General features: G+C 56.7%; 49 protein-coding genes (2 of these 49 cut by a window edge). 24 read left to right on the top strand and 25 right to left on the bottom strand.

The genetic code is table 11. The features are described 5' to 3' along the window. The 3 genes in view from JYB85_RS03490 to JYB85_RS03480 are tightly spaced (at most 2 nt apart) and all read left to right on the top strand, a layout consistent with a single transcriptional unit that may run on beyond the window. Positions 1 to 18: the 3' end of a DUF3019 domain-containing protein gene (locus tag JYB85_RS03490; RefSeq protein ID WP_207381084.1), read on the top strand. Its footprint begins 384 nt before the window's first position; the window shows 18 of its 402 coding nt (coding positions 385-402); the start codon falls outside the window, past its left edge; it ends in the stop codon at positions 16 to 18. Next, the gene (locus tag JYB85_RS03485; protein ID WP_207322038.1) at positions 18 to 728 is read left to right on the top strand and encodes a response regulator; all 711 of its coding nucleotides are present in this window, start codon (positions 18 to 20) and stop codon (positions 726 to 728) included. The genes JYB85_RS03490 and JYB85_RS03485 overlap by 1 nt, the downstream gene beginning before the upstream one ends. Positions 729 to 730: 2 nt before the next feature. Next, positions 731 to 1987 carry an ATP-binding protein gene (locus JYB85_RS03480; protein ID WP_207381083.1) on the top strand — a complete coding sequence of 419 codons (1257 nt, stop codon included), beginning with the start codon at positions 731 to 733 and terminating at the stop codon, positions 1985 to 1987. Positions 1988 to 2059: 72 nt separating this feature from the next. On the opposite strand, the gene JYB85_RS03475 is transcribed toward JYB85_RS03480, so the two are convergent. The 8 genes from JYB85_RS03475 to JYB85_RS03440 form a co-directional block, all read right to left on the bottom strand. Further along, positions 2060 to 2362, bottom strand: a complete 303-nt coding sequence (locus JYB85_RS03475) for a DUF1289 domain-containing protein (RefSeq protein ID WP_207381082.1) — start codon at positions 2360 to 2362, stop codon at positions 2060 to 2062. A 162-nt stretch (positions 2363 to 2524) separates the two neighbouring features. Further along, the gene (gene dbpA / locus JYB85_RS03470; RefSeq protein WP_407695885.1) at positions 2525 to 3928 is read right to left on the bottom strand and encodes an ATP-dependent RNA helicase DbpA; all 1404 of its coding nucleotides are present in this window, start codon (positions 3926 to 3928) and stop codon (positions 2525 to 2527) included. A 237-nt stretch (positions 3929 to 4165) separates the two neighbouring features. Continuing rightward, complete coding sequence (locus JYB85_RS03465; protein WP_207381080.1) at positions 4166 to 5629, bottom strand: AAA family ATPase; 1464 nt, start codon at positions 5627 to 5629, stop codon at positions 4166 to 4168. A 152-nt stretch (positions 5630 to 5781) separates the two neighbouring features. Continuing rightward, the gene (locus JYB85_RS03460) at positions 5782 to 6732 is read right to left on the bottom strand and encodes a D-2-hydroxyacid dehydrogenase (RefSeq protein WP_207381079.1); all 951 of its coding nucleotides are present in this window, start codon (positions 6730 to 6732) and stop codon (positions 5782 to 5784) included. A 3-nt stretch (positions 6733 to 6735) separates the two neighbouring features. Continuing rightward, positions 6736 to 7353: an outer membrane beta-barrel protein gene (locus JYB85_RS03455; RefSeq protein WP_207381078.1), complete on the bottom strand. Its 618-nt coding sequence runs from the start codon at positions 7351 to 7353 to the stop codon at positions 6736 to 6738. Positions 7354 to 7369: 16 nt separating this feature from the next. After that, positions 7370 to 8140, bottom strand: a complete 771-nt coding sequence (gene djlA, locus JYB85_RS03450) for a co-chaperone DjlA (protein WP_207381077.1) — start codon at positions 8138 to 8140, stop codon at positions 7370 to 7372. Then, positions 8140 to 8820 carry an N-acetylmuramate alpha-1-phosphate uridylyltransferase MurU gene (gene murU / locus JYB85_RS03445; RefSeq protein WP_207381076.1) on the bottom strand — a complete coding sequence of 227 codons (681 nt, stop codon included), beginning with the start codon at positions 8818 to 8820 and terminating at the stop codon, positions 8140 to 8142. The genes djlA and murU overlap by 1 nt, the downstream gene beginning before the upstream one ends. Positions 8821 to 8833: 13 nt before the next feature. Next, on the bottom strand, positions 8834 to 9835 hold the full coding sequence (locus tag JYB85_RS03440) for an aminoglycoside phosphotransferase family protein (RefSeq protein ID WP_407695872.1): 1002 nt from the start codon (positions 9833 to 9835) through the stop codon (positions 8834 to 8836). A 161-nt stretch (positions 9836 to 9996) separates the two neighbouring features. On the opposite strand from JYB85_RS03440, the gene lptD reads away from it, so the two are divergent. The 7 genes from lptD to JYB85_RS03405 all read left to right on the top strand — a co-directional run bounded on the left by lptD (position 9997) and on the right by JYB85_RS03405 (position 18901). Continuing rightward, positions 9997 to 12294 (top strand): LPS assembly protein LptD, encoded by a 2298-nt coding sequence (gene lptD, locus JYB85_RS03435; protein ID WP_207381074.1) that lies wholly within the window; start codon positions 9997 to 9999, stop codon positions 12292 to 12294. 121 nt (positions 12295 to 12415) lie between these two features. Further along, positions 12416 to 13720, top strand: coding sequence for a peptidylprolyl isomerase SurA (gene surA / locus JYB85_RS03430; RefSeq protein WP_207381073.1), 1305 nt, complete (start codon positions 12416 to 12418; stop codon positions 13718 to 13720). Positions 13721 to 13725: 5 nt separating this feature from the next. After that, complete coding sequence (gene pdxA / locus JYB85_RS03425) at positions 13726 to 14715, top strand: 4-hydroxythreonine-4-phosphate dehydrogenase PdxA (protein WP_207381072.1); 990 nt, start codon at positions 13726 to 13728, stop codon at positions 14713 to 14715. An 11-nt stretch (positions 14716 to 14726) separates the two neighbouring features. Further along, positions 14727 to 15530, top strand: coding sequence for a 16S rRNA (adenine(1518)-N(6)/adenine(1519)-N(6))-dimethyltransferase RsmA (gene rsmA, locus JYB85_RS03420; RefSeq protein WP_207381071.1), 804 nt, complete (start codon positions 14727 to 14729; stop codon positions 15528 to 15530). Positions 15531 to 15567: 37 nt separating this feature from the next. After that, positions 15568 to 15948, top strand: a complete 381-nt coding sequence (gene apaG, locus JYB85_RS03415) for a Co2+/Mg2+ efflux protein ApaG (RefSeq protein WP_207381070.1) — start codon at positions 15568 to 15570, stop codon at positions 15946 to 15948. Between the two features lie 11 nt (positions 15949 to 15959). Continuing rightward, a complete protein-coding gene (locus tag JYB85_RS03410; RefSeq protein ID WP_207381069.1) occupies positions 15960 to 16772 on the top strand; it encodes a symmetrical bis(5'-nucleosyl)-tetraphosphatase in 813 nt (270 codons plus the stop codon). Between the two features lie 104 nt (positions 16773 to 16876). Further along, complete coding sequence (locus tag JYB85_RS03405; RefSeq protein WP_207381068.1) at positions 16877 to 18901, top strand: methyl-accepting chemotaxis protein; 2025 nt, start codon at positions 16877 to 16879, stop codon at positions 18899 to 18901. Positions 18902 to 19014: 113 nt separating this feature from the next. Here JYB85_RS03405 and JYB85_RS03400 read toward each other — a convergent pair whose 3' ends face one another. From JYB85_RS03400 to rplU, 7 genes are all read right to left on the bottom strand, one after another. Further along, positions 19015 to 19428, bottom strand: coding sequence for a DUF3718 domain-containing protein (locus tag JYB85_RS03400; RefSeq protein WP_207381067.1), 414 nt, complete (start codon positions 19426 to 19428; stop codon positions 19015 to 19017). Positions 19429 to 19504: 76 nt separating this feature from the next. Further along, positions 19505 to 19987 carry a type 3 dihydrofolate reductase gene (gene folA, locus JYB85_RS03395; protein WP_207381066.1) on the bottom strand — a complete coding sequence of 161 codons (483 nt, stop codon included), beginning with the start codon at positions 19985 to 19987 and terminating at the stop codon, positions 19505 to 19507. 26 nt (positions 19988 to 20013) lie between these two features. After that, entirely contained in the window at positions 20014 to 20481 is a 468-nt protein-coding gene (locus JYB85_RS03390; protein ID WP_207381956.1) for a threonine/serine exporter family protein, read from the bottom strand. Between the two features lie 11 nt (positions 20482 to 20492). Further along, positions 20493 to 21254 carry a threonine/serine exporter family protein gene (locus tag JYB85_RS03385; RefSeq protein ID WP_207381065.1) on the bottom strand — a complete coding sequence of 254 codons (762 nt, stop codon included), beginning with the start codon at positions 21252 to 21254 and terminating at the stop codon, positions 20493 to 20495. Positions 21255 to 21281: 27 nt separating this feature from the next. After that, complete coding sequence (gene cgtA / locus JYB85_RS03380; protein WP_207381064.1) at positions 21282 to 22448, bottom strand: Obg family GTPase CgtA; 1167 nt, start codon at positions 22446 to 22448, stop codon at positions 21282 to 21284. Between the two features lie 161 nt (positions 22449 to 22609). Further along, on the bottom strand, positions 22610 to 22864 hold the full coding sequence (gene rpmA / locus JYB85_RS03375; RefSeq protein ID WP_115136184.1) for a 50S ribosomal protein L27: 255 nt from the start codon (positions 22862 to 22864) through the stop codon (positions 22610 to 22612). A gap of 15 nt (positions 22865 to 22879) precedes the next feature. Next, positions 22880 to 23191, bottom strand: a complete 312-nt coding sequence (rplU, locus tag JYB85_RS03370; protein ID WP_207381063.1) for a 50S ribosomal protein L21 — start codon at positions 23189 to 23191, stop codon at positions 22880 to 22882. 271 nt (positions 23192 to 23462) lie between these two features. On the opposite strand from rplU, the gene ispB reads away from it, so the two are divergent. After that, entirely contained in the window at positions 23463 to 24434 is a 972-nt protein-coding gene (ispB, locus tag JYB85_RS03365; RefSeq protein ID WP_207381062.1) for an octaprenyl diphosphate synthase, read from the top strand. 56 nt (positions 24435 to 24490) lie between these two features. Here ispB and ung read toward each other — a convergent pair whose 3' ends face one another. Both ung and JYB85_RS03355 read right to left on the bottom strand, forming a co-directional pair. Then, a complete protein-coding gene (gene ung / locus JYB85_RS03360) occupies positions 24491 to 25171 on the bottom strand; it encodes a uracil-DNA glycosylase (protein ID WP_207322015.1) in 681 nt (226 codons plus the stop codon). 122 nt (positions 25172 to 25293) lie between these two features. Further along, a complete protein-coding gene (locus tag JYB85_RS03355; RefSeq protein ID WP_207381061.1) occupies positions 25294 to 25917 on the bottom strand; it encodes a LysE family translocator in 624 nt (207 codons plus the stop codon). 212 nt (positions 25918 to 26129) lie between these two features. Between JYB85_RS03355 and JYB85_RS03350 the strand changes: the two genes are divergently transcribed. From JYB85_RS03350 to JYB85_RS03340, 3 genes are all read left to right on the top strand, one after another. Continuing rightward, positions 26130 to 27545 carry a sigma-54 interaction domain-containing protein gene (locus tag JYB85_RS03350; RefSeq protein WP_207381060.1) on the top strand — a complete coding sequence of 472 codons (1416 nt, stop codon included), beginning with the start codon at positions 26130 to 26132 and terminating at the stop codon, positions 27543 to 27545. Between the two features lie 162 nt (positions 27546 to 27707). Beyond that, positions 27708 to 29120 carry a cytochrome c oxidase accessory protein CcoG gene (gene ccoG / locus JYB85_RS03345; protein ID WP_207381059.1) on the top strand — a complete coding sequence of 471 codons (1413 nt, stop codon included), beginning with the start codon at positions 27708 to 27710 and terminating at the stop codon, positions 29118 to 29120. 232 nt (positions 29121 to 29352) lie between these two features. Further along, positions 29353 to 29892: a thioredoxin family protein gene (locus JYB85_RS03340; protein WP_207381058.1), complete on the top strand. Its 540-nt coding sequence runs from the start codon at positions 29353 to 29355 to the stop codon at positions 29890 to 29892. A gap of 90 nt (positions 29893 to 29982) precedes the next feature. Here JYB85_RS03340 and JYB85_RS03335 read toward each other — a convergent pair whose 3' ends face one another. The 3 genes from JYB85_RS03335 to JYB85_RS03325 form a co-directional block, all read right to left on the bottom strand. Continuing rightward, a complete protein-coding gene (locus JYB85_RS03335; RefSeq protein WP_207381057.1) occupies positions 29983 to 30711 on the bottom strand; it encodes a phosphoadenylyl-sulfate reductase in 729 nt (242 codons plus the stop codon). A gap of 98 nt (positions 30712 to 30809) precedes the next feature. Then, a complete protein-coding gene (cysI, locus tag JYB85_RS03330; protein ID WP_207381056.1) occupies positions 30810 to 32525 on the bottom strand; it encodes an assimilatory sulfite reductase (NADPH) hemoprotein subunit in 1716 nt (571 codons plus the stop codon). Further along, a complete protein-coding gene (locus JYB85_RS03325; protein ID WP_207381055.1) occupies positions 32525 to 34333 on the bottom strand; it encodes an assimilatory sulfite reductase (NADPH) flavoprotein subunit in 1809 nt (602 codons plus the stop codon). The genes cysI and JYB85_RS03325 overlap by 1 nt, the downstream gene beginning before the upstream one ends. 357 nt (positions 34334 to 34690) lie before the next feature. On the opposite strand from JYB85_RS03325, the gene JYB85_RS03320 reads away from it, so the two are divergent. Both JYB85_RS03320 and pntB read left to right on the top strand, forming a co-directional pair. Next, positions 34691 to 36214: a Re/Si-specific NAD(P)(+) transhydrogenase subunit alpha gene (locus JYB85_RS03320; RefSeq protein ID WP_207381054.1), complete on the top strand. Its 1524-nt coding sequence runs from the start codon at positions 34691 to 34693 to the stop codon at positions 36212 to 36214. Positions 36215 to 36225: 11 nt separating this feature from the next. Continuing rightward, complete coding sequence (gene pntB / locus JYB85_RS03315; RefSeq protein ID WP_207381053.1) at positions 36226 to 37668, top strand: Re/Si-specific NAD(P)(+) transhydrogenase subunit beta; 1443 nt, start codon at positions 36226 to 36228, stop codon at positions 37666 to 37668. A gap of 124 nt (positions 37669 to 37792) precedes the next feature. Here pntB and exeM read toward each other — a convergent pair whose 3' ends face one another. The 3 genes from exeM to JYB85_RS03300 all read right to left on the bottom strand — a co-directional run bounded on the left by exeM (position 37793) and on the right by JYB85_RS03300 (position 42320). Continuing rightward, entirely contained in the window at positions 37793 to 40408 is a 2616-nt protein-coding gene (exeM, locus tag JYB85_RS03310) for an extracellular exonuclease ExeM (RefSeq protein ID WP_207381052.1), read from the bottom strand. Positions 40409 to 40808: 400 nt separating this feature from the next. After that, complete coding sequence (locus JYB85_RS03305) at positions 40809 to 41468, bottom strand: helix-turn-helix transcriptional regulator (protein WP_207381051.1); 660 nt, start codon at positions 41466 to 41468, stop codon at positions 40809 to 40811. A gap of 252 nt (positions 41469 to 41720) precedes the next feature. Next, positions 41721 to 42320, bottom strand: coding sequence for a DUF2238 domain-containing protein (locus JYB85_RS03300; protein ID WP_207381050.1), 600 nt, complete (start codon positions 42318 to 42320; stop codon positions 41721 to 41723). A 162-nt stretch (positions 42321 to 42482) separates the two neighbouring features. Here JYB85_RS03300 and serA point away from each other — a divergent pair, with 162 nt between their 5' ends. Beyond that, the gene (gene serA / locus JYB85_RS03295) at positions 42483 to 43712 is read left to right on the top strand and encodes a phosphoglycerate dehydrogenase (RefSeq protein ID WP_207381049.1); all 1230 of its coding nucleotides are present in this window, start codon (positions 42483 to 42485) and stop codon (positions 43710 to 43712) included. A 140-nt stretch (positions 43713 to 43852) separates the two neighbouring features. Then, entirely contained in the window at positions 43853 to 44815 is a 963-nt protein-coding gene (gene ygfZ, locus JYB85_RS03290) for a tRNA-modifying protein YgfZ (protein WP_207381048.1), read from the top strand. A gap of 84 nt (positions 44816 to 44899) precedes the next feature. On the opposite strand, the gene tnpA is transcribed toward ygfZ, so the two are convergent. Beyond that, a complete protein-coding gene (tnpA, locus tag JYB85_RS03285; protein ID WP_207381940.1) occupies positions 44900 to 45346 on the bottom strand; it encodes an IS200/IS605 family transposase in 447 nt (148 codons plus the stop codon). Between the two features lie 548 nt (positions 45347 to 45894). Between tnpA and JYB85_RS03280 the strand changes: the two genes are divergently transcribed. The 6 genes from JYB85_RS03280 to pepN all read left to right on the top strand — a co-directional run bounded on the left by JYB85_RS03280 (position 45895) and on the right by pepN (position 55128). Next, positions 45895 to 46782, top strand: coding sequence for a LysR substrate-binding domain-containing protein (locus tag JYB85_RS03280; protein WP_207381047.1), 888 nt, complete (start codon positions 45895 to 45897; stop codon positions 46780 to 46782). Between the two features lie 57 nt (positions 46783 to 46839). Beyond that, complete coding sequence (locus JYB85_RS03275) at positions 46840 to 47571, top strand: ABC transporter ATP-binding protein (RefSeq protein WP_207381046.1); 732 nt, start codon at positions 46840 to 46842, stop codon at positions 47569 to 47571. After that, positions 47564 to 50128 (top strand): FtsX-like permease family protein, encoded by a 2565-nt coding sequence (locus JYB85_RS03270; RefSeq protein WP_207381045.1) that lies wholly within the window; start codon positions 47564 to 47566, stop codon positions 50126 to 50128. The genes JYB85_RS03275 and JYB85_RS03270 overlap by 8 nt, the downstream gene beginning before the upstream one ends. After that, positions 50128 to 51261, top strand: a complete 1134-nt coding sequence (locus JYB85_RS03265) for a lipocalin-like domain-containing protein (protein WP_207381044.1) — start codon at positions 50128 to 50130, stop codon at positions 51259 to 51261. The genes JYB85_RS03270 and JYB85_RS03265 overlap by 1 nt, the downstream gene beginning before the upstream one ends. Positions 51262 to 51390: 129 nt before the next feature. Continuing rightward, on the top strand, positions 51391 to 52410 hold the full coding sequence (locus JYB85_RS03260; protein ID WP_207381043.1) for a sensor domain-containing diguanylate cyclase: 1020 nt from the start codon (positions 51391 to 51393) through the stop codon (positions 52408 to 52410). A gap of 90 nt (positions 52411 to 52500) precedes the next feature. Next, a complete protein-coding gene (pepN, locus tag JYB85_RS03255) occupies positions 52501 to 55128 on the top strand; it encodes an aminopeptidase N (protein WP_207381042.1) in 2628 nt (875 codons plus the stop codon). A 1225-nt stretch (positions 55129 to 56353) separates the two neighbouring features. Here the strand turns inward: pepN and JYB85_RS03250 are convergent. Next, a protein-coding gene (locus tag JYB85_RS03250; protein ID WP_207381041.1) for a winged helix-turn-helix domain-containing protein crosses the window boundary here: on the bottom strand, positions 56354 to 57671 show its 3' portion. 767 nt of this gene lie beyond the right edge of the window; 1318 of the gene's 2085 nt are visible here — the last part of the coding sequence; the start codon falls outside the window, past its right edge; the stop codon is at positions 56354 to 56356.

The raw sequence follows: 57671 nt of genomic DNA, 5'->3' as shown, positions 1-57671 counted from the left end.
CCCTGGAGTTTATTCTGATGAACCAGCCCCTTTATCGTGTCCTCTTGGTGGAGGACGATATCCGCCTGGCTAACCTGATAGTGGACTTTCTCAAGACCCACGATATGCACGTGGAAGTGGAACGCCGCGGCGATACGGTATTGACCCGGCTGATCAACTATCATCCCGACATCATACTGCTGGATATCATGCTGCCGGGAATGGATGGCCTGAGCCTGTGTGAGAAGCTGCCGGATTACTTCTCCGGTCCGATATTGCTGATGAGCGCCCTGGGAAGCAGTGAAGATCAAATCAAGGGCCTGGAACTCGGTGCCGATGACTACGTGGTCAAACCCGTGGACCCGGCACTCTTGGTGGCGAGGATCAATAATCTGCTCAGGCGCCACAGTCAGCCGCCCAAGCCCAGCGACAGCAAGAGCCTGACCTTTGGCAAACTCAGTATCGATCCCCACACCCAGATGATCCGTCTGGGAGACAGGCAAGTGGATCTCACCAGTCACGAGTTCGAACTGCTGTGGCTGCTGGCCTCACAGGCCGGTCAGGTACTGAGCCGGCAGTACATCTACCATTACCTGCTGAACATAGACTTCGACGGTCGGGACAGGAAGATAGATGTGCGCATCTCCAGGCTGCGCAAAAAACTCGGGGATAACCTGGATACCCCGTTTCGGATCAAGACGGTTTGGGGTCAGGGCTACCTGTTTGCTCCCGAAGCCTGGAACAGCTGACGGTGAAGCGACTCTTTGTCAGCCTCTATTTACTTTTGAGCCTGTCGGTACTCGGCATAGGTTGGACCCTGGACAGCCTGTGGCAAAGCAAGGTGGCCGACAGCCACAGTGAAGACGCCCCCTTGCTGGCCCTGGGTCAGCTGCTCAAGGCCATCCCCCCGGCGGAACGCGCCCGCCTTCTGCAGGCCATGGCGCCGAACCCGGATTTCCCCCTGAGCTTGGTGAACGCCGCAGATATCGCCATGGGCAACAATGACCAGCTGTCCAAAAATCAGCTGGTCACCATCCGCCTCGACGACAATCATGAGCAACATCTGCTGCGCCTTGGTGAACAGGTTTTGGTCGCAGGACCGGTACGGGTCGATCCGCAGGAAAATCTCAGGTGGCTGTTTACCCTGTTCTTTTACCTGCTGCTTGCGGGCGTGGCCCTGGTGTGGGTCTGGCCCCTGTCACGGGATTTGCGTACTCTGCGAGAGGCCGCCGCCGCGCTGGGGCGGGCCCGTTGGGATACCCGTATTAACTTGTCCAAAGGCTCCCAGGTGGCAGCCCTGGCCAACACTTTTAACGAAATGGCCCGTCACATAGGTGCCCTTATCGATGATCAGAAACAGCTGACCAATGCCGTGTCCCACGAGATCCGCACCCCGCTGGCACGACTCAAGTTTGCCCTGGCGCTATTGCCAACCCATTGCCCAAACCCGGAAAAACGCACCCAGCTGATGCAGGACATGCAATTGGACATAGGCGAAATTGAAGAGCTGGTGCAGGAGCTGCTGACCTATGCCAGGCTGGAGTCCCAGCAGGCCGGGATCCATTTTGAACCATGCGAGCTGGGCGCCCTGGTGCAGCAGGGTGTCGAGCGTCTGGGGCGCCGTGGGGGGCCGCAAATCCAGCTTGAGCTGCCCGGGGTACCATTGCTTATCCGTGCCGATGCCGCACTGGTGGAGCGGGCGCTGCAAAACCTTATCACCAATGCCCAGCGTTTTGCCGAAAAGGAAGTCAGGATCAGGCTGTGGCAAAATCACAAGGGCGCCTGCATTGAGGTCAGTGATGACGGTCAGGGGATCCCGGAGGCAGAACAGCAGCGGATATTTGAGCCCTTTTACCGGCTGGATTCGGAGCGCAATGCCAACAAGGGCCATGGCTTGGGATTGGCCATCATCAGCCGCATAATGCAGCGTCACAAAGGCAAGGTGGTATTAAGCAGCCAACCGGGCGACACCCGCTTTGAACTGCGCTTTCCCTTTAATCCCGACTGAAGCGGGCCTAAGCAGTTACAGATTGAGTCGTTGCAGATTGAGTCGTTGCAAATTGAATCGGCGCGGATTAAATCAGTCGAGATTGAAGTCGCCGAGGTCCAGCAGGGGTTCATTCTCTTCCAGGTTCAGGCTGCCATTGGCATTGGCACGCTCGACCGCCAACGCTTCCTGCCTGGCCTTGTACAGCGCCAGCAACTTACGCCGCTTGCGATCGCGACACAGGCGCATCACTTCGTGTTTTTGGGCATCGGTATAGCTGTTCCAGTGGAAACGCTCATCGCGGCTTCGAAAACAGCCCAGGCAATAGCCACGGCTGTCATTCTGACAGACGTTGATACAGGGGCTGGGGATATCGAAAAACGCTAACTGTTCCATGACTACCCGGGAGCAAAAACCGCGCATTGGCGCAAGCATCTGTCTAGGTATATCACCTTAGCTTAAAAAAGGCGAAAATTTGCCCGGCGGGCCTATTGCAGGGGGCATAACAGGTCTAAGGAGAAAGCGGGGCAAGGGCGCAGGCCTTTGCCCCGAACGGCATTAGTTCAGCAACCAGGCGCGATAGCTGCGGCCCTTGATCTTGCCCTTTTGCAGCTGCTTAAGGGCCCGGTTGGCGGCGCCACGGCTCACGGCCACAAAGGCGCGGATATCACCCATCTGAATCTTGCCCACCTCGGTGCCGGCAAGGCCATCATCGCCGGCGGTCAGGGCGCCCAGTATGTCACCTGGACGCAGCTTCTGTTTCTTGCCGCCGTCAATCTGCAAGGTCACCATGGCCGCCTGGCGCGGTTGCTTGTCCAGCGCCGCCAGTGATGGCAGACTTTCGGCCACTATGGCATGACCCAGGTAGTCTTCCAGCAAGGCCAGTTTCATGCCGTCCTGATGACTGTAAAAACTGTAGGCTGCCCCCTGACTGCCGGCCCGGCCGGTACGACCGATGCGGTGAATGTGCACCTCGGTGTCATGGGCCAGATGGAAGTTAAACACAGCATCCAGAGCCTCGATATCCAGGCCCCGGGCCGCCACATCTGTGGCCACCAACACACAGGCGCTGCCGTTGGCAAAGCGCAGCAGCGTCTGTTCCCTGTCTTTCTGTTCCATATCGCCGTGCAGTGCCAGCACGCTGAAGCCATTGTCGGCGAGCTCATCGGCCACCATCTGGGTTTCACGCTTGGTGTTACAAAACACCACGGCACTGCCGGGCTGGTGTTCCAGCAGCAGGAGTTTCAGCGCCTGCATCCGGCTGCCATGCTTATCCAGCTCAAAGAAGTGCTGGCTGATGCTGACGCTGTCATGGGTAGCGTTAACCTTGACCATCAGCGGCGAGCGCATGATACGGGCGGCAATGGCCTGGATCTGCTCCGGAAAGGTGGCGCTGAACAACAGGGTCTGCCGGTTGGCCGGGGTGTGGGCGATGATATTGTCGAGCGCATCGGCAAAGCCCATTTCCAGCATGCGATCGGCCTCATCAAGCACCAGCATATTGAGATGGCTCAAATCCAGGCGACCTCGCTCCAGGTGATCGAGTACCCGGCCCGGAGTGCCGACTATAATATGGGCGCCGTGCTCCAGGGAGCCCACCTGGGGGCCCATGGGAACACCACCACACAGGGTCAACACCTTGATATTGTGGATGCCGCGGGCCAACAGCCGTATGTCCTGGGCCACCTGCTCTGCCAGCTCCCGGGTTGGACACAGCACCAGGCTCTGAATGCGGAAGCGTTTCACCTCAAGGTGATGCAGCAATCCCAGACCAAAGGCCGCGGTCTTGCCCGAGCCCGTCTTGGCCTGGCCTATCACATCTGTTCCGGCCAGGATGGCCGGCAGACTCTGGGCCTGGATCTCGGTCATGGCCTGGAACCCAAGGGTGCCGAGGTTTTCAAGCAGGGCAGGTTTAAGGGCCAAGGTGGAAAAGGCCTGTGACTGTTGTTGGCTCAAGGGGATATCCTTCACTTGCGATAGGGCTGTGGCCGGAGCTACAGCAAACGGGCTGAAAATGGGATGTGGTGCAGGCGTGGCACCAAGACTGGCGCCATTGTAGCAGATTAACTATTTTTGCGCTGATTTGCTTTGGTGCAAGAATCTACATCAGCTGATTTAGATAGAAGTGCTTAACTGCGCCACCTGTAAGCTGCTGTGGCGCGGGAGCGATAGTGTTGAGTTCAGTGAAGCGGATACATCTTAGTGAGCGTTCACAGTCCTGCCTTGAGCCCAGGCCTTGAGCGCGAGAATTTTCTCCCGCATCACCACAGATAAGGGCCGGGTACGTGACAGCTCTTCAAGGATAATCTCCTGATCTACCTGCTGCTGCCGCCCTGCGGCGGCATAAATGGCAGAAATGACCGCCTGTTCAATCTCGGCACCGCTGAATCCCTGACTGGTGCGAGACAAGAGCCCCAGATCCATGCTGGTCACATCCACGCCCCGTTTTTTGCAGTGAATGAGGAAGATGGCCTTGCGGATCTCTTCATCGGGCAAATCGACAAAGAAGATTTCATCCAGGCGCCCCTTGCGCATCAACTCGGGTGGCAGAGCCTGGATATCGTTGGCCGTGGCCACCAGAAATACATCGCTCTTACGTTCGGCCATCCAGGTCAACAGGGCGCCCAGGATGCGCTGTGATGTCCCTTCATCACTGCTGCCGCCACTGATGCCCTTCTCAATTTCATCAATCCAGAGCACACAGGGCGACATCAAATCCGCCAGCTCCAGCGCCTGACGCAGGTTCTTTTCGGTTTCGCCTATGTATTTGTTGTAGAGTGCGCCCATGTCGAGCCGTAACAAGGGCCGCTGCCACACGCCGGCCACCGCTTTGGCTGCAAGGCTCTTGCCGCTGCCCTGAACCCCCAGCAGCATAATCCCCTTGGGCGATGGCGCGGAGGTATCCCTCATTTGGGGATGACGAAGCTTGAGCCATTCCTTGAGGTTATGCAGTCCGGCAATGTCAGCGAAACTGCTGGTGTCGTACTCGTATCTGAGTACCCCGTCCATATCCATCAAACTGAACTTGGCTCGATTAACCTTATCCACATCTTCATGGGTGATGGCGCCATCATCCACTATCGCCTTGTGGATCAGCCTGCGGGCATCATCAAAGGTCACGCCGCGCAGGTTATCGGCAAGACATGCCACAGCTTCATCGTCCACAGTCAACGGCAGCCCCTGACGCCGCACCTTGTCTATCTCGTCCATAATCAGGTTTTCGAGCTGGTTCTTACTCGGCAACGACAAGCGGAAGTGGGCGCAGTAACGACGGATTTCAGGTGGGATCTCAAAGGCATGGCTCACCAGCACCAAGGTGTGTTTCAGCGCATCGTACCCCAGAGCTATCTCTTTAAGCAGACGCACATTTCGCGGCGCATCCTGCACAAAGGGATGGAAGTCGCACAGCACATAAATGCCCTGCTGCTGGGTGGATTTGATGTGCCCGAGTAAATCACCGGGGTCGGCGTTGAATTTCTGGCTGCCCATGTCCCTGTCGACCCGGGACAAACCGCTGGTAATAGACCAGGTAAACAGTGGCTGATACAGGGTGGCGGCAACCCGCTTCAGCAGCTCTATTACCCGGTATTCCTCGTAGGTTTCAATGACCACTATGGGAGTGTTGGACCTTAATACCGCCGCTAAATCCTGTACATCCTGCATCTTGCCAATTCCTTTAATGATCAGTTTCAGAGGCCCACCGGGCTCAGGGATTATGCGACAAAATTCATCAGCAAAACAATGCCTTCAGGAGGAAGTAGCCCCTCAGCATCCTGACTAAAGCCGATATCAGGAATTCTGGGAGGCTCGGTGTGCTACACCAGTCGGTTACTGCGCTCACCTCGCAAAAACGCCGCCACATTGGCCACGGCGATATTCATCAGATTTTGCCGCGCTTCCAGTGTCGCCCAGGCGATATGCGGGCTGATGCTGATATTGGCGGCGTGAAGCAATGGGTTGTCGGGCCTAGGTGGCTCACTGGAGAGCACATCGACCGCCGCTTGCAGCTTGCCGGCATTGAGGGCCCCGGCCAGGGCTACTTCATCGACCAGATCGCCCCTGGCGGTATTGACCAAGAGACAGCCGGGTTTCATCAGGGCCAGGGTCTGTTCGTTTATCAAATGCCGGGTATCCGGCGTCAGCGGGCAATGCAGACTGATTATGTCGGCACAGGCCAACAGCTCTGGCAACGGCAACCACTTGGCACCATTTGGTAAATCCCTCGGCCGGCTGCGACTGCTTATCAGCAGTTCCATGTCAAAAGCGGCGCCTATCCGCGCCACCTGACGGCCTATGGTGCCAAAACCCACTATCCCCAGACGCATGCCCTTGAGGGAGCGCAGCTGGCTCAGGGTAAAACAGAAATCCGGACTGCGACTCCACTCCCCCGCCACCACAGCGCTATGGTGCTCCGCCAGGTGACTGACGTGATGCAATATATGGGCAAAGACCATCTGGGCCACGGCGTCGGGGCCATAGGCGGGCACATTGGTGACAGCAATGCCCAGGGCCTTGGCCGCCTCCATGTCCACCACATTGGTGCCGGTTGCCAGTACCCCTATGTATTTGAGTCCCGGCAGCTGTCTTAAGGTATCAGCGTTAAGCACAGTTTTGTTGGTCAGCAGCATGGGAGCTCCCAGGGCGCGGCTCAGCACCTCTTCGGGAGCGCTGCGATCGTACAACTGCAGATCACAAATAGCTGCCAGCGGTGACCAGTCCAAATCGCCGGGGTTAAGGGTATAGCCATCAAGCACACATAGACGCATATGTTAAAATCTGAAACTCAGCCCCAAGTTAACCTGCCCCTGCCACATGAGATCAGATTCAATCCTCCACACACAGTTGTCGGCACTGCAAAACAAGTCGTTATCACCGTTGATAAAGGTGGCAAAACCACGCATTTCCGCCAGCAGGGCCAGATGATCGCCAAGCCGATACTCGGCTCCGATGCCTAGGCCCATGGAAAAACGGGTCTCGTTGCTAAAGTCATCGCCCGGGCGCATCTGGGTCAGACCTGCGGTAGCGGACACATAAGGATGAAAGTCCCCCACAGGAAAGTAGAGGCTGCCCCCCAGGTGGGCATAGTCCAGTTGGAGCGAGGTGATGCGCTGATTGCTGAAATCACCACCACTTTTGAGCTGCGTGTTCTGGTTTGAATAGAGCAGGTAGATATTGCCAGGGTGTCTTGTCAAGACTCCAAGCATGATGCCGTAGTGGGACGATTCCTCGGCCTGAATATCCCCGCTTATGCTCTGATTATCTCTGGTCAGATTAGCGTCCAGGCCACTGGCACCAAAGCTGTAACCGCCGAAGGGAGTAACAAACACCTCGGCAGACGCCAAGGGCACAACCAATAACAACAGGACAGCAATTATTCCGTGTTTCATGCACTTCTCCTTGAAGTCAACGCATACCGCGGGCGGCCTTCACCGCTTCGTAGGCCGCCTGAATATCCTGGGCCTTGCGTTTGGCCAGTTCCATCATTTCCGCCGGCAGGCCCTTGGCCACCAGTTTATCGGGGTGATGTTCATTCATCAGTTTACGATAGGCTTTTTTCACCTGCTGATCCGTATCCCCGGCTGAAATACCCAGCAGGCGATAGGCATCCTCCAGTGTTGGCCCCTTGCCGCGGCCACCTTGTTGGAAGCGGAACTCCCCCTGCCAGCGTCCCAGCAGCGCGTTCAGCTGGGCTTCGTCTATCCCCAGTGTCGCGGCCATGGTTTGCAACAACTGCAACTCCCGGGGATGCAGCTCACCATCGGACAGGGCCGTTTGGATCTGGATTTCCAAAAACATCTGCAGCAGCTCGGGACGCCCCATGGACAGCAGTCTCAGGCTGTTGAGGTTGCCCTTGAGATCAAAGTCACTGGCCTTACCATCCCTGAACGCCTGCTGGGCCTGGCGTCTGGCCTCGCCCTCCAGCCTGAGCTCGTCCATCAGGGCGCTGGCGAGGCGGATATCGGCTTCGGTCACCCGCCCCGAGGCCTTGGCCATGTGGCCCATCACGGCGAAGGTGGTGCTGAAAAACACCATCTGGCGCTTGCTGGCGCCGCCCTGACCACCGCCGCTGCGCCTGTCGTAGAGGTGGCCCAAATACAGGCCAAACAGGGCGCCAAAGATACGGCCAAACATAAAACCGATTAAAAAGCCGAACAACTTGCCTTTAAAACGCATTAACTTGCACTCCCGACCTGACCTTGTAAAAGTCTCTCCAGGTCTTCAAGCCGTGAAATGGTGCCCACATCGCACCAGTAACCATCGAATTTAGCGCCCGCAACAAGGCCCGCAGCCATCTTGCAGCGCAGCAAGGGCGCCAGCGGCCGGGCCCCCGGCGTGAGACCGGTAAACAGCGCCGGGCTGTAGATCCCCATACCGGAAAAGGTCAACCTGGGCTCACCCTCGGCGCCTATTTGTTGCCCGTCTAAGGCAAAGTCGCCCTGGGGATGCTGGGGCGGATTGTCCACCAGGTATAACCAGGCCTCGGCGCCCTCGGGCAAGCGTTCCGGCAAGGGCGGCAGTTGGTCGATAAAAATATCGCCATTGACTACCAGAAAAGGCTCATTCCCCAGCAGTGGCAAGGCCTGGATAATACCGCCGGCGGTTTCCAGCGCCTCGGCCTCATGGCTGTAACTGATGCTCAGCCCAAAGCGGCCGCCGTCACCGAGGGTTTCCGGCAACTTGTGTCCCAGCCAGGCACAGTTGATCACCACCTCGCTGAAACCCGCCGCAGCCAGCTTGTCCAGGTGGTATTCGATAAGGGGCTTACCCAGCACGGGCACCAGGGGCTTGGGCAGGCTGTCGGTCAGGGGCCGCAAACGCTCACCACGGCCCGCAGCCAAAATCATCGCCTTCATTTGGCCACAACCTTCATTTGATCATAACCTTGGGCCAGACCCTTTCATTGATAAAGCACGCCAGGGGACCGAGCTCCCGGTAACGTACGGCCACATCGCGGATATAGCCCAGGGTCAGGGGAATGTCCTTGAGGTAACCGGGCTTGTTGTCTCTGTGGTTGAGGCGGGCGAAGATCCCGGCAGCCTTCAGATGGCGCTGTATTCCCATTAAGTCGAACCAGCGGCGATAGCGGTTGAAGTCAGTGTCCATTGGTACCAGGCCATGGCGATGGCAAAGCTCAAAATGGATCAGCATGCCCTCTTCCACCAGATGTTCGGGCCAGCGGACATAGCAATCCCGCAGCAAAGACACAGCATCATAGGTAATGGGGCCCTGCACCGCGTCCTGAAAATCCAGCACCGCAAGTTTGCCCTGCACCAACATCAGATTGCGGCTGTGAAAATCCCTGTGCATGCCATGCCTTGGCTGCTCCAGGGCATTCTCGGCCAGAAATTCAAAGGCTTGTGCCAACATGGCGCGCTCGTCGCTATCCAGAGGCAGTTGCAGGTGTACTTCAAGCAGCCAATCGACAAAGATCGCCAGCTCCCGCTGCACAAACTCGGCGTCGTATTCCGGCAGGGGGCCGGCATCCGTGGCCTTGACCGAAGCGATGGCGGGCAGCAGCTCCAGGGCCTGCCCGTACCAATCGAGCACGGATGTCTGGGTCAGGTGCGACAGCAGCAGGTCATCGCCGAGATCCTCCAGCAGCATAAAGCCCTGGTTTGGCTCGGCGGCCAGGATCTTGGGTACCGGAATACCGGCCTCGCCGTATGCCTTGGCCACCTGCTGAAATGGGCCAAGGGGAATTAGCTGAGGCGGGGAGTCCATGACGATAAAGCTCTGGCCCCCAAGGGCGGCTCTGAAATAACGCCTGAAGCTGGCGTCACCGGAAATTATTTGCAGTGTGGGCTCGGTCGCAAATTGCTTTCCAAGCCATTCTTGCAGCGAAACAAATCTGGGATCTGAGGGGGTCATTTCATGGCTCTGGGCAAAAAATTGCTTTATTATAGCTGGCATATTTTTAGGAAACAGCCAATAAATTGAACAGAATGAATCGGCTGTGTTGCTCTGGAACTGAGTGCAACATTTCCCATCCCCCGGTGTCCAGACAATAAACAAGAATAATCGACCACAAGATGCAGATCCGATTCCTATTGGCCTTGAGCCTGTTACCCGCATTCTCACACGCCGACCAGCTCGATAACACAGAGACGGGCGCCCAGTGCAGCGTTGAGCCTCCCGTGACCATACCCGCTGCCGCAGACACGCCTGATTCAGAGCTGCTGGATATACGCATCGAATCCGACAGCTCGGATGCGACCCTGAATCAAAGGGCCCAATTTGATGGCAACGTCAGTTTCACTCAGGGCTCCAGACGCATTGCCGCCGATAAGGCATCAGTGGATTATGTGGAACAGCGCCTGGACGCCAGTGGCCAGCTGGTGTTTCAGGACAGTATGTTTACCGTGACCGCGGATGCGCTCACCGCCAGGATGCAGGACAACAGCGCCACTCTCTCGGGCGCCAGCTATTGGCTCCATGGACAACAGGTGCACGGCGAGGCCAAGCGACTGGAGATCACGCCGGACAACAATTTGCAGCTGAGTCGCACCAGCTTTACCACCTGTCCACCCGACAATGTCGCCTGGATGCTGGAAGCCGACCGTATCAAGATAGACAGCAAGGAAGAGTGGGGCGAGATCTGGAATGCCAAGCTGAGAATCGCCGATGTGCCGGTATTCTATATTCCGTACATGACGGTGCCCGTGTCCGACAAACGCAAAACGGGCTTTCTGTTCCCTGAGTTCAGCACCAGCACCACCAATGGCCTGGAATTCGCCACCCCCTGGTACTGGAACATAGCCCCGGAATACGACCTGACGCTGACGCCGCACTATATGTCGTCCCGCGGTCTGTTTCTCAAGTCTGAATTCCGCTATTTGGCAGGCGACGCCCAGGCGGGACAACTGAATCTGGAATACCTGGGCAATGACCATAAGCTCGACGGCAGCCCGGATCGCTACCTCTACCATTGGCAACATCAGGGGGCCATTGACACCCATTGGCGTGTTCTTGCCAACTTCACCCAGGTTTCGGACAACAATTATTTCAACGATCTCAAATCGGAAGTGGCCCGCGCCACGGACAACCAGCTATCACGGATAGGCGAGGTCAGTTATTTCGAACAGGATTGGGATATCAGCACTCGGGTGCAGGATATCAAGGTACTTGGCGAGGAAGAGCTGCCCTACCGGGTGATGCCACAGCTGAACTTCAATTACCGCGCCAATGATTTCTGGCAGAATCTGGACTTCGGTTTCAATGCCGAAGCCAGCAATTTTCAGCATCAGCAGGACGAGATGGCCACCGCGAACCGCCTGCACCTGCAGCCCAGCGTCACCTTGCCCATTCACGGCCCCGCAGGTTTTCTCAGCAGCGAACTGACCCTGCTGCAAACCAACTATTGGCAGCACAATCTCGGTCGACCCGAAAACCAGGCGCTGGATGAAACCGTCAGCCGCACCATCCCCAGGGCCAAGATCCATGGCCAGATCAACTTTGAACGTTACACCTCGCTGTTCGACAGCCAGATGCGTCAAACCCTGGAACCCCAGTTCCAATACCTCTACGTGGGGTATGAAGACCAGTCCGGCATAGGCCTGTACGACACGGCCCAATTGCAGGAAGACTATTATGGTCTGTTCCGCGCCCGGCGCTTTTCCGGCTGGGACAGGATTGCCGATGCCAACCAGATGACCCTGGGTCTGACCACCCGCTTGTTCGATGAGCATAATCTGGAGCAAATGAATTTCAGCTTCGGCCAGATATTTTATTTCACCGACAGCAAGGTGGCCCTGAGCGACGATCTGCGTCAGGAGCGCCCCAGCGCCTCGGTTCTGGCCGCCGAACTGGATACCCGCCTCTACAAGGACTGGTTTTTCTCCGGTGCGATTCAGTACGACACTCACAACGGCGATACCCGTAAGTCCGAGTTCACCCTGGACTTCCGTCCCGAGGCCAACAAGCTGGTGCAATTCAGCTACCGCTATGTACCTGATTTGCTCAACAGCAACACCAACGACAGGGTGGACATTTCCCAGACGGGCCTGAGAACCACCTGGCCGCTGAGGGACGACCTCTATTTCGTCGGCAACTGGTATTACGATCTTAAGGAAGCCCGCACGGTGGAAGCCTATACCGGCTTCCAATATGAGTCCTGCTGCTGGGCGGCGCGCTTAAGCTACCACTACCACATCAAGACCAACTACAGCGACGAGTTCAATCCAAGTGTCGACGAACGGGAACAGTTTGAGCGCGGCATCTTCCTCAATTTCGTGATCAAGGGACTGGGAGGCTCGGGACCGCTTGGTGTCAGCGACATGCTCGATGAAGGGCTGTTCAACTACAGGAAGCCGCTTTATCTGAGGAATTAACACAGAAATGTGGTAGATTGCGAAACCACATTCGGGACTTGCTGTCCAAACAGGTTAACACTACCGGGGTTGTCTGCCGGATAGGTGGATAAAAACCCCAGATTGCCAAGGATTTATTTGGATGAAACCCAGAAAGAATTTGATGTTTGCCCTGCTGGCCATGACCCTGAGCAACGCCGCTCTGGCTGCTCCTCAACCGCTGGACAGGATTGCGGTACAGATTAACGACGGCATAGTGCTCGAATCTGAAATCGACAATATGATCGCCACAGTAACCAAAAACGCTACCGAAGCGGGCCAGACCCTGCCCTCGGATGACGCCCTGCGGACCCAGGTAATAGAGCGCCTGATCCTCACCCGTTTGCAACTGCAAATGGCCGACCGTATCGGCCTGCACATAGGCGATCTGCAGCTGGATCAAACCATAGAAAACATCGCCCGTGAGCAAAAGCTGACAGTGGATCAGATGCGCAAGCAGATCGAATCCGAAGGCATGAGCTTCAGCCAATACCGTGAGCAGGTCCGTGAAGAAATCACCCTGGGCGAAATCCAGCGTATTCAGGTACAGCGCCGGATTCAGGTTTCCCCACAGGAAATCAATAACCTGGTAAAAATGATCGAAGAACAGGGTATGAAGGATGTGGAGTTTCAGATTGGCCACATCCTGATTGAAGTACCGGCCAACCCCAGCAGCGAACAGCTGGAAGCGTCAAGCAAGCGCGCTCAGGCGGTACTTGACCGGCTGAAAGACGGTGCCGATTTCCGTTCCACCGCCATTGCGGCCTCCTCCGGCCCCAAGGCGCTGGAAGGCGGGATCTGGGACTACATGAACATCAACGAAATGCCCACCCTGTTTGCCGAAGTGGTTGGCAACGCCAAGAAAGATGAGATTATTGGCCCCATCAAGAGCGGCGCCGGTTTTCACATTCTCAAAATAGTGGATATTCGCGGCCTTCAGACCAAGGAAATTGAGGAAGTGCGTGCCCGTCACATACTGCTCAAGCCCTCACCTATTCTGTCGGAAGAACGCGCCAAGGCCATGCTCGACCAGTTTGTAAAGCAGATCCGCAGCGGCGAAGCCAAGTTTGAAGATCTGGCCCGCCAATATTCGGAAGATCCGGGTTCAGCCACCAAGGGTGGTGAGCTTGGCTGGGCCGAGGCCGGTATTTATGTGCCCGAATTCGCCCAGACTCTCAATAATCTGGCCATAGATGAAATCAGCGAGCCGTTTCGCACCACCCACGGCTGGCACATAGCCCAGTTGGAAGAAAAGCGCAAAACAGACGCTACCGAGCGCTTTAATACCAATCGCGCTCACCAGTTAATTTTCCGTCGTAAATTCAACGAGGAACTGCAAAACTGGTTGGACGAAATGCGCGCCGAGGCTTACATTGAGGTCTTTGAACCCGAGAACGACAGAGGCTGATTTCCGTGACAGTCAAGCGCATTGCCATAACCCCGGGTGAACCGGCAGGAATAGGTCCGGATCTGGTGATCCAACTGGCCCAGCGTCCCTGGCCAGCGGAGTTGGTGGTGTGCGCCGATCCGGCGCTGTTGCAGGCCAGAGCCAAAAAGCTCGGTCTGCCGCTCAGTCTCAGGCCCTACCAACCCGGTCAGGCTCCCAAGCCACAGGAAGCCGGCACCCTGACTTTGGTGCCGTTCCAGATGGCAACCGAGGCGGAGTGCGGCAAGCTCAATGAGCTTAACAGTGCCTATGTCATTGATACTCTGCGTTATGCCGGCGAGAAAAACATGAGCGGCGAGTTTGATGCCGTGGTGACGGGCCCGGTGCACAAGGGCATCATCAATCAGGCGGGCATATCCTTCAGCGGCCATACCGAATTTTTTGCCAATCAGGCAGGCTGTCAGGACGTGGTGATGTTGCTGTCCTGCCCCGGTTTGCAGGTGGCGCTGGTGACGACCCATATCCCTCTTGCTTATGTATCCAAGGCCATCACCCGGGACAGGTTGCACAAGATCATCAAGATCCTGCATCAGGATCTGGTCAATAAATTCGGCATAGATAAGCCAACTATTTATGTCTGTGGCCTCAACCCTCACGCGGGTGAAGATGGTCACTTGGGCCGCGAAGAACTGGATGTTATCATCCCGGCCCTCAACGAGCTCAGGGAACAAGAGCATTTCAATATCGTCGGTCCTCTGCCCGCCGATACCCTTTTCCAGCCCAAATACCTGGAGCATGCCGATGTGGTACTGGCCATGTATCACGATCAGGGCTTGCCGGTGCTCAAGGCTCAGGGGTTTGGTAAAGCAGTGAACATTACCCTGGGTCTGCCCTATATCCGCACCTCTGTGGATCACGGTACAGCGCTGGAGCTGGCAGGTACGGGCCGGGCCGACACAGGCAGCTTTGTCTGCGCCTTGCATAAAGCCATTGAATTGGCTGGCAAAACCAACTGATATAGTGATAGATGAGCAATAAAGTCCATTTGGGCCACACGGCCAGAAAACGTTTCGGTCAGAACTTTTTGACCGACGGTAACATTATTAACCGCATTGTCGGCGCCATAGCGCCGGACAATGACCATATCATGGTTGAAATCGGTCCCGGCCTCGCGGCACTGACCGAGCCTGTGGCTCTGGCCATAGACAAGCTGACCGTGGTGGAACTGGACCGGGATCTGGTGGAGCGCCTCAAGGTGCACCCCACACTCAAGGACAAACTCGACATCCATCAGGGTGATGCGCTGCAATTTGATTTCGCCCAGCTGTGCCAGCCGGGTAAAAAACTCAAGGTCTTCGGCAACCTGCCCTACAATATTTCCACACCGCTGATGTTCCACCTGTTTGAGTTTGCCGGACAAATTGAGAACATGCACTTTATGTTGCAAAAGGAAGTGGTGCTCAGGCTCTCCGCCAGCCCCGGCACCAAGGCCTATGGCAAACTGACAGTAATGGCGCAATATTTTTGTCAGGTAGTACCCGTGCTGGAAGTGCCTCCCGGCTGTTTCACGCCACCGCCCAAGGTGGACTCTGCCGTGGTACGTTTGGTGCCCTATGCCGAGAAGCCCTGGCCTTGCAAGGATGTGGAGCTGCTTCGCAAGGTGTGCAATACCGCCTTTAACATGCGGCGCAAGACACTGCGCAACAACCTTAAGCCCATGCTCAACGACGATGAACTTGCCAAGCTGGGAATAGACGCCGGCCTGCGTCCGGAGGACATCAGCGTCGAGCAGTATGTTGCCATAGCCAATTATCTGTACGATAAGAAATAAGTGTAAGGGGGCCCTGGCCCCGGAATTCAGGATTTCCATGACAGCCACAGATTCAGCTATCAAGATAGAAGTCGATACCGAATATCTGGAACAACAATCGGATCCCGATCAAGGCAAATACGTCTTCAGTTACACCATCACCATTATTAACCTCGGTGACAGGTCCGCCAAACTGGAAACCCGCCATTGGGTCATTACCGATGGCAATGGTCATGTCAGTGAGGTTCAGGGCGCCGGTGTGGTGGGCGAAACCCCGGTGATCCCCCCCAACACCGCATATCAGTACACCAGCGGCACTGTATTGGAAACGCCGCTGGGTTTCATGGAAGGCAAATATGGCATGACCACAGAGTCAGGCGAGCCATTTGATGCCCTAATCCCGGCATTCCGATTGGCGGTTCCCGGACTCCTGCATTGAGATAAGATTCTATGGCCAACTACTTTGTCGGCGACATACAGGGCTGCAATCAGGAACTTCAGTCTCTGCTGGCGAAAGTGGACTTCAATCCCTCCAAAGACACCCTCTGGGCCGTTGGCGATCTGGTCGCCAGGGGACCGGACTCCCTCAAGGTTCTGAACTTTTTTGAATCCCTGGATGGCGCAGCCAGGGTGGTACTGGGTAATCACGATCTGCATCTACTGGCCATCTATAATGGCCTCAAACGCCCCAAGGCATCCGATAAGCTGGAGAAGTTGCTGGCATCGGAGCGACTGCCAACGCTGATTGGCTGGTTGCGACAGCAACCCCTGATGCAGGAATTACCCGAACACAAATTGATCATGACCCATGCCGGGGTGCCTCCACAATGGGACCTGCCGACCCTGAGGGCCGAAGCCGCTGCAGTGCACATGGCGCTGCAGCAGGCGAATTACTGTGAACTGCTGGCCTTCATGTACACAGAAACGCCGGAAGCCTGGTCTGAAAACCTGCAGGGCAAGCTGAGGCTACGTTATTGTATCGATGCTTTGACCCGGATGCGCTATCTGCACAGCGATGGCCGGCTGGATTTCAAATGCAAAACACCGCCGGAAGACTGCAAGGAACCGGATCTCCATCCCTGGTTTGAGCTGCCCTCGTGCCTGGAAGACCATACCCTGGTGTTTGGCCATTGGGCGGCCCTGATGGGCAAGGTTAACAGGGAGCGACGGATAGCCTTGGATACAGGCTGCTGCTGGGGAGAACACTTGACACTCTGGCACCTTGAAAACAGAGAAAAAATTAGCCAAAAAAGGATGAAATAGGGTTAAACTAAACCTTGATCCAGCCGATATAAAACCCATCGCGTACTATCAGTACTGAATTGGTTATTTTTCGGAAAAAATTATAAAAATCACCGGAGTATCATATGAAGATAAATGTAGCCACCCGAGTCATTGGCGGTTTCAGCGCAGTAACCCTCCTCTTGGTGATTCTGGGTATCGCCTCTCTGGTGACCAACAGCAGTCTTAAGGACAGTACTGTTCTGGTGCAGGAATTGAGCATGCCCGCCCTGGAAGCCACGGGTAACTTATCTGAGACCCTGAGCGAACAGCAGCGCCTTATCCTTATCGCTTACCACAGCACCCTGTCCAGCACCATTCCCGAGCAGGAAAAGCAATTCAATGCCCACAGCAAAAACTTCAAGGACGGTTTTACCACCCTCAGTGGTTTGCTGGAAAACAATCAAAATTATCTCAGTCAGTTAAACCAGCTCAACAGCAGCTATCTCAAGTTTGCCACCGACAGCAAGGCGATGATCGATGCCCGGGAGCAGGCACTGACCCAGCAGGAACAGCTGATTAAGCAGCGCAGCACCCTGGAAAACAGCGCCGATGATGCCTCATCTGGCCTGCTGGATCTTATCGATCTCGAAAGCAGCTCCAACCAGACTGAAAAAGAAATTGCCGCTGCCGCCAGTGCCATCGACACCAGCATGAGCAACATTATCACCACTGTCTATGACCTGGTGGCCACCGAAGAGAAAAGCAAGTACGACATCATAGTCAAGGAACTGGACTACATAGTCGGTGAGGCCAAGACCAAGATTGAATATGTCAATCGCCATGGCGAAGGGCTGCTTGACGAAGAGCTGATGCAAGGTATCAACAAAGATACCAGCAAGGTTTTCAGCATGCTGGAAGGCAAGCAAAACACCATGCTGTCTCTTAAAGCCAGTCAGCTCGCCAATGCCGAAGCCGCGCTGACCAAACTCAATGCCGTTGAAAAAGATGCCAAGGAAGTCTCGGCAAAAATGCGTGAGCTGAGCAAAAACATTGACGGTGTGACCAAGGAAATCAGCAGTAAAGCCATCAACGATGTCGACAGTGCCTCAATGCAGACTTCATTGTTGGTGGTGATTGCCATTATTGTGGCCATTGGTGTCAGCATGTGGGTTGTCAGGCCGCTCAAGCGCTCCCTGGACGAGGTCAATGATGCCCTGAATGTGCTGGCATCGGGCGATCTGACCCATAAGCTGGATGATTCCGGCCATGACGAATTTGCCGAGTTGTCGCGCAACTGTAACCGCCTGGTGGACAGCCTGCGGGCACTCATAGTCGGCATTCTCGACCGCTCAACCCAGCTGGCCGCAGCCGCAGAGCAAACCTCGGCCATTACGTCCCAGACCACAATCGGCATTCAGGAACAGAAGAGCCAGGTAGATCAGGTGGCCACCGCCACCACAGAGCTGAGTTCAAGTGCACACCAGGTGACCCTGAGTGCGGATGATGCCCTGAAGCAAATCAAACAGGCCGATGATGAAGCGCACCATATGCGTACCATAGCCGATGAAAACAAGCGCACCATACAGGCACTGGCCGAAGAAGTGGCCAAGGCCAGCAAGGTGATCAACAAGGTTCATGCCGACAGCGCCTCCATCGGCTCCATCCTGGACGTGATCCGTGGCATTGCCGAACAGACCAACCTGCTGGCATTGAATGCCGCCATTGAGGCTGCCCGTGCCGGTGAACAGGGTCGGGGCTTTGCCGTGGTGGCCGATGAGGTGCGCAGCCTGGCTTCCCGCACCCAGGAGTCAACCCGCGAAATTCAGCAAATGATCGAAGTGCTGCAACAGGGCACCCAGCAAGCCGTGGCGGTTATGGAGCTGGGCCAGACCCAGGCAAAAGCCTGCGTCGACAAGACTGAGCAAGCCAACGTGGCACTGGAAACCATCAGCAAATCGGTACACCAGGCCTTCGATGCCGGCACTCACATTGCCCATGCGGCTCAGGAGCAGAATCTGGTGAGTCAGCAGGTCTCGGAAAAATTGGAGCACATTGCCGCCATTTCCGAAGAAACAGCCATAGGTGCCGACCAAACGGCGCAATCAAGCCATCAGGTGGCGCGTCTGGCGGAGGAACTGCAAGCCTCGGTAGGTGAGTTCAAGGTCTAAGCTTAAGCTGCATTACAAAGCCGTCGCAAGGCGGCTTTTTTGTGCCTGGTCTTTCACAGCAGTTTCACCAATAAAAAACCGGGCTGAGGCCCGGTTTTTTATTGGTGAAACTGTTATTCGTCGCTTTCGCCACCGGCGCCGCTGAGGCGCTCTTTAATCGCCGCAGTGATTGGGCTGCCACCATGGCCATTGGCTTCGGCCCAGGCTTCGATGGTTTTGCCATCGGCTTCTGCGGCCCCCAGTTCGGTCGCAGACAAACGCTTGGCAATAAACTCGCCCACATCTGCGGCATTGGCCACATAGGCAGTGCGCAGCAAACTGTTACCATCACAGCTGATGCCTGAGTATACATTGCGCAATTTCACCCGGCTTTCTTTGAGCTTTTTACGCAGACGATTTTTATCATTGGATTTCACGTAGTCACAAATGCTAGCTACCAACTGATCGGTGTCGGCCATGGCCGGAGTGGACACAGAAACAGAGGAAGCTGCAATCAGCGCTGCAATAGCCATGGGCAATACACGCATCCGATACTCCTTTGTATTTTTCATTATTCAGTGGACTCGTCAGAAATCCACATCAGGGTACACAACACCTGCTAATTTAACATTTTTTTGTCAATGTGATAAAGCGATATTCAATACCCGATGCGGCAATGTGCTCACTCTTTTCCAGCAGCTCCCAGGAACCGTCATCCCAGGCCGGGAAATGGGTGTCACCATCCACATCCAAGGCAATCTCAGTTAAATATAGCCTATCAGCCTGTGTAAGCAGGCTTTGGTACAGCTGACCACCACCTATGACCACCAGCTCCTCACAGTCACCCACCAACTGTTTGGCAGCCTCAAAAGAAGCGACGACACTGACGCCTTCCGGGCGATAGTCTGCATTGCGACTGATGACTATATTATGCCTGCCGGGCAATGGGCGACCTATGGACTCAAAGGTTTTGCGTCCCATAACCACGGGCTTTCCCAGGGTCATGGCCTTAAAATGTTTGAGGTCTTCCGGCAAATGCCAGGGCATTTGGTTGTCTTTTCCTATGACGCGATTGTTGGCCATCGCGGCTATCATGGCGATACGCATGCTTATTCCCTAATTTGATTGAATTTTTATATTACGGGACGGGTTCTGAAATACAAGAGTCCCGGCAAAGCCAGTCCCACCGACAGGGCCCCCAGAATAAATACCGTCTTCAGGCCGTTGCTGATAACTGCGCCTGTGAGCGCCGGACTGACCTCGCTCTGCGCCGTCAGTTGCACCAGGGCAATCACGGTATTAAAGGCATAGGTCCCCGGGATCATGGGGATAATGGCCGCCACAGCATACAAGAGCGGTGGTGCCAGGTGACGCCGGGCAAAGGCAATGGTGATTGTGCCCACCAGGGCTGCAGCGGCAAAAGTGGCCCACTCAATGGGCAGCTCCAGCTGCAACAGGGCAGTGCGGAAACTGTGTCCAAGGGCCGCGGCAATGGCGCAATAGGGGAGAAAACGCTTGGGCACATTAAACAGCATGGCAAACCCGAGCGCAGGAATTGCTGAAAACAGGGCATCGTCAAGCAACAGCCACAGCATGTCCATTGGGCTTGAGGTCACAGGAAAATCCCTCCCAACTGCATGGCACAGGTAATGCCAATAACTGAGGCCAGGGTCAGCAAGCTCGCCTGCCCCCAACGGGAGATCCCCACGTTCATGTGCCCTTTCACCATGTCCGAAATGGCATTAATCATCGGAAAGCCCGGCACCAACATCAACACGCTGGCCGCCATGGCCAATTCCGGCGTTTGGGTCAGAGGCCAGCGATAGCCTATCTGGGACAGGATATTGGTAACAAAGGCGGTCGCGGCAAAGGTGACCAACAAATTGAAATGACTCCGGGCCAACAGCAAGCGCACTATCATGCCGATGGAAGAGGCAAAGGCCGTGATAAGGCAGGCCGCCAAATCACCACCGAACAGATGACAAAAACTGCCACAGGACAGGCCTATCATGGGGATCACCAGATGCGCCGGGTAAGTTTTGGGCGCTATCCTGGCCAGCCGCCGACGGACCTCATTTGGCCCGTACAGCCCCTTTTCCGCCAACAGACACAAACGCTGCAACTCGCAGATAAGCGTCATATTGATGCCGTGCTCACGAATACGGCGAGTGGTAGTAATACACCTGCCATGGACCAAACTGGTCAGTACCAGGGCATTGGAAGATATGGAAAGCTCGACGCTGGCCAAGCCCAGCGCCTTGCCAAGGCGCTGACTGATCTCTTCAACCAGATCAGACTCAGCGCCATAGGCCAGGAGTAATTGCGCAACGCGCACTACCTGGCGGGTGATGTCATTTTGCGTTTCTGCGTACACGTCACGCTCAACTTCAGGGGTAAAAAATTACCTTTGATAGATGATCTCTACATCGTAATCGTCATCGTCGAAGTCGTCATCGAAGTCATCGTCATAATCTTCGTTGGCGTCTTCCAGGCTGGCCTGGTGATAGTTATCCCACTTGAACTCAACGTCAGCATCGGGATCTTTATCTTCTTCATCATCAGGCAGGCTGCTGATGAAGTCGTACAGCTTTTCGGCCAGTTCCTTGGTGCCTGAACGGGTATAGGCAGAGATGGTATAGACATCGCCTTCCCAGCCCAGATCCGCCACTATGGCATCAACCCTTTCCTGCAACTCTTCTTCCAGCAAGAGATCCGTCTTGTTGAATACCAACCAACGGGGCTTGGCAGCCAGCTTGGGAGAATACTTCTCCAGCTCACCGACAATGGCACGGGCGGCATCGGCAGGATTGGAACCGTCAACGGGCTCGATATCCAGTATGTGCAGCAGAACTCGGCAACGCTCCAGGTGCTTGAGGAAGCGGATCCCCAAACCGGCGCCATCGGCAGCCCCTTCAATCAGGCCGGGAATATCGGCAATCACAAAGCTCTGCCCCGGACGCGGGTTCACTACCCCGAGGTTCGGCACCAGGGTGGTAAAGGGATAATCGGCAACCTTGGGAGTCGCACGGGAAACCGAGCGAATAAAGGTCGACTTACCGGCGTTAGGCATCCCCAGCAGGCCCACATCGGCGAGCAGCAACAGCTCCAGCTTCAGGCTGCGCACCTCACCCGGGGTACCCAGGGTTTTCTGCCTCGGCGCCCTGTTGGTGCTGCTCTTGAAACGGGTATTGCCCAAACCATGGAATCCGCCCTGGGCCACCAGCAGTTTCTGACCGTGGGTGGTCAGATCGCCGAGCACTTCTTCGGTCTCTTCATCCACGGCACGGGTACCCACGGGCACCTTGAGGATCAGGTCCTTGCCGCTGTGACCGGTACAGTCACGGCCACGGCCATTTTCACCGCGCTCGGCCATGTGGAAACGCTCAAAGCGATACTCGATCAGGGTGTTGAGGTTTTCGTCGGCCTGCAGGAATACGCTGCCGCCATCACCGCCATCACCGCCGTCCGGCCCACCATCGGGAACATATTTCTCGCGACGGAAACTTACGCAACCGCTGCCACCGTCACCCGCTTCAACCCGGATCACTGCCTCATCGACAAACTTCATACATACTCCCGACACCCCAGAATGGAGGAATTATACCGTTTAACCCCAGGGGTCGCCAAAAACTCATTTTATCCCAGCTTTCCAACCACAGGCTGTGGCGGAAACCACAAAACAAAAGCCCCACCAATGGCGGGGCTTAGTCAGCTTAGGCTGTTTGAAGATTAGTCTTCGATGCTAACAAACTTACGGTTGTTAGGACCTTTAACTTCAAACTTAACCTTGCCGTCAGTCAGGGCGAACAGAGTGTGGTCACGACCAACACCTACGTTCACACCAGCGTGGAACTTGGTACCACGTTGACGAACAATGATGTTACCAGCCAGAACTGATTCACCGCCGAAGCGCTTTACACCAAGACGTTTGCTTTCTGAATCGCGGCCGTTACGAGTAGAACCGCCAGCTTTTTTATGTGCCATGAGTCAGACTCCTAATTAAGCGTTGATAGCAGTGATTTTAACTTCAGTGAACCACTGACGGTGGCCCATTTTCTTTTCGTGGTGCTTACGACGACGGAACTTTTGGATAATTACCTTTTCGCCGCGGCCATGGCTAACAACAGTAGCAACTACTTTGCCGCCTTCAACCAGTGGAGCACCCACTTTCACGTTTTCGCCATCAGCAACCAGCAGAACTTGATCGAACTCGATGGTTTCACCGGTAGCAACTTCAATTTTTTCCAAACGAACTGTATGGCCTTCAGCAACACGGTGTTGCTTACCACCACTTTGAAAAACAGCGTACATAGCTATTTTACTCCGAAATTCCTAACACGCCGACTCACAGGTAGAGCTGGGGTGCTATAAAAACTTTATTGACAATGGGCGCGGAGTTTACGCGAAGAATCCAGTACTGGCAAGCCCTAATTGGCAAAGATCAAAAAAAGATCCCTATCCTTCGCACATCCGACCCGCAATGGCTGTCATGTGTGATATTTTCCGGTAAAATCGCATCTATTATAACACTTAAGCCTAACTCGGGGCAGCAGACCCTCTGTCCTGTAACCAGAGTCTATATATGGATTTAAATGCCATTCGTCAGCTGGCTGATGCTGACATGCAGGCAGTCAACCAATTGATCTATACGCAGCTCGAGTCAGACGTTGCCCTGATCAACCAACTTGGCTTCTACATTATAAATGGTGGTGGCAAGCGTCTGCGGCCCTTGCTGTCGGTACTGGCGGCCCGCGCCGTGGGTTATGAGGGTGACAAGCACACCAAACTGGCCGCCATTATCGAGTTCATCCACACCGCCTCACTGCTGCACGATGATGTGGTGGACGAGTCCACCCTGCGCCGTGGCCGGGAAACCGCCAATGCCCTGTTTGGCAACAGCGCCAGCGTATTGGTGGGTGACTTCCTTTATACCCGTTCCTTCCAGATGATGACCGAACTGGACAGCATGAAGGTACTCAGGGTTCTGGCCGATACCACCAACGTGCTGGCGGAAGGCGAAGTACTGCAACTGATGAACTGCAATGATCCCGACACCTCGGAAGAGAGTTATATGCGGGTGATCTATTGCAAGACGGCCAAACTGTTCGAAGCAGCCACCCGCCTCGGCGCTGTTCTGGCAGGTTGCGATGAAGCCACCGAGCTGGCGCTGGGCGAATATGGCAAATACTTGGGCACCGCCTTCCAACTGATCGACGATGTGCTGGATTACACCAGTGACGCCGAGGAGCTGGGTAAAAACATAGGTGATGATCTCGCCGAGGGTAAACCCACGCTGCCGCTGATCCATGCGATACATAATGGCAATGATAGTGAAAAGGCTCTGATCCGTGGCGCCATAGAAAAGGCCGATGGCACAGATGCCATAGAAGAAATTCTGACCGCCCTCAAGCGCTGCGGCTCCCTGGAGTACACCCGAGCCAAGGCTGAGTCCGAAGCCGACAAGGCCATAGCCTCGCTGAAGGTTTTAGCTGACAGCGACTTCAAAACAGCCCTGGAGTCCCTGGCACGGATTGCGGTCTCCCGCAGCAACTAATACGGGTTTTTCCCCAATAAAAAACCTCGCACTGCGAGGTTTTTTATTTTCCGCACTTATTTTTGTGCTCGGGGTTGCCAGTGGATGGGACTGTGGCCCTGCTCCTGCAACATACTGTTGATCAATGAGAAGTGGCGACAGCCGAAAAAGCCCCGATAAGCAGACAGGGGCGAGGGATGGGGGCCGGAAATGATCCTGTGCCAGGGCGCATCTATCACCTTACCCTTCTTGATGGCATGGCTGCCCCAAAGCACGAAAATAATGGGCTCTTTCCTGGCATTGAGGGCCTTAAGCACATTGGTGGTGAAGGTTTCCCAACCCGCCTTGGCATGGGAGTGCGCCTTTCCCTGTTCCACCGTCAACACGGTATTGAGCATCAATATCCCCTGCTCGGCCCAGGATTGCAGAAAGCCGTGACTCGGGATCTCAAAGCCCGGAATATCACTGGCCAACTCCTTGTACATATTGACCAGTGACGGCGGAGGCTTGATGCCCGGCTTAACCGAGAAACACAGCCCATGGGCCTGACCTTCGCCGTGATAGGGGTCCTGCCCCAGGAGCACCACCCGCACCTTATCCAGGGGCGTATGCCTGAAAGCACTGAACACCTCATCGTGGGGCGGATAAATTTGCTTGCCACTGGCGCGCTCGGCATCAACGAATGCGCTCAGCTGCTGAAAATAGGGCTTGGAAGTTTCTTCCGCCAACAAGGCGTCCCAATCCTGAATAAGGGCCATTTGAATTTCCTGCTGCACAATTCACTCTCTTTAAGACGGCCACAGCTTACGGACTGCCCTTGGCTGACGCAATAAAAAGCCGCCCCGGGGGCGGCCTTTTATCAAAGCATTCTCGTGCCCACCTACCCGAGCAGTTGGGTCCAAATCACCCGCAGCCCCAACAGAATCAGCACCACGCCGGACAGGCGATCAATCAGGGCTGCCCTCGCCCTTAATTTCGGCAGCAGCTGCGGATGGGATAACATCAGCGCCACCAAGGTATACCAGAGACCATCAACCAGCAGCGGTGTCAGTACTATCAGCGCCTTGCCGCTGCCTCCGGCGGAGGCCAATACGAACTGGCTGAAAAGGGCCAGGAAAAACAGCAGGATCTTGGGATTAAACAGGGAAATGGCCAAGCCGTCACGGGCCGCCTGAAACAGGGAGCCAGACTTGCCCGCAGCCAGCTTATCGGCCATACCACCCTTGGAGCGCAGTGCACCAATTCCCATCCAGATAAGGTACAGGGCGCCCAGCAAGGCAATGCCATTAAACAGCAGCGGCGCCTCCTTGAGGGCGACGGCCAGGCCCAACAGGGTCACCAGGGCATAAACTCCAATGCCGATGGAATGGGCCCAGGCGCAGACTATGCCATGCAACCTGCCGCCCCCCAGGGTGTGGCGAACCACCATGGCCAGACTGGGGCCGGGAGACATGGCCCCCAGGCAACAAATGGCCAATAACCCCAACCAAATACTGAAACTCATACACGCCCCTGTAAACTTGCTGCTGTCGGTATCTTAATCCGCACCTTGAGAGCGGCCACTATACCCCATAGCCCCAACGGCTATGAAGTGCTTGTTTGTTCGGACAAATCTAATCACGATATTTCGTGATTAAAGGTTTACCAAGGGTGACAGCCTCGGTCCGGCTGCCTATACTCGGCCCATAATAACGCCTGAATGATTACCTTTAGCTTATGTCCCAAACCGACAGTTTCCTGCCCGAAAACCGCCTGCTGCTCAACGCCGTCAGCGAAGGTATCTATGGCTTTGATCTTAAAGGCAACGCCGTGTTTATAAACCCGGCCGCCGAGCGCATGACCGGCTGGAGCGCCGATGAACTCTTGGGACGTAAAATTCACGATTTTCACCACCACAGCCACGCCGACGGCAGCCCCTACCCCCACCAGGATTGCCCAATCTATCAAACACTTAAGGATGGAAAACCCAGGGAAATCAGCTCCGAAGTGTTCTGGCGTAAGGATGGCAGCTGCTTTCCCGTGCATTACAGCTCCACCCCCGTATGGCAGGATGGCAAGCTTAAGGGTGTAGTCGCGATATTTCGCGACATCAGCCTGCAAAAGCAAACCGAGCTGTCGCTGCGACAGGCCTTGGAACAGGTGCAGGCATTGTCCGAGCAGCTGGCCTCGGAAAATTCCTGGTTACAGGCCGAGCTTGAGGACAAAACCGGTCATCAGCAGATCAGTGGCAACAGCAGCGCAATCCAGCAGCTACTGAAACAGCTGCGCCTGGTGGCCAATACCGACAGTACAGTACTGATCCAGGGTGAAAATGGCACCGGCAAGGAACTGGTTGCCCGTCAGCTGCACCGTCTCAGCGCCCGCCGGGATAAACCCATAATCAGTGTCAACTGCGCCGCCTTTTCGGCGTCCCTGCTCGAAAGTGAGCTGTTCGGTCACGAAAAAGGTGCCTTCACAGGAGCCAGCCAAAGACGCAAGGGCCGCTTTGAGCTGGCCCACAAAGGCACCCTGTTTCTCGATGAGGTGGCGGAGCTGAGTCTCGAAGCCCAGTCAAAACTACTCAGGGTCATTCAGGAGCAGGAATTTGAGCGGGTCGGCGGCAGTGACAGCATCAAGGTGGACATACGGCTGATTGCCGCCACCCATCACGATCTGCAAAAGCGGGTAGAACAGGGGCTGTTCCGCATGGATTTGTATTATCGCCTCAATGTCTTCCCCCTCAGGGTGCCGGCACTGAGGGAGCGGCGGGAAGACATTCCCGAGTTGGTGCAGCAAATGCTCAAAAGCCTGTCACAAAAACTCGGCAAACCCTTGGCCGGGGTCGATGGCGACAGCCTGCAGCAACTGATGCACTATTCCTGGCCCGGCAATGTGCGCGAACTGCAGAACCTGCTGGAGCGGGAAGCCATTCTGACCCACAATCCCATTATCAGCCTGACGTCCTTGACCCAGTCCTCCCCCGGTCCCCGACCAGGACAAACCCTGGCCGAGGTGGAAGCCGCGCACATTCAGGCCACACTGCAATTATGCCAGTGGCGCATATCGGGCCCCATGGGAGCGGCTGCCGCCCTGGGATTGCCCCCAAGCACCCTGAGATCGCGGATGCAAAAACTCAATATCCGTCGCCCCTGAACCGCCATCAAGTCACGATATATCGCCTCAATCACGATATGTCGTGACAACTCAAGCCATCACCAAACCAGTTTTTAATATTAAACAATAACTTAAATCACGAGACTTCCTGGCACGTCACTTGCCTTGTGAGAGGGCGTCCAAAGTCAATCAGGAAGTCCCATGGTCAAGCAGTACAGTCCAATCACGGAATCCATTCCGGTCATTCATATAGCCACAGCGCTGCAAACCGCCCCGGCCCAGCGCAGCACAAAGCTTCACTTCCGCAGCCAGAGCGGGCACTTCAACCGCTGGCGGCGGGGGCTCAATGCAGTGCTGATTGCGCTGTTTTTTTTCTTACCTTTAATCAGCTACCAGGGGCGCCAGGCCATTTGGTTTGATTTGGCCGATCAGCAATTTTACCTCTTTGGTGCCAGCCTCTGGCCCCAGGACTTTACCCTCTTGGTCTGGCTGTTTATCGCTGCCGCCTTTGGCCTCTTCTTCGTGACCCTGTTCTGGGGCAGGGTCTGGTGCGGTTTTTTATGTCCGCAAACCGCCTGGACCTTTATGTTCGTCTGGGTGGAAGAAAAGTTTGAAGGCAGCCGCAACCAACGTATTGCGCTGGACAAGGCCCCCATGAGCCTCGGCAAGGCCGGCAAGCGCGCCGGCAAGCACAGTGTCTGGCTGCTGCTCTCCCTGCTGACGGGCTGCGGTTTCGTGGCCTATTTCGTTCCGGCCAGGGAGCTGTATCCGGCCATATTCAGCTTCAACGGCGCCTTTTGGGATACGGCCTGGGTGTGGTTTTTCGCCCTGTGTACCTACCTCAATGCCGGCTGGATGCGGGAAATGATGTGCCTGCACTGTTGCCCCTACGCCCGGTTTCAGTCGGCCATGTTTGATGACTTTACCCAAACGGTGACCTACGATGCCGCCCGCGGCGAAGCCCGTGGCCCACGCAAGCGTAAACAGGCGACCGAACTGGGTGACTGCGTCGACTGCAACCTTTGCGTTGAGGTCTGCCCCACGGGCATAGATATACGCAACGGTCTGCAATACGAGTGCATCAACTGCGGCGCCTGTGTCGATGCCTGCGACCAAACCATGCAGCACTTCGGTTATCAGCCAAACCTTATCAGCTTTACCAGTGAGGCGGCGCTCGCTGGCAAAACCGAGCCGGTATGGCGGCGTAAACGCTTCCTGGGGTACGGCATCGCCCTTGGCCTTATCCTCATCACCCTCGGCATCGACCTCTCGAGGCGGGACGCCATTACCCTCAACGTGCTGCGCGACCGCCAGACCCTGGCGCGGGAAGTGGGTAATGAACAAGTCGAAAACACCTATTTGTTGAAAATCCGCAATAAAACCCAGCAAGAGCGGATTTACCAGATTTCGGTGAGTGGCGAGCTGCCCTTTGATTTGTCGCGCCGGCAGGTGCGGATTGGCGCCGGTGAACAGCTCGAAGTGCCGTTGACACTGACTGTAGCCAAACACCAACTGACGCTGCCGCGCCATCAGGTGCAGTTCAAGGTCACGGATGAAAGCCTGCCAGACGAGGCGGTAACTCAGGCATCGGTGTTCTTCGCCCTATCGCTTTAGTCCTGTAGCTTTAGTCCTGTAGTGTTATTGCACTGTCGCAATCACGCGCCTCAGCTGCATCAGCGGCCAGCCTTAACCGGTCTGGCCGCGCTGTATTCCCCGAGCCATATTCCGAACTTGCTTGCCGCACCCTCCTGCGCGCCATCACAACAACCACAATCCGGCGCTTGCTTTCACCTTGGCTTAAGGGCAAGACCGTATCCTGAATAGTCATTTACCCATGGAGCCTTCGATGATCCTGACACTCAGTATCCTGATAACATTACTGCTTCTGGCCGCCATGGTGGCGCTGCTGATTGCCCGCATGCGGGGCAAACCTATCCCGCTGGCGGTGCTCCCCGTGATTGGCCTGATGGCGCTGATGGTCGGCTCAGCCAGCTTCTTTGTACACCGCGCCAGCGGCGAGCAGGATTACCGTGAGCTGCTGTGGCAGCCGCTGGCTGCAGACAGGATCCCCATGTTGGTTGAAAATGGCTATACCGTGTTTGTGGATTTGCACTCAGACTGGTGTATGCCCTGCCAAGCCAATCGCGCAGGAGTGCTGCACCGCCCCGAGGTGGTCAACATCCTGAGGTCAGACAAAGTGGTACTGATGCAGGCCAACTGGATTCAGGACAAAGATCTGATCCTGCCCTACTATGGCCGAGTTGCCGCGCCGGAGGCGCCCTTTAACAAGGTGTACGGTCCTGCACTGCCCAAGGGTATAATTCTGCCCACTGAGCTGACTGAAGATGCAGTGATAGTGGCGATTCACAAGGCCAAAGGGCACTGATCCTTTAACCATGTTTGAAAGGGCCATGGCGCTTCATGCCTACAAAAACGCCGGCAAATGCCGGCGTTTTTATTGGATGTCGCATCTGGCTTAAATCTCGTAATGCAGACCGCATTCGCGCTTGAGGCCGTTGAAGCGGGTGTCTTCCTCACTCATGCCAAGCTCCAGCGGCTTGGTGGAGTGGGTGTCGCCCACTGACACATAGCCCTGTTCCCACAGCGGGTGATAAGGCAGTTCGAATTTAGTCAGGTACTGGTGCACATCCTTATTGCTCCACTCAATAATCGGCAGCAATTTAAAGCGTTTACCGTGAATGGCGAGAATGGGCAGCGCTTCGCGGGTCGATGCCTGGGTGCGGCGCAGGCCGGCAAACCAGGTTCCCACTTCCAGCTCTTCCAGCGCCCGCTGCATGGGTTCCACCTTGTTGAGCCTGTTGTATTGCTCAAGCCCGTCGAGTCCCTGTTCCCACAGCTTGCCGAAGCGCGCTTCCTGCCAGGCAGCCGTCATCGGGGCGCGGTACACCTTAAGGTTAAGCTTAAGGCGCTCGGTCAGTTCATCGATAAAGCGGTAGGTTTCCGGGAACAAATACCCGGTATCGGTCAGCACCACAGGAACATCGCTTTTTACCTGCGTCACCAAATGCAGCATCACCGCCGCCTGGATACCAAAACTGGAGCTTAAAATATGCTCGCCGGGTAATTCACGCAGCGCAAATTCAACCCGCTGGGCAGGCGTGGCCTTGGCAAGCTGTAGATTGATGTCCGCAAGCGCGGCCGCTTGCTCGGCTGCATCCAGACTAAGTAAATCGTGATAATTCATGCTTATCTCCAAGGGTTCTGGCGTCGCTACACGTCTTGGCCATCGGCCATCGGGCCGCCAAAACAAACGGGGAAGCCTTGCTTCCCCCCTGACTGGTCTCAGGCGTGGAAGTCGGTTTTACTGACTTTCACTTCGGCAACAACACCCACCCGAATAACAAAATCACCAAAACATTCACCTGGGTTACGCTCAACTGACCAGCGGCCAATCAAGGTATCCAGTTCAGCCAGAATTTCCGCTTCGGCTACGTTATCCAAATACAATTTCGGAATACGGGTACCCGCAGTGTTACCGCCCAGATACAGGTTGTATTTGCCAGGACCACGGCCCACTAAACCGGCTTCTGCCAACATGGCGCGGCCGCAGCCATTCGGGCAACCCACGACGCGCAGGATGATATGGTCGTCCGCAATGCCGTGCTTGCTCAAGATCCCTTCAACGTGGGTGACCAGCGTTGGCAGGTAACGTTCGGCTTCTGCCATCGCCAGCGGACAAGTTGGCAGTGACACGCAAGCCATCGAGTTTTTACGCTGGGTGGTCACGTTATCCAACAAACCATGATTGCGCGCCAGCTGCTCAATCTGCGCTTTATCTTCGGCAGCAACCCCTGCGATGATCAGGTTCTGGTTTGCCGTCATGCGAAAATCGCCTTTATGCACTTTGGCAATTTCAGCAACACCCGTTTTCAGCGGCTTACCCGGGTAATCGAGCAGACGGCCGTTTTCGATAAAGAGTGTTAAATGGTGCTTACCATCAATGCCTTCCACCCAACCAAAGCGATCGCCACGGTGGGTAAATTCATAAGGACGGCTTGGGCCAAAGGCCACGCCAACCCGTTGTTCCACTTCTGCTTTGAAAGCGTCAACGCCGATACGATCTATGGTGTATTTGGTTTTGGCATTTTTCCGGTTAACCCGATCGCCGTAGTCACGCTGCACTGTGACCACGTGCTCTGCGACTTTCAGCACATGCTCAAGACCGATAAAGCCCAAATCTTCTGCGCGACGCGGATAGGTCGCTTTATCGCCGTGGGTCATCGCAAGGCCGCCACCAACCAACACGTTGAAACCAACCAGCTGGCCATTTTCGGCAATGGCCACGAAATTTAAGTCGTTGGCGTGTACGTCGACGTCATTGTGCGGTGGGATCACCACAGTGGTTTTAAACTTACGCGGCAGGTAGGTATCACCCAGCACCGGCTCAGTTTCCGTGGTTTCTACTTTTTCTTCGCCCAGCCAAATCTCGGCATAGGCGCGGGTTTTTGGCAGCAAATGTTCAGAGATTTTCGCAGCCCACTCATAAGCTTGCTGGTGCAACACCGATTCCACAGGGTTTGAGGTACACAGCACGTTACGGTTTACATCACCGGCGGTGGCAATCGAGTCGATGCCAATTTTATTCAGCATCTGGTGCATCGGCTTGATATCCGGTTTAAACACGCCGTGGAACTGGAAGGTCTGGCGGGTGGTTAACCGAATTGAGCCGTACATGGTGTGCTCGCGGGCAAATTCATCAATCGCCAGCCATTGCTCAGGCTTGATAATCCCGCCGGGCATGCGCGCCCGCAGCATCACATTATGCAGCGGCTCCAGCTTTTGCTCCGCGCGCTCAGCACGTAAATCGCGGTCATCCTGCTGATACATGCCGTGAAAACGCACCAACATGAAGTTATCACCGGTAAAACCACCGGTAATTTCGTCTTTTAAATCTGTGGTGATAGTGCCACGCAAATGGTTGCTTTCAGCCTTCAGACGCTCGTTATCAGACAGCTGGCCCTGCACCTGCAGTTCAGGTTTAATTGGATATTGGCTCATTAATAAACATCCTTCTGATAACGTTTGCTCTCGCGTAACTCTTCAAAATACTCGTCGGCTGCTTCGTCAGACAAGCCACCGTGGGTTTGGGCAATCTGTAATAACGCCTGATGTACATCTTTCGCCATCCGGTTGCCGTCACCACAAATATATAAGTGCGCGCCTTGTTGTAGCCAAGACCACACTTCGGCGCCTTTGGCAGCCAGTTTATCCTGCACATACACTTTTTGTGCTTGATCGCGGCTAAATGCCACATCCAGGTGGGTTAACACGCCACGCTTCAAGTAGTCTTGAAGCTCCACCTGATATAAGAAATCACGGGTGAAATGCGGGTTGCCAAAGAACAGCCAGTTTTGGCCAGTCGCACCTGCGTTATCACGCTCTTGCAAGAACGCCCGAAACGGCGCAATACCTGTGCCGGGGCCAATCATCAACACTGGCGTATCGAGGCTTGGCAGGCGGAAGTTGTCATTGTGTTCAACAAAGACTTTCACCGGCTCTCCTTCAGCCAAGCGCTCAGCTAAAAAGCCTGACGCACCACCTAAATGGGTGCTGCCAAAAGCATCGTAACGCACCACGCCGACGGTTAAATGAACTTCTTCGCCCACTTCGGCTTGGCTTGAGGCGATGGAATACAAGCGTGGCTGCACTTTGCGCAGGCTGTCCACCAGCTGCTGTGCGCTGATGTTGGCAGGGTTTTGCACAATCACATCGGCACTTTGTTTATCGGCCAGATAAGCGCGCAACGCGTCTTTGTCTGCGCCAAGCGCTTGCAGTTCGGCATTGTTGCTCGCCTCTGCGTACTTGGTCACCAGCGACGGGTAAGCTTGGGTGAGCTCCAGCTCGTCGGTTAACGCCGCTTGCAGCGTTAACGTCTGGCCAGACAGTTCAACTTGCTCGCTGCCAGTTAAACCTGTGGCGGCCAGCACGCTGGCGACAAGCTCCGGAGCATTGCGGAAATACACCCCTAAAGCATCACCCGGCTGATAGTTCAGGCCGGTGCCTTCCAGCGAGATCTCAATATGACGCACGTCTTTGGTGGAATTACGCGCCGTGATCTTTTGATTAACACTTAACTCAGCTGTAGCTGGGTTTTGCTTATCATACAGGCTGTGGCTAGCCGCGGTGCCAGTCGCACCTGGCCATGCAATCACTCGCTCGCTACCGGCGCCTGATGCTTTAAGCAGCGGTGCAAACACATCTAAGGCTGCTTCCTGCCAGTTTTTCGCACCCTCGGCATAATCGACGTCAAGCAGGGCTGGCTCATACAAACGTTTTGCACCTAATGCAGCCAGTTGGCTGTCAAAGTCTGTGGCGGTTTTGCAGAAAAACTCATAGCTGGTATCGCCAAGGCCCAACACGGCAAATTGCAGCTGCGGTAACTTCGGCGCTTTTTTACCAAACAGGAACTTATAGAAACTAACTGCGCTCTCGGGTGGCTCGCCCTCGCCATAGGTCGAGGCAACAATGATGAGGAATTTTTCTTTTGCCAACGCATTCGTTTTATACGAGGCAATATCTTGTAACTGCACAGCTAAGCCACGGCTTTCTGCCGCCGCTTTGATTTTACTGGCCACGCCTTTGGCATTGCCGGTCTGCGATGCGTAAAGCACCGTTAAAGTAGCGGCTTCCTGGGCTGCTGGTGCTGCAGCAAAAGCCCCCCCAGCGGCAAATTGCGCGTTTGCAGCCAGATAACCACTGACCCAGGCCAGTTGCACGGCATTGAGCTCAAAGGTCAGTTTCTTGAGCTTGTCCACCTGCTCGGCACTGAGCGGGGACGCGAGGGATGATAATTCTTTTAACAGCATGAGGACGACCCAGTGACATTTTGATGGATGCTAGCTTAGTGCCCTTTAACTCAAGCAAAAAAGAATAAATATTAATTTTTAATTCGTTTTAGGAATATGCAGAGTGGAAAATTTAGGCTACAAAAGTGTGTCCTGTCGCAAAAAATTTGCTCCGACCAGTGGCTTAGCTCGTCACATGAACAAAATACACTTGTGTAACAATACAGACTTGCCACAATGGCTTTTGCCTGTCGGGGCGCAAATAAGCTTGCCCGGAGAGCCTGGACGCCCCAAGAAGAACAGGCGCCGCTCCACGGAAACAAGCGGCCCGCCCCAGGACACTGTGCCCAACATCTAATAACTCATCAGGGATTTGTCATGCAGATTGGAATACCGAGAGAAAGTCTCGCCGCCGAGACCCGGGTCGCTGCGACCCCGGCAACGGTCGAGCAACTGAGGAAACTCGGCTTTGAAGTGGTGGTAGAGCGAGGCGCCGGCAAGCTGGCCAGCTTCGGCGATGCCGCCTTTGAGGCCGCCGGCGCCAAGGTGCTGGATGATGTCTGGCAGGCCGACCTGATTTTCAAGGTCAACGCGCCGACGGAGCAGGAAATCGCCAAGGTCAAAGATGGCGCCACTCTGGTCAGCTTTATTTGGCCGGCCCAGAATCCCGAACTGCTGAGCCAGCTGTCCAGCCGCAACATCAATGTGCTGGCCATGGACATGGTACCGCGCATTTCCCGGGCCCAGGCCCTCGATGCCCTGTCTTCCATGGCCAACATTGGTGGTTACCGCGCCGTGGTGGAAGCCGCCCACGAATTCGGCCGTTTCTTTACCGGCCAAATCACCGCCGCAGGTAAGGTACCACCGGCCAAGGTGCTGGTGATAGGTGCAGGTGTGGCCGGTCTGGCCGCCATTGGCACAGCCGGTTCCCTTGGTGCCATAGTGCGCGCCTTCGATACCCGCCTGGAAGTGGCGGAGCAGATTGAATCCATGGGGGGCGAATTCCTCAAGCTGGATTTCGGTGGCGAAGACGGCTCCTCCGCCGACGGCTATGCCAAGGTGATGTCGGACGAATTTATCAAGGCCGAAATGGAGCTGTTTGCCCAGCAGGCCAAGGAAGTGGACATCATAATCACCACCGCCCTGATCCCGGGGAAACCCGCGCCGCGTCTCATCACCAAGGAAATGGTGGACAGCATGAAGAGCGGCTCTGTGATTGTCGACATGGCGGCGGCCACCGGCGGTAACTGCGAATACACCAAACCCGGTGAACTCTTTGTCACCGACAACGGCGTCAAGGTCATAGGTTATACCGACCTGCCCGGCCGCCTGCCGGCCCAGTCTTCCCAGCTCTACGGCACCAACCTGGTGAACCTGATGAAGCTGGTGTGCAAAGAAAAAGATGGCAATGCCGTACTCGACTATGACGACGTAGTGCTGCGCAACATGTCGGTGATCAAGGCCGGTGAAATCAGCTTCCCGCCACCGCCAATCTCTGTGTCCGCGGCACCGGCGAAACCTGCTGCCAAGGAGCCCCACAAGAAGGCCGAGGCCAAGCCGTCCAAGCTCAAGTTTGTCCTCGCCGCCCTCGGCATCGCCGGTTTCGGCGCGGTTGCCTCGGTGGCGCCGCCGGAGTTTCTGTCCCACTTTACCGTATTCGTACTCGCCTGCGTGGTGGGCTACTACGTGGTGTGGAACGTGACCCATGCGCTGCACACACCGCTGATGTCGGTCACCAATGCCATCTCCGGCATTATCGTGGTCGGCGCCCTATTGCAGATAGGTCAGGGCTCAACGCTCATTACCGCGCTGGCCTTTATTGCCGTGCTCATTGCCAGTATCAACATCTTCGGCGGTTTCACCGTCACTCAGCGCATGCTGAAGATGTTCCGTAAGGATTAAGGGGGTTTATCGTGTCTCAAGGACTGGTAACAGCAGCCTATATTATTGCCGCCGTGTGCTTTATTTTGAGCCTGGCGGGTCTGTCCAAACAAGAAAGCGCCAAACACGGTAACCTGTTCGGCATCATAGGTATGGGGCTGGCGCTGGCCGCCACCATATTCAACCCGAATACCGCCGGGGTCGAATGGATCATTCTCGCCATGGTCATAGGCGGCGCCATCGGCGTGCGTCTGGCGCTCAAGGTGGAAATGACCGAGATGCCGGAACTGGTGGCCATATTGCACAGTTTCGTGGGTATGGCAGCCGTGTTGGTGGGCTGGAGCAGCTTTATCGACCTGCATCCCCAGGCGGTGAACGAACTTTTCGGCAAGCATGAAATTGAAGCCTTCGCCAACCTCGGCAAGCACAGCCTCGATGGCGCCCTGCTCAATATCCACCTGGTTGAAGTCTTCCTCGGGGTCTTTATCGGCGCCGTGACCTTTACCGGCTCAGTGGTGGCCTTTGGCAAGCTGCGCGGCATCATCTCCTCCAAACCTTTGATGCTGCCACACCGCCATAAGCTGAATCTGCTGGCGGCCCTGGTGTCCATAGGTCTGATGCTGCAGTTTGTCAATGTGGGCGGCACCTTCTGGCCGCTGATGATCATGACCCTTATCGCCTTTGCCTTCGGCTGGCACCTGGTGGCCAGCATAGGCGGCGCCGACATGCCGGTGGTGGTGTCCATGCTCAACTCCTACTCGGGCTGGGCGGCGGCTGCGGCGGGCTTTATGCTGTCCAACGATCTGCTGATTGTCACCGGCGCTTTGGTGGGCAGCTCGGGTGCCATCCTGTCCTACATCATGTGTAAGGCCATGAACCGCTCCTTCATTTCTGTGATTGCCGGCGGCTTTGGCAGCGACAGCAGCAGTTCCGGCAGCAGTGAAGAAATGGGCGAATACCGCGAGACCAATGCCGAGGAAGTGGCCGAGCTGCTCAAGGGCTCAAGCTCGGTGATCATCACCCCAGGCTACGGCATGGCGGTGGCCCAGGCCCAGTATCCTGTGGCGGAGATCACCCAGAAGCTGCGTAATCTCGGGGTCAAGGTACGCTTTGGTATCCACCCGGTGGCCGGTCGCCTGCCGGGGCACATGAACGTGTTGCTGGCGGAAGCCAAGGTGCCCTATGACATAGTGCTGGAGATGGACGAGATCAACGAGGATTTCGAAGAGACCGACACTGTGCTGGTGATTGGCGCCAACGACACGGTCAACCCGGCTGCCATGGAAGATCCGGGCAGCCCCATCGCCGGTATGCCTGTGCTGGAAGTGTGGAAGGCCCATACAGTTATCGGCTTCAAACGCTCCATGAATACCGGCTACGCCGGGGTGCAGAATCCGCTGTTCTTCAAGGACAACACCCAGATGCTGTTTGGCGATGCCAAGGCCAGCGTTGAGGCCATCCTGAAGGCCCTGTAAGCCAATGAAAGTTAAAAAGGGAGCCCAAGGGCTCCCTTTTTATTGCCCTGTCTATAGTAGCAAAGCCAAAGGGCAAAAATAAAAACGCCCTGCAATGCAGGGCGTTTTGGTCAAGCAAACGGGATCAGCGCACGCGGCGACGCAGTCCCAGCAGTGACAGCATGGCCAGGGCCAGACCGCCGAGGGCACCGCCCTTGTCTGCTGGTGCCACGGGCTCGGGGGTGACTGGGTCAACCGGGGCCGGGTAACTCAGGGCCACAATCACAGGATCGTGATCCGAGGCCGAGAAGGCGTTCTCGGATTTGGCCAGCTCGCCGGTGAATTTCTTGCCGTATTCAAACAGGTTGGATTCAACCGAGTTGATGTGCCAATCCTCTATGTCCACCAGACGCTTGGCCAGGCTGGCGTTGGCCAGGGCGTGGTCCAGATTGCCAAGCTCACCGTTGTAGCTGTAGGAATAGGTATCGGCGCCGTGAGCCAGGGTGTTGAGGTTGATCAGGCCATAACCCTTTTCAACCACTGAGCCCTCACGCTCGTACACCTTGCCATTGAGCGTGGTCCAGGATGCGGTCTTGATGGCGCGATCCGAGTTCGCCGCATCATAGTCGGTCAGCACCCGCACAGGATCTTCCAGACCGTAGGCATTGAGATCGCCTATCACCAGCAGGTCGCCGTCCACATCCTTCAGGGCCTCACCGATCACCTTGGCGGCGGAGACGCGGAAGTCGTTGCACTTGCCCTGCAGGTGGGCGGGATCGACCTTGTCTTCAAAGTTCAGCCAGTCTTCCAGACAGCCCGAGCCCTTGGACTTGAGGTGGTTTACCACCACGGTCAGGGAGGCATCGTGGATCTTGAAGCGCTGTCCCAGGCTGTGACGTTGGTACTTGTCCTGGGCAGGACTGGTTTCCACTGTCTCACCACTCTGGCGGCTGGCGACACCGGCAGCTGCGTGCTGCTCCGGGGTGGCAATCACAAAGGCATCCCCCTCGGGGGTCACCACAGACGCGCGGTACAGCATGCCCACGGTAATGGCATCTTCAGCGAAATACTTGCCGTCATATTTGTCGGCATCGGTGATTTCCACAAAGCTGTATTGGTTGCTGGTATCCTGCTGCGCGTTCAGAGCTTCCACCAGGTTGCGGATGGCGCTCAGCTCACCAAAACCGTTGTTGCCGATTTCCATCAGGCCAACGATATCGGCATTCATGGCACTGATGGCGCTGACTATCTTGGTGCGTTGCAACAGCATTTCTTCTTCGGTCAGGGCACCGCGGTTACTGCCCGTCGGGTTGGTATCGCCGCCTACCACGTCGTTGAAGAAGTTGAGCACGTTGAAGCTGGCGACCCGGATATCACCCTTGGTGGCAACACTTGGGGCCTGGGTGCGATCGTCGCCACGCAGTATGTCACCGGCGCTGATGGTATTGGTGGCCACCAGGCGGTACTCGTTGTAGCTGTAACCCACCATGCCTTCCAGGTGGGTCAGTTGATCGCCCACCCGGATATAACCGGTTTCGGCATTGAAGTCCGGCATATAAGGCACCACGCCGTTGGCCGCCTTATAGTCGGATTCCAGGAACAGCTCATTGGCGCGGTTGGCTTTTTCCAGCGCCATGGCCTCTTCGGACAGGGCGGGGTAAACCTGGGTCGGCTTCATCAGCGGCGCCTTGTGGGACAGCATGATGTTGTTGCGACGGGCGGCATAGTCGTAGCTGAAGGTGCGGCTGACCTTGATGTCACTGCCGGCATCCAGTACCACCTTCATGCCCTCATAGCGCTCCAGCGCTTGCTCCAGTCCTTCGCCATCGGCCACATAGAAAGGCACGGCCGCAGGAACATCACCGGCGGCGCCCAGTTCAAATTTCTTGTCGGCCTTGATGTCCAGCTGGGTCAGGCCGAAGTATTCCTTCACCTTACCCTGAACACACACCTCAACGCCCGGCTGAATGGCTTCCGGCGCGGCTTCACCCAGGAATACAAAGATACCGTCAGAGGTGTAGGGTGAGTTGTCGCCCTTGACGTCGGTCAGGTAGAAGCCCTTGAACAGGCTTTCACCGCGGGCACTGACCACACCGCGAACCGTGACTTCGTTGTCGGACTCAAACTTGCCTTCGGGCACCAGGGGGCTGGAAGCGCCTGCGCCCTGGATATCATAGATGGGGGTCAGTTTGGCACCGGCGCAGCTGAATGCCGGCACTTCAGGGGCGGTGGCACCTTCGAGGCTGCCCAGACCCGCAAAGCTGTCATTGGGTAAGCTGTCCCAGTCGGCGGCATTGAAACTGGTGCTGGCGCTCAGGGCCGTGCTCTTGCGGACCAGGGTGATGTCCTTGCCCCAATCCAGGGGGGTAGGTACCGCGCCCACCAGATCCACCACGGCGCCGTCTTTGAGCAGACCCACGGCGTCACCACCGTTGAAGTAGAGCTCCCCTGTCATTGAGTCGGTACCGGCGGGCAAGGTGATGGCCGCGCTCGGGTGCGTGATGACCTTGATGGCCTTGGGCGCCAGGCTTTGGCCGTCCAGCTGCACCATGTCCAGTGGATCTGTGGCGCCGTCTTTGTAGCGCACCAGCTTATAGCCGGTCAGATCCACGGCGGCGTCGCCGCTGTTATAAAGTTCGATGGCCTTGTTATTGGAACTGCCTTCGACATATTCGGTGATCAATACATCGGCATTGGCCATCACAGGCAAAGCCGAAGCCACTGCCAGCGCTATGGCTGTCAGCTTGTTAACATTATCCATATTTTCAACCCCTGTATTTATAATATTGTCGTTATTCTTTATTAACGAGCGGCGGGATTGTCCCAAAGATAATCAACTAAAAGAAGGGGAAAGATCACAGTTCATCAATGGAATTAAAGCGTATAACACACGGATAAATATGATCTTTTTTACAGATAAAAGAACAGTCAAATCAAGACTTAAAGATGAAAACCAATAAAAACATAAATTAAGCAGAAAACAGCCAAGACGCGATATGATCTTAATAGCCGACTGAATATATCCAGCACGGTAAATTAGATTCACACGGGCAAATTCAAACGCCGGTATTTTAATCAACAAATAACGGAATTAAATACGGTATTTAAATAGCATTGTGCACCATGAATTTGTCGATTTCATGGTACACAATGCGATTAAATCAGAGACTGAAATATTGCTGGTGATTCTGGGCCCAGCGCAATAACTCTACCCTGTTACGGGATTCGGTTTTTTTGAAAATCGAGGAAATATGGGCCTTGACCGTGTGCTCGCTGATACACAGATTGTCGGCGATTTCCCTGTTGCGGGCACCGCTGGACACCAACTGGATTATGGTGCGCTCGCGATTGGTAAGGGACTGCAGCGCCGCCAGGCTGTCGTGGGTCTGGGATTCGCGGCTATCGAGCTTTTTAACCAACTGCCGGAACACCTTGCTGATCAGCGGCCGCTCGAACCACAGCTCATCGGCCACCATCTTGCGCAGCCCGGTGAGCATAAGGTCGAGGCGCTGATCCGCATACAGCAGGCCACGGATCCCCATCAAGAGGGCGGCCTCGGGCTCCAGGGCACCACGGTCCACGTGATACAGGGCCACGGGTACATGCTGAACCAGGCGACTGGCCAGCAAGGGAATGCCCTGGTTATCCAGTGCCGACCCTTTTTGGGCTATCAGATAAAACGCGTTGGGATTACCGCTGGGCTCCAGCTCAGCGGCATGACGTACCACCCGGGTCTTCAAACCTATGGACTCGGCCAGCATGGCCAGATGGCAAGGGGCTGCGACCTGATGAACAAAAATTAGCTCATTGATGTTACTCATCTGCTTTTCTCCCTGAAAAGTCTCTTATGGTTTTGTGGCATTACTCAGGTAATTCTGTGGCCAACATTCCATGTTCTGGCCTTTATAGTTAATGCTGTTACTCGGGCTAGATTGTGCTGCCGGCAAAGCATAACTCCATCAGTCCAAAGTATGATTCTGACAAGCTTGAAAAACGCCCAAAGGCTAAGCCGTTGAATCACAATCACTAGTTGGATTTTATTTGAACTGTCACAATAGAAGCAATTGATAATATTAGGTAATTTTTTGCAACTGACGGTCATGCATACGGTTAAACAGCAGCAATGCCAGCATGCCGCCGAGCAGCGCCATCAGCATGTCGGACTGGGTGTCCCAGACATAACCCTGGGTGCCGAGAAACGCCTCGGCACTGTCCCCGGTGGCCACCGCCACCCACCATTCGATAAGTTCATAGAAGGCCGACAGGGCCAACACAAAACACAGACACAGGAAATGACACCAGGCCCCGGGTTTCACCGCTTGCTTTCGCAGCATGATTTCCCGCGCCAGTATCACGGGGACAAAGCCCTGGGCCAGGTGCCCCAGCTTGTCGTAATTGTTGCGCTCGCTCCCCATCCACTGGGCCAGGCTGTCAAACAGCGGCACCTCGGCATAGGTATAGTGGGCACCCACAAACAATATGCTGCAGTGCAGCAACACCAACACATAGGCCAGGGGCGTCAGGGGAAAGCGTTTGCGGGTCAGGGCCAGCAGCGGCAGGGCGACGAGTGCAGGTACCGCCTCTAAAAACCAGGTAAAACCATCGTGGGGTTGGTAAACGGACCAGAGCAGGATTGCCAGGTAGCTGCCCAGCCATATTAAGGGTTTATACAAAGAACGGACCTCTTATACGATATTGTTCTAAAATTGGAATAAACACTTTAGCCGTCCAGCCCTCCACAGCAGGTTAAAAAAATGCTAATTTGTGCTGGCAGTTGGCAGTCAGCATAGCACATAGCATAAGCATAATTCCTAAAACGAAGAGGGTATCAACAGATGGCGAAACACTCGCTGGACAAGGATAAAATCAAGATCCTGTTGTTGGAAGGCGTCCACCAGTCTGCGGTGAATGTATTCGAGCGCGCAGGTTACACCAATATCGAGTATCACAAGGCCTCCCTGGCGGAGGATGAGCTGATCGCTTCGATTAAAGATGCCCACTTTGTCGGGATCCGCTCCCGCACCCACCTGAGCGCCGAAGTGCTGGCCAGGGCCGAGAAACTGGTGGGCATAGGCTGCTTCTGTATCGGTACCAACCAGGTGGACCTTAAGGCCGCCGAACTGGCCGGTGTCCCTGTGTTCAACGCCCCCTTCTCCAACACCCGCAGCGTTGCCGAGCTGGTACTGGGTGAGATCATTATGCTGATGCGCGGCATACCCCAGCGTAACGCCCTGGCCCACCGCGGTGGCTGGCTCAAGAGCGCCAACGGCAGCTTCGAAGTGCGCGGCAAGACCCTGGGTGTGATTGGCTATGGCCACATAGGTACCCAACTGGGGATCCTGGCGGAAACCCTGGGTATGCGGGTGGTGTTCTTCGATATCGAAGACAAGCTGCCGCTGGGTAATGCCCAGCAAATACACTCCATGGAGCAACTGCTGGCCCAGGCCGACGTGGTCAGCCTGCACGTACCCGAGACCCCACAGACCAAGAACATGATCGGCCCCGAAGAGCTGGCCGCCATGCGCAAGGGCAGCATTTTGATCAACGCTTCCCGCGGTACCGTGGTCGACATTGATGCCCTGACCGCCGCCCTCAAGGAAGAGCATCTGGCCGGTGCCGCCATCGACGTGTTCCCGGTGGAGCCCAAGTCCAACACCGACGAATTCATCAGCCCCCTGCGCGGCCTCGACAATGTGATCCTCACCCCGCACGTGGGTGGCAGCACAGAAGAAGCCCAGGAAAACATAGGTATCGAAGTGGCCGGCAAGCTGGCCAAGTACTCGGACAACGGCAGTACAGTGTCTGCGGTCAACTTCCCCGAGGTTTCCCTGCCACTGCACAAGGGCACCTCGCGTCTGCTGCATATACATAAAAACCGCCCCGGTATTCTGATCAAGATTAACCAGGCCTTCGCCGAGAAGAGCATCAACATCTCGGCCCAGTACCTGCAAACCACCGCCGACATAGGTTACGTGGTGATGGAAGTGGACACTCACCAGGCCGAAGAGGCCCTGGAGCAGATGAAGGCCATCGAAGGCACAATCCGTACCCGCCTGTTGTACTGATAAGCGGGGCATGGTTAAAAGGGGCGCCTATGGTGCCCCTTTTGTTTTTGCCGCCGCTCTTTGCTTCTGCCCCTTTAATGTCAGACGCTTAATCCGCTACAATCCGGGCATACTTGCCGTTTTTTCCAAAGGAATCCGCAATGACCTTCACAGTATCCCAACCCCAATGGTCACTGGACAGCCAGGGCCCAGCCCTGGGGCTGTGCCTGCTTAACCACCTGGGGCTTATCCGCATCAGCGGCGAGCAGGGCCGCAGCTTTATTCACGGTCAGGTGACCGCCGACATCAGCTCCCTGGCCAACGACGCCTGGTGCTGGGGTGCCCATTGCGATCCCAAGGGTCGCATGCTGGCCAGTTTCCGCGCCTTTTCCCTGGGCGATGCCCTGGCGCTGATGATGCCCCGCAGCGCCCTGGAAATCGACCTGCCACAACTGAAGAAATACGCCGTGTTCAGCAAGGCCGAACTGGTGGATGCCAGTGGCGATTGGACCCTGCTCGGAGTGATGGGCAGCGAGGCCAAGGCCTTTGTCGAAGCCAAATTCGGCCCCTGTGACGCGGCCCTGACCGCCCTGGAACAGGGTGCCGTCATCCGGGACAAGGCGCGCTACATCCTGGTATTGCCCAAGGCCGATGCCGAGGCTCTGATGGCCGGCAGCGGTCAGCCTCTCTATGACGCCAGTGCCTGGCAGGCGCTGGAGATCCGCGATGGTTACCCCAACCTGGCGGCCAACCATGCCAACGAGTACATACCGCAGATGTGCAACCTGCAGGCGCTGGATGGCATCAGCTTTACCAAGGGCTGCTACATGGGCCAGGAAACCGTGGCCCGCACCCATTACCGCGGTGGCAACAAGCGCGCCCTGTACGTGCTGTCGGGCACGGCAGCCACCAAGGTGCGCCTGGAGAGCACCCTGGAAATCGCCGTTGAAGGGGGCCATCGCAAGGCGGGTAACATCATAGAAGTGGTACAGCGCGACAACCAGGTGCTGCTGACGGCCGTGCTGGCCAACGACACCCCGGCCGATGCCCTGCTGCGCCTGGCGGACGACCTCGGTGCCGAGCTGCGTCCCCTGCCCCTGCCCTACAGCCTTGAGCAGGCCTAACGCGGCAACGCTGCAAACTCGAAGTAAAAATCCACCTGCATAGCAGGTGGCTTTGACACAGCCCCCTAAAAGGGGGCTTAAAAACTAACCTTCCAACCCTAACGCTATTTGCCGTTTCTCTTCTTCTTTGGCTGTCTTTTCCTGGTGCCGTACATATCTACGGATTATGTCTTCGTTTGCTCCTACTGAGTCCACAAAATAACCCCGTTGCCAGAAGTGATTCCCCCAGAGCTTGTGCTTTCTTAAATAAGGAAATTTGGCAAACATCCTGATCGCGGTTCTCCCTTTAACAAAACCCATTAAATCCGACACGCTTAGACTGGGTGGGGTTCTGACTACTAGATGGACATGATCTTCCTGAACATTTAGTTCCACGACTCTGCATTTCTTCATGTTGCAGTAAACATAGATACTTCGATAAAGCTCTCTGCCGAGATTACCTTTCAGGATTTTGTACCTGTACTTGGGTGTCCAAACGAGGTGATACTGACAACGATAGAATACGTGAGACGCGGATTCATATCTGCTCATGCTACTTACTCCTTGATTTGCTGGTAACAAACCGAGGGAGTATTTAGCATGGGCATTCTCCGGGCAAAGCCCCACCAGAACGATCACCACCTCCATAGGAGGTGGTTTTAGGGTGACAATAATAAGGCGCCCAAGGGCGCCTTGTTTATTTGCGGTAAGGATTATTCCTGGCCAACCGCGGAGTAGCCAATTCCTTTCTCCGACTCGCAAGCCTGCTGTACTCCCTGGCTCCGTGCCATGACGGTAAATCAACAGCCAAACACGAGGTTTCAATCGTCACATCATAAGAAGGTATTATTTCAACCTTGACTGATACTCCAGCCCTGCCCGGGCGGAAAACCTGAGCCAGCCCCACCACCAGCGCGCCAGCAGCCCCAGGGCTGGACTTGCGGAACAAGCTTCTGCATTATCAGTAAAATCAACCTTGGTTACGCGAACACATTCAGCCATGATAGCCACTCCTTCTGTGGTTGCCATGGTGATAATTATTTCCGGACCCCGGTCAATAAACCAACGATATTCCCTTACAGGAACTATAAGTTGAACTTATGAATCCATTGAACCATCTCAACAGCCTCAGGGCCATAGAAGCCGCCGCCCGCCATCGCAGCTATACCCTGGCCGCGGCGGAGCTGTTTGTGACCCAGGCCGCCATCAGTCAGCAGGTGCGTCAGGTGGAAGCCTGGCTCGGGATCAAGCTGTTTGTGCGTCAGGGGCGACAGATGCAGCCCACGGCCAAGTGCCAGCAGCTGGCGGAACAACTCGGTCAGGGGTTTACCACCATAGGCGAGGCGGTGAAACGGCTTAAATGTGAACCCCTTGAAGGTGAGCTGAATATCACCACCACCCAATCCTTCGCCACCATGATGCTGTCGCCGGCCCTCGGCGACTTCAACCGCCGCTATCCCGAGGTGCAGCTGAAGGTGTGGGCCTCGACGGCCATGGAAGATCTGCACCACGGCAGCATGGATGTGGCCATACGTTACGGCTTCACCGAGTACAGTGGGCTTTCCCAGCGTACCCTGCTCGAGGATGAGCTGGTGCCCCTGTGCTCACCGGCACTGTGCCGCGATGGTCAACTGACCAATGCCGCGGCGCTGCGGCACTGCTGGCTTATCGACAGCACCCAGACCACGGGCCGCGACTGGCCAGCCTGGTTCGCCTGTGCCGGTATCGACATGAAACCCGGTGATTTCAAATGGATCAGTGTCAGCAACCTGGATATGGCCCTGAGCACGGCCCTGTCCGGTCACGGGGTATTTCTGGGCTCGCGCCGCATGGCCCGCGCCTTTATCGAGGCCGGCAGTCTGGTCAACCCCATCAATCTGGCGCTGCCATCGGGGATCCGCTACAGCCTGCTGCACGATCCCCAGTCCCCCAGACTGGCGCGGATCCAATTGTTCGAAAACTGGCTGCTTGAGCGCTTTGCCAGCTGAATACAGTGGCATGCCCAGCCGACAGTGAATGGGTTATGCTTGGGAGGCTCGGGCCGAATGCAAAAGGATGGGTTCAAGGTGCAGCCGATAGTCGCTCTGGACGGAATAAGCAAAAGCTTTATCGATGGACATGAACAGCACAGGGTGCTCGATGGCGTGACCCTGACGCTGCACCAAGGGGATACTGTCGCCCTCACCGGGCCAAGCGGCAGCGGCAAGAGCACCCTGCTTAATCTTATCGCCGGCTTCGACAGCCCGGATAGCGGCAGCTTGTCCCTGCTGGGCCGCGCCAGCAGCGGTTTTTCCAGTGCCGACTGGGCCGGATTTCGCCGCAAGCAACTGGGCATGGTATTCCAGCAATTCAACCTGCTCACTCCACTCAATGTCAGGGACAATATTGGCTTTCCCCTCGCCCTCAACCGCCAACCCTGGTCGGCCTGGTGTGAGCATCTCTGCGGCCGGCTGGGGCTGAATCCCTTGTTATCCCGTGCCGTCGACAGCCTCTCCGGCGGCCAGCAACAGCGGGTTGCCATAGCCCGGGCCCTGGCCCACAGGCCGCAACTGCTGCTGGCTGACGAGCCCACCGGCAACCTCGATGAGCAAGCCGGGCTGGAGGTAATGGCGCTGCTGTGTGAGCTGGCGCGGGAAGGCGAGACGGCCGTGCTTATGGTCACCCACTCGGAAACCTGTGCCGGCTTTATGCAGCGACGCTGGCATCTGAGCCGTGGCCGCATCAGCGAATACCGCAGCGCAGACCCAAGCCAGGCACAGGGAACAGACCATGGCTGAACTGGCCCCCCTGCGCAGCTGTCTGCGGGTGTTTGCCGGCCATTATCGCCGCTCGCCGCTGCAGGCCGGAGCCATACTGCTGGGAATTGCGCTGGCAGTATGCCTGCTCGTCGGGGTCAAGGCCATCAATGACAATGCCCTGCGCAGCTACCGCGAAGCCACCGAACCCCTGTCGGGCCGTGCCGGGGCTTTGCTGCTGCCGGCAGCTGGCGCCACCACTCTGGATGAAACCCTGTATTTCCGCCTGCGCCGGGCCGGACTTGGCCCGGTACTGGCGGAACTTTCGGGCCCATTGACCAGGGAAAATGGCCCCCCCATATACCTGCACGGCACGGATCTGCTGGCAGCGGTCACAGGGCGAACGCTAAGTGCCCCAGAAAGAGGGACTTCCAACTCAAGACTGCCACAGGGATTGCCCCTGGCCCGCCTGCTCGGCGGTGAGCCATTGCTGCTGATGAGCCGCAGCCAGGCGGAAAAACTGGCCGGCGATGGCCACCTCAAGCTCAGCGGTGGATCCCTGGAGGTGCTGGCCCTGGACGAAGATTTCGGCCTTGGCAGCACCATAGTGGCCGATATCGGTCTGGCCCAGCGTCTGCTGAATATGCCGGGGCGGCTGTCTGCCATAGTCTTGCTGGGCCCATGGGAAGAAACGCAGCTTAAGCAAGCGCTGGCCCAGCATGGGATCACCGAGGCCGAGGTCAGCATCAATGTGCAGGACAGGGGCGAGGCCCTCACGCAACTTACCGGCAGTTTTCACCTGAGCCTCAGGGCCATGAGCCTGCTGGCCTTCGTGGTCGGGCTCTTTATCGCCTACAACGGAGTACGCTACAGCCTGATGAAACGCACCGCCCTGTTGGTGCAGTTGCAGCAGTTGGGCCTGAGGCGGCGGGAGCTGATGGCGGCGCTGGGACTTGAGCTGCTGTTGATGGTGCTGCTGGGCTCGATTCTCGGCTTTGTCATCGGACTGCAACTGAGCAAATTTTTGCAGCCCTTGGTGGCCCTGACCCTGGAGCAGGTTTACGGCGCCAGACTGCTGCCGGGGCACTGGCAGGCAAGCTGGCTGTGGCAAGCTCTGGGGCTGACGGCGGTGGCCAGTCTCGCGGCCTGCGGCCCCCTTTATTACCGACTCTTGTGGGCTCCCTTGTCCCACTCCCGCCATCAGAGCAGCGAACTGGGGTACCACGGCCGGGTTCATGGCCTGCAACTCAAGCTGGCAGTGGCCCTGTTGGTGCTGGCCGCGCTGTTTGCTCCCTTTGTCAGCGGGGCGATGCAAAGCCTGTTGCTGCTGGGACTGTTGGCCATCAGCACCCCGCTGTTATTGCCGGCCCTGCTGGCCCGTTTGCCCCGCGCGCTCGCCGCCCGGCTCAAATACCGCGGACGTGCCCACTATGCCCTCGCCGAGAGCAGCGAGCTGGCCCCCGCCATGTCCCTGGCCATGATGGCGCTGTTTTTGGCGCTGTCCGCCAAAATCGCCATGGCCACCCTGGTGGGCAGTTTTGAATCCACCCTGACCCGCTGGCTGGAGCAGCGCCTGCACGCCGATATTTACTTAAGGCCCGGCGGCAGCCAGATGGCGCAGGTGATGACGCAGCTGAGCGCTGACCCCAGGGTCAAACAAGTCTATCGTCAATGGGTTACGGATCTGACGGTCAGAGTCGGTGACAAGAGCCTGCCGGTCGAGCTGCTGGCCCGGGACAAGGTATCGCTGGCGGTCACCAGCACCCTCAAGCAAGCCGACGACGAGCTGTGGCAGACCATGTTGGCCCAGGCCTTGCCCCAGCCCTTGCCTCAGCCCGGTCCCTTGACTCAAAACACCGAGGCCCTGGTACTGGTCAATGAACCCATGGCGCTGGCACAGGGCCTGGCGCCTGGGGATGTGCTGCGACTGCAGCTGGCCGGCCAAGAGTTCGGGCTCACCATTGCCGGAATCTATTACGATCACGGCAATCAGCAGCACCAGCTGTTGATAAGCGAAGCCCTGTGGCACAGGCTGGGGCTGATAGCCACACCCTACAGCCTGGCGCTGGATTGTGACTGCGATGCCGCCGGGCTGGTACCCGAACTGGCCCGGCAGCTGCACCTTAACCAAGCCCAAATCTACAGCCAGCAAGACATCAAGGCCGGGGCCCTGGCCATGTTCGGCCGCACCTTTGATATCACCGCCGTGCTCGGCAGCCTGACCCTGTTGGTTGCGGCCGTGGGCCTGTTCTCCGCCCTGTCGATGCTCGGCAACGCCCGTGAAACCGCCCTCGCCCGCCTTTACGCCCTGGGCCTCAGTCGCGGCGAGATCCTCGCTATCTGTGCCGCCCAGATGTTGCTTATGGTGCTTATTACCGCCCTGTTGGCGCTGCCGGTGGCGGCCCTGCTGGGCTGGGTACTGATCCACAAGATGATCCTCTTGTCCTTTGGCTGGAGCCTGGTGATGGAATGGCAATGGCTTGCTGCCGCCAAGGCGGTACTGACGGCCCTGCTGGCCGCGGCGCTGGCGTTGGCCTGGCCCCTGTATCGCCAGGCGCGCCGGCCCCTGGTCTATGGCCTGCAACGGGAGGATATCTGATGCGGGCCCCATTCTTAGCCTTAGCCATTTGCCTGATGCTGCCGGCACTGAGCGGCTGCGAACCTGCGCCGGAGGCGCCCTCCATGGGCAGCCTGATGGGCGGCGACAGCCAGGGCTTTGCGGAAGTCAAGCCCGGACACCCCCTGACGTTTCCCCAAGATCATCTGGCCCACGAGGATTTTCGCCAGGAATGGTGGTATCTCACCGCCAACCTGCAAACGGTGACGGGCGAGCCTTTGGGACTGCAATGGACCCAGTTCCGGGTGGCGCTGGCGCCACAGCAAGCGGCCTCCCCCAACCCGGCAGATCCCCGGGCCACAGATTCCCGGAGCCCGAATTCTTGGGCCACAGGGCAGTTGTATTTTGCCCACGCGGCCCTGACCCGGAGCGATTTTCATCGCAGCGCCGAGAAATGGTCCCGGGGCCACTCGGCCCTTGCCGGTGTTGCGGCCTCGCCTTTCAGTGTCTACCTCGATAACTGGCGCTGGCAGGGGCTCGGTCAGGAGGCCTTGCCCGCCACCCTGGAAGTGGACACAGAGGAATTTGCATATCGGCTCAGACTCAAGGCCCAGGCGCCGCTGCAATTGCAGGGCGACGGCGGCTTCAGCCGCAAGCAGGCCGACGGCGAACTGGCCTCCTATTACTATTCCCAGCCCTTTATCCATATTGAGGGCCAGGTCCGCAGCGGCAAGGACGGCAGCTGGCAAGAGGTAAGCGGCCAGGGCTGGCTGGACCGGGAGTGGAGCAGTAATTTCCTTGGCCCGGAGCAGCAGGGCTGGGACTGGTTCGGCCTGCACCTGGATGACGGCTCGGCGCTGATGCTGTTTCGCCTGCGAAGCCGGGATGGCAGCTTCTATATCAGTGGTCGGCGCATGTGGCCCGATGGCCACGGCGAGACCTTGACGAACATAGACCTGACCGAGTTGGAGCACAGGGGAGACAGGCCACTGCGCTGGCGTCTCAAGCTGCCCCAATACGACCTGACCCTGAGCCTCAGTCCCCTCAACCCCGACGCCGAAATGGCCCTCAGCCTGCCCTACTGGGAAGGACCTGTGCAGCTGGAGGGCAAGGCACGGGGTGAGAAAGTCAGCGGCCAGGGCTATATGGAGCTGACGGGCTACCGCGGCCACTGATGCACTTGGGTTTCTCATCCAAGTGGGGCGCAGATCCAAGTGGGCTGCTGATTCAACAGGCATGTCGGGTTGAGTTCGCCGCCGTCCCGGTACACACTTTAGCAATGGCATTCTCGAAGCGAGGCTCCCATGCCAAGCAAAGCCCAGCTATTGCAGATTATCGGGATCCAATCTGCACTCGCCAAACAGGGATTTGAATTGGCAAACGTCATGGACTGCGTGGTGGAATCCGTCCTGTCACTGATCAACTCGGACGGCGCCGTGGTCGAATTGGTGGAAGGTGACGAGATGGTTTACAGAGCCGCCGCCGGTAGCGCCAGCAAGCATCTGGGACTGAGGCTGGCGCTCGACAGCAGTTTCTCCGGCCTCAGCGTCCGCACCGGTGAAATACTGATGTGCAGCGACAGCGAAACCGACGACAGGGTCGATCGCGAGGCCTGCCGCAAGGTCGGGGTCTGCTCCATGCTGGTGATGCCGCTGAATCACGAGGGCCGCAATGTCGGGGTTATCAAGGCCTATTCGGCCACGCCCAGGCATTTCAGTCACTCCGACATAGAGCTGCTGGGCATGCTGTCCGACGTGATAGGCGCCGCCATGTACCATGCCAGCGAGTACCATGAGAGCGATCTCTATTTTCGCGCCACCCATGACAGCATGACCGACCTCGCCAACCGCTCGGTGTTTATGGACAGGCTCAGACAACTCACCCGCAACAGCCGCACCCCACCCCGGCCCGCCGCCATCTTTATGGTGGACATGGACGGTCTCAAGGCCATCAACGACAATTTTGGCCACAGAACCGGTGACGCCATATTGATAGAATTTGCCCACAGATTGCAGGCCGCCGCCCGCACCACGGACACAGTGGCGCGCCTCGGCGGTGACGAATTCGGCATACTGCTTACTCCTCTTGCCCAGGATCATGAGATCCATTCGGTTTTGGAGCGCCTGCAACAGGCCATTGCCCAACCTTTCAATTTCGAGGGGGAAAGCCATCAGCTCAGGGCCAGCATAGGGGTGGCCTTCTTCCCCGGCGATGGCCTGGATATCAACAGCCTGATGGATACGGCCGACAACCGCATGTATCAGATAAAGAACATCTCACGGCCGCTGCCGGGGGGCGGCCTGAATGTCGCCCTCAACAGCTGAGGCCACTGCGATGGCAAGGGGCTGGCAAAGCCCCTTGGCTTGGGGTAGTGTAAGCGCCAAAAAATAATCCCCAACTCAAGGATCCCCAACGTGAAGCTGTTTAAGACTGCCGTGCTGGCGCTGGCACTTGGCAACCTGTTTTCCTGTGCCGTGACCCCACATTCAGATCCCGCCAAGCGCGATGGCAGTGCCTTTATCAGCGCCGGTCAGGCCGCCGAGCGTGCGGCGCGCATCAGCAATGTCCGCTATGAGTTGGATTTTAACCTCACGGGCGCGGAAAGCTTCAATGCCACCAGCAAGGTCTTGTTTGAGCTTACCGATACCTCGGGCGATCTGACCCTGGATCTCAATCAGGCCCAAGTCAAAAGCTTCAGCATCAATGGCCACAAGTTGTATCCCAAGTACAACGGCAGCTATTTCGAGATCAGCGGCAAGCTGCTCAGCAAGGGCGAGAACAGCATTGAGGTGCAGTTCAGCCGCAAGCACAGCACCAATGGCGAGGGCCTGCACCGCTTTGTCGATCCGGTCGATGGCAAGGTGTATCTCTACTCCCATTTCGAACCGGCGGCAGCCCAGCAGATGTTTGCCCTGTTTGACCAGCCGGATCTCAAGGCCAGCTACCAACTGACGGTCACGGCCCCCGCCGACTGGCAGGTGGTCAGTGCCACCCGCGAGCAGCAGATTGAAGATCAGGGTGAGCGCCGCCGCTGGCACTTCCCGGCCACGCCGAAACTCAGCCCCTACAACTTCTCCATGCACGCAGGTCCTTATCAGGTTTGGGAAGATAACCGCGGCCCCTACCCCATGCGCCTGTTTGCCCGTCAGTCGGTGGCGGCCCAGGTCAATCCCGAGGATTGGTTCAGCTACACCAGCGCCGGGCTCAAATTTTTCGATGATTACTTCGGCATTGCCTATCCCTTTGGCAAGTACGATCAACTGCTGGTGCCCGACTTCCTCTACGGCGCAATGGAAAACGCCGGAGCCATCACCTTCGCCGAGGGCCACTTCCTGTCGAGTTCGGCCATGAGCAGTGCCCAAAAGCAGAGTCTCGCCGGGGTGATCATGCACGAGATGGCCCACCAGTGGTTTGGCGATCTGGTCACCATGAAATGGTGGAACGGCCTGTGGCTGAACGAAAGCTTCGCCTCCTTCATGGGCACCCTGGCCCTGGCCGAGTCAACGGAGTTCAAGCACGCCTGGCAAAGCTTCTATGCCAAGGGCAAACAGCGCGCCTATGAGCAGGACAGCCTGGTGACCACCCACCCCATAGAGGTGCCGGTGGCCACCACGGCCAATGCCTTCGACAACATAGACGCCATCACCTACCAAAAAGGCGCCTCTGTGCTGAAACAGCTGCGTCACCTGCTGGGGGAAGAGACCTTCCGCCGCGGCGTGTCCCAGTATCTGCAAACCTATGCCTGGCAAAATGCCACCCTGGATGATTTTATTGCCAGCCTGGGCCAGGCCGCAGGTCGCGACCTGAGCCAATGGACCCGCGACTGGCTCTACAGCGCCGGGGTCAACAACCTCAAAACCGAACTGGTGTGTGAAGCCGGCAAAATCAGCTTTTTCAGCCTGACCCAGAGCGCCCCCGCTGACCTGCCCACACTCAGGGAGCAAAAGGTGCAGGTGGCGCTGTTCCAGGCTAACCGCCACGAGCTGGAACGCACCCAGTTGCAGCAGGTCACCTACAAGGGCGAACGCACCCGGGTGCCGGCCCTGGAGGGCCTGCCCTGCCCGGATCTGGTCTATCCCAACTACGGTGACTGGGGCTTCGTCAAGGTGGTGCTCGATGAGCGCTCCTTTGCCACTGCCAAACAGGCCCTGGGCAAGGTTGAGGATCCCATGTTGCGGGCCATGCTGTGGCAAAGCCTGTGGGACAGCGTCAATGACGGCCAGCTGGGTCTGGATCAATACATAGCCACCGCCCTGGTCAACGCCCCGGCGGAGCAGGATGAACAGCTGTCGGCCCAGATCATCTCCAGCCTGCTGAAGTCCGCCGACTATCTGCAAGCCGCCAAGGACGATGGAAACTACAGCCGCAACGCCCTGCTGGCCCTGTCGCAAATGAGCCTGCGCAAAACCATGGAGAGCAAGGGCCAGCATGATCTGCAGCGTCGCTGGTTCGAGGCCTGGATTGAACTGGCCTATGGCAAGGACGCCAGCGAGCATCTGCGCCAGCTGCTGGAGGGCCGCGCCAGCATTCTCGGGCTGACACTGGACCAGGATCTGCGCTGGGCCATTATCGCCCGCCTCAATCGCCTCGATGCCCCCGACAGCGCCGCCCTGATCCGGGATGAGCTGGCGAAGGATCCCTCAGATGCCGGCCAAAAGGCCGCCATCAGCGCCGAGGCCCAGCGCCCGGAGGCCGCCGTCAAGCGCCGCTGGCTGCAGAAAATTCACCTCGGCAGCGAGCCCTTCCCCAAGCTCAGGCCCGCCATGGGCGCCCTGTACCCGCCGGAGCAGCAACTGCTGAGCCAGGCCAGCGCCGACGAGCGCCTGGCCCAGCTGACTGAAATGGACAAGCGCGGCCCGGTGTTTATGCGCAGCTATGTGCAGCTGATCCCGACCCAGTGCAGCCGCGAAGGTATAGATCAGTTGAGCCAAGTGCTCGACAGCCAAAACAAGCTGTCCAGCGGCCTGCGCCGGGCGCTGCTGGAAACCCGTCAGCAAGAAGAGCGCTGCCTGATGATCAGGCGGCGCTTACCCCAAGGTTGAGGACCCGGGGCTGAGGTCAGCCCCTTTCCCCTTCCCCAACAAAAAAGCCACCTCCAAAAGGAAGTGGCTTTTTTAATGGTGGCGATTTACACCCTAATTAGGCATTGCTGCACCAGTGACCGTCCGAGCCATGGTCGCTCAATCACATCTGACCTCCATGGATGGAGGGAATGCCTGTTTTGTATGGAACAAAACAGGCCATGTGTTCGCGACATTCGACCATCCTTGGTCAGCAGATGGCAAGGAGAGGCTCCAGGGACACTTCTTTTTAAACCAAGAGTCGCCGTGTCACTGGGGTAGCAGCGCGAGAGCCCACCGCAGGGGGAAAAGCGTGTCGTCAGACAATGAGGTGAACAGTTTCACCTCATTAGCGTTCCCCGAAGGCCTCTGGCCGCCACGCGGGGATTTATTGCGCCCATTGCCGAACGCGGCACAACTATCACAAGATAGCCGCTGTGCCAGCGGCAGAAAGTCGTGGGCCTCCAGCCCACACCCGGGCAAGGGGCTTTGCTCATCCAAAGCCCCTTGCAACCCAAAGGATTCCCCCAACCGGAGCCGACCGCCCCTCGGCCTCTTGAGCTTGGTCATGCTACAGCTTCGGACTCTAGGATTTACATCCATGTAAATCCAATCCAGCTCGACTCCCTGCCTCGCGCTCGTGGGCACGTCGCTACGCGACACTCGCCCTGCTCGACAGAAGCAGCCTCGGTATCCCTACCTCGGCTACGCGCCCAAGCTCATCATCCTCGGCGGCTCCGAAGGGGGGAAGATGCGGGCGCAATCTTTAGGCCTTATGTTACATCTTCGAAATTCTTAGCCAGTTCCTTATTGGCCGGAGTGGAACACCCACTTAGGCACTGCTGCACCAGTGACCATCGGCGACAGGGAAGTCGCCGCTGAGCGCCCAGGGAAGGGTTTACAGCGTGTCACTGGGGTAGCAGTGCGAAAGCCCACTGCAAGTGATTAATGGCATCAGATGGTTGATGTTGTGCAGCAGCAAAAGATAGCCGCTGTGCCAGCGGCAAAAAGTCGTGTGCCTCCCTACCTCGGCTACGCGCCCAAGCTCATCATCCTCGGCGACTCCGAAAGGGGGAAGATGCAGGTGCAATCTTCAAGTGTTCCATTACGTCTCGGAGACACTTGGCCAGTTCTGCATTGGCCGGAGTGGAACATCCTCTCAGGCACTGCTACACCAATGACCATCGGCAATGGAAGGGGATGTCCTTTATTCCGATGTCGTCTGATAGATGTTGGCGAAACCTGTCGCAAGCTGACTGTAAAGGATCTGCTGCTGCTTCACGTCAAAATGTTCGCTGTTGCTTTGGTACAGGCTTTCGGGGGAATCCATGCCCGAGACATAGTGCAGCTGTCGATAGTCCGGGTAACCGCTGGACCAGTACCAGTGCGGACCGCGTTTCAACAGATTAAAGCTGCGGCCCTGCAGCAGTAGCGAGGCATTCAGCACCTTATCCTCAACGGGTTGAGGCGCCAGGCCGACATACAGCCGGTTGCTTCTATCCAGCCACAGGCTGTCCTCTCCCTGGTATTGCACAAATTGCCAGCGCCCATCGCCCCTGACCAGGGCGCCATCGGGCAGATGATATTCATAGAGCTGCCACTGTTGATCTTCCTTGAGGCTGAAAGAGAGCACCCGATTGGATTTGAACGACACCCCGCGAATTTCCGCTTGCGGTATCTTGGCCGAGACCGTCCGGCCGCTGTTGACGTCAATCACATACAGCTCATTGAGTGCCAGGGCGGCCAGCATGCTGTCGTCGGGCGACCAGAGCAAATCAATGTAGTGACGGCCGTCGTTGTATGCCGTTAGCTTGGTCTTTTGGCCATCATCGAGATTCAACAGCCACACCTCCTCGGCGCCTGAACGCTGGCTGACAAAAGCGGCCCGCTCGCTGTGATTTGCAAAGGTGGCCAATTTATCATCCGAAGTACTGTCCAGCAGCAGCGCGTTACCCCCGGTCTCAATGTTGAACAAAATGGTGTTGAGATGGGATTGCCGGGCGGTAAACAGGTAGTCGCGACCGTTGCGGTGGCGCAGCGGCCGTTCAAGTTGCTGGGTGCCACGATACAAGACCCGCTTGTCGTTGCCACTTAAATCGTAACTCAGCAAATCTCTTGCCGGGTGTTCCCCCATCAGCACCAGGTGGTCACCATCCTGGCTCCAGATACCACAACAGATGTAAGCATCCAGCTTGAACAACAGCGACAGCTCGCCGCTATCCAGATCCAGGCGATAGAAACCTTCCCACTGCTGCGGATCGGGGGAGGAAATCAATAACTGGTTCTTTGTCGGGTGCAGGTCGAACTGGACATTGCCGGCATTGACCAGCTCGGGCTGATTGAGCCTGGTCTTGCGACCACTTTTTAAGTCCAGCAGAAACAGACTGTAGGGCTCACTGCCGCTGCGTTCGGCAAAGATAATTTCATCCCTGCTGTGGCTGAATGACACCATGCCATAACTGCCTGCGGGACAGTTGTGCACCAGCCTGGGTTCGCCCAGGGTCAAGCCGTCGACCGAACGCACA

Origin of the sequence: Shewanella sedimentimangrovi, assembly GCF_017354965.1 — a bacterium.
In the GTDB taxonomy this organism is placed as follows: Bacteria; Pseudomonadota; Gammaproteobacteria; order Enterobacterales; family Shewanellaceae; genus Shewanella; species Shewanella cyperi.
This window is presented reverse-complemented; position numbering and strand designations above follow the sequence as displayed.

What these genes read in the sequence shown, in the direction of transcription:
- JYB85_RS03485 (WP_207322038.1), top strand. Translation starts at nt 18, where the DNA reads ATGAACCAGCCCCTTTATCGTGTCCTCTTGGTGGAGGACGATATCCGC.
- JYB85_RS03475 (WP_207381082.1), bottom strand. Translation starts at nt 2,362, where the DNA reads ATGGAACAGTTAGCGTTTTTCGATATCCCCAGCCCCTGTATCAACGTC.
- JYB85_RS03465 (WP_207381080.1), bottom strand. Translation starts at nt 5,629, where the DNA reads ATGCAGGATGTACAGGATTTAGCGGCGGTATTAAGGTCCAACACTCCC.
- JYB85_RS03460 (WP_207381079.1), bottom strand. Translation starts at nt 6,732, where the DNA reads ATGCGTCTATGTGTGCTTGATGGCTATACCCTTAACCCCGGCGATTTG.
- JYB85_RS03455 (WP_207381078.1), bottom strand. Translation starts at nt 7,353, where the DNA reads ATGAAACACGGAATAATTGCTGTCCTGTTGTTATTGGTTGTGCCCTTG.
- djlA (WP_207381077.1), bottom strand. Translation starts at nt 8,140, where the DNA reads ATGCGTTTTAAAGGCAAGTTGTTCGGCTTTTTAATCGGTTTTATGTTT.
- murU (WP_207381076.1), bottom strand. Translation starts at nt 8,820, where the DNA reads ATGAAGGCGATGATTTTGGCTGCGGGCCGTGGTGAGCGTTTGCGGCCC.
- JYB85_RS03440 (WP_407695872.1), bottom strand. Translation starts at nt 9,835, where the DNA reads ATGACCCCCTCAGATCCCAGATTTGTTTCGCTGCAAGAATGGCTTGGA.
- lptD (WP_207381074.1), top strand. Translation starts at nt 9,997, where the DNA reads ATGCAGATCCGATTCCTATTGGCCTTGAGCCTGTTACCCGCATTCTCA.
- surA (WP_207381073.1), top strand. Translation starts at nt 12,416, where the DNA reads ATGAAACCCAGAAAGAATTTGATGTTTGCCCTGCTGGCCATGACCCTG.
- rsmA (WP_207381071.1), top strand. Translation starts at nt 14,727, where the DNA reads ATGAGCAATAAAGTCCATTTGGGCCACACGGCCAGAAAACGTTTCGGT.
- apaG (WP_207381070.1), top strand. Translation starts at nt 15,568, where the DNA reads ATGACAGCCACAGATTCAGCTATCAAGATAGAAGTCGATACCGAATAT.
- JYB85_RS03410 (WP_207381069.1), top strand. Translation starts at nt 15,960, where the DNA reads ATGGCCAACTACTTTGTCGGCGACATACAGGGCTGCAATCAGGAACTT.
- JYB85_RS03405 (WP_207381068.1), top strand. Translation starts at nt 16,877, where the DNA reads ATGAAGATAAATGTAGCCACCCGAGTCATTGGCGGTTTCAGCGCAGTA.
- JYB85_RS03400 (WP_207381067.1), bottom strand. Translation starts at nt 19,428, where the DNA reads ATGCGTGTATTGCCCATGGCTATTGCAGCGCTGATTGCAGCTTCCTCT.
- folA (WP_207381066.1), bottom strand. Translation starts at nt 19,987, where the DNA reads ATGCGTATCGCCATGATAGCCGCGATGGCCAACAATCGCGTCATAGGA.
- JYB85_RS03390 (WP_207381956.1), bottom strand. Translation starts at nt 20,481, where the DNA reads ATGGACATGCTGTGGCTGTTGCTTGACGATGCCCTGTTTTCAGCAATT.
- cgtA (WP_207381064.1), bottom strand. Translation starts at nt 22,448, where the DNA reads ATGAAGTTTGTCGATGAGGCAGTGATCCGGGTTGAAGCGGGTGACGGT.
- rpmA (WP_115136184.1), bottom strand. Translation starts at nt 22,864, where the DNA reads ATGGCACATAAAAAAGCTGGCGGTTCTACTCGTAACGGCCGCGATTCA.
- rplU (WP_207381063.1), bottom strand. Translation starts at nt 23,191, where the DNA reads ATGTACGCTGTTTTTCAAAGTGGTGGTAAGCAACACCGTGTTGCTGAA.
- ispB (WP_207381062.1), top strand. Translation starts at nt 23,463, where the DNA reads ATGGATTTAAATGCCATTCGTCAGCTGGCTGATGCTGACATGCAGGCA.
- ung (WP_207322015.1), bottom strand. Translation starts at nt 25,171, where the DNA reads ATGGCCCTTATTCAGGATTGGGACGCCTTGTTGGCGGAAGAAACTTCC.
- JYB85_RS03355 (WP_207381061.1), bottom strand. Translation starts at nt 25,917, where the DNA reads ATGAGTTTCAGTATTTGGTTGGGGTTATTGGCCATTTGTTGCCTGGGG.
- JYB85_RS03350 (WP_207381060.1), top strand. Translation starts at nt 26,130, where the DNA reads ATGTCCCAAACCGACAGTTTCCTGCCCGAAAACCGCCTGCTGCTCAAC.
- ccoG (WP_207381059.1), top strand. Translation starts at nt 27,708, where the DNA reads ATGGTCAAGCAGTACAGTCCAATCACGGAATCCATTCCGGTCATTCAT.
- JYB85_RS03340 (WP_207381058.1), top strand. Translation starts at nt 29,353, where the DNA reads ATGATCCTGACACTCAGTATCCTGATAACATTACTGCTTCTGGCCGCC.
- JYB85_RS03335 (WP_207381057.1), bottom strand. Translation starts at nt 30,711, where the DNA reads ATGAATTATCACGATTTACTTAGTCTGGATGCAGCCGAGCAAGCGGCC.
- cysI (WP_207381056.1), bottom strand. Translation starts at nt 32,525, where the DNA reads ATGAGCCAATATCCAATTAAACCTGAACTGCAGGTGCAGGGCCAGCTG.
- JYB85_RS03325 (WP_207381055.1), bottom strand. Translation starts at nt 34,333, where the DNA reads ATGCTGTTAAAAGAATTATCATCCCTCGCGTCCCCGCTCAGTGCCGAG.
- JYB85_RS03320 (WP_207381054.1), top strand. Translation starts at nt 34,691, where the DNA reads ATGCAGATTGGAATACCGAGAGAAAGTCTCGCCGCCGAGACCCGGGTC.
- exeM (WP_207381052.1), bottom strand. Translation starts at nt 40,408, where the DNA reads ATGGATAATGTTAACAAGCTGACAGCCATAGCGCTGGCAGTGGCTTCG.
- JYB85_RS03305 (WP_207381051.1), bottom strand. Translation starts at nt 41,468, where the DNA reads ATGAGTAACATCAATGAGCTAATTTTTGTTCATCAGGTCGCAGCCCCT.
- serA (WP_207381049.1), top strand. Translation starts at nt 42,483, where the DNA reads ATGGCGAAACACTCGCTGGACAAGGATAAAATCAAGATCCTGTTGTTG.
- ygfZ (WP_207381048.1), top strand. Translation starts at nt 43,853, where the DNA reads ATGACCTTCACAGTATCCCAACCCCAATGGTCACTGGACAGCCAGGGC.
- tnpA (WP_207381940.1), bottom strand. Translation starts at nt 45,346, where the DNA reads ATGAGCAGATATGAATCCGCGTCTCACGTATTCTATCGTTGTCAGTAT.
- JYB85_RS03280 (WP_207381047.1), top strand. Translation starts at nt 45,895, where the DNA reads ATGAATCCATTGAACCATCTCAACAGCCTCAGGGCCATAGAAGCCGCC.
- JYB85_RS03275 (WP_207381046.1), top strand. Translation starts at nt 46,840, where the DNA reads ATGCAAAAGGATGGGTTCAAGGTGCAGCCGATAGTCGCTCTGGACGGA.
- JYB85_RS03270 (WP_207381045.1), top strand. Translation starts at nt 47,564, where the DNA reads ATGGCTGAACTGGCCCCCCTGCGCAGCTGTCTGCGGGTGTTTGCCGGC.
- JYB85_RS03265 (WP_207381044.1), top strand. Translation starts at nt 50,128, where the DNA reads ATGCGGGCCCCATTCTTAGCCTTAGCCATTTGCCTGATGCTGCCGGCA.
- JYB85_RS03260 (WP_207381043.1), top strand. Translation starts at nt 51,391, where the DNA reads ATGCCAAGCAAAGCCCAGCTATTGCAGATTATCGGGATCCAATCTGCA.